We start from the raw sequence: 57,671 nt of genomic DNA, 5'->3' as shown, positions 1-57,671 counted from the left end.
GGCAGGAGCCGGAGGACCTGCCCGCCTCGTACGGGCGGACGGACCTGCACACCGCCATCGACACCGAGGGCCGCACCGGCGACCGGCGCGCCGACTTCGAGGACGTCTACGGCGACTGGGAGGTGCTGCGCGAGCGGGTCCTCGCCGAGGGCGCCCCCGAGCGGTTGGCCGGGGACCTGCGGGCCGCGCTGGCGACGGCCGCCGACGACCCGACCCGGCTGACGGACGACCAGGCGCTGGCGCTGTTCCACGCGGACGGGCCGGCGCTGGAGGCGCTCTGCCGGATCGCCGACGACGTCCGCCGCGACGCCGTGGGGGAGGACGTCACCTACTGCGTCACCCGGAACATCAACTTCACCAACGTCTGCTACACCGGCTGCCGCTTCTGCGCCTTCGCGCAGCGCCGCACCGACGCCGACGCCTACACCCTTTCCCTGCAGCAGGTCGCCGACCGGGCGGCGCAGGCCTGGGAGGTCGGCGCCACCGAGGTCTGCATGCAGGGCGGCATCCACCCGGACCTGCCCGGCACCGCCTACTTCGACATCGCGCGGGCGGTGAAGGAGCGTGTGCCGGGCATCCACGTGCACGCCTTCTCGCCGATGGAGGTGGTCAACGGCGCGACCCGGACCGGTCTGTCCGTCCGCGAGTGGCTGCAGCGGGCCAAGGAGGCCGGCCTGGACACCATCCCGGGCACGGCCGCCGAGATCCTGGACGACGACGTCCGCTGGGTGCTGACCAAGGGCAAGCTGCCGGCCGCGACCTGGGTGGAGGTCGTCACCACCGCGCACGAGCTGGGCATCCGCTCCTCGTCCACGATGATGTACGGGCACGTCGACAGCCCGCGGCACTGGCTGGGCCACCTGCGGCTGCTCGCGGAGATCCAGCAGCGCACCGGCGGTTTCACCGAGTTCGTGACGCTGCCGTTCATCCACACCAACGCGCCGGTCTACCTGGCCGGCATCGCCCGGCCCGGCCCGACCGCCCGGGACAACCGCGCGGTGGTGGCGATGGCGCGGTTGCTGCTCCACCCGCACATCCCCAACATCCAGACCAGCTGGGTGAAGCTGGGTGCCGAGGGCGCGGCCGAGATGCTCCGCTCGGGCGCCAACGACCTGGGCGGCACGCTGATGGAGGAGACCATCTCGCGGATGGCCGGTTCGGCGTACGGGAGCTACAAGTCCGTCCGGGACCTCCAGGCGATCGCGGAGGCGGCGGGCCGTCCGCACCGCCAGCGGACCACCACCTACGGGGAGGTGCCGGCCGAGCGCCGGGCCGCGGCGCTGGCCTCGGACGGGCACCTGCCGGAGCTGCTGCCGGTCCTGGACTGACGCCGGCCGGGAGGCGGAGCAGGGGCCGGGCCACCGTGGGGTGAGGACCGCCGGGCCGGGCCGGGTGCACGGCCCGGTTCGGCGGTCGGCCGCAGGCCCGGCCCGGCGGGTCCGGTCCCGGTCGCCGCGGTTCAGCCGACGAGCAGCTGGCCGCGCAGGTCCCGCTGGTCCCGCTGGTCCAGGCCCAGGCCGGACTCCAGGTAGGCGTCGAAGGAGCCGAACCTCCGCTGCACCTCGTCGAAGCCCGCGTTCAGGTACTCCGGCCGGACCTCCAGCAGCGGCTTGTAGACGGCCTGGTAGGCCGGCGGCAGCTTGGCCAGGGTCGCGGCGTTCTCGGCGGCCCGGTAGGTGTTGCTGGCCAGGTAGTCCGCCTCGACGGTCTCGCGCGGCACGCCGAGCGCGGTGAGCAGCGCGGCGGACGCCCAGCCGGTGCGGTCCTTGCCGGCGGTGCAGTGGAAGAGGACGCTCTCGTCGTCGCGCTCCACCAGGGATTCCAGCACCGAGTGGTAGGCCGCCCTCGCGCTGCCGGCGGAGACCATGGTCCGCTCGGCGTCGACCATGGCCTGCACGGCGGCCTGCGGGCTGGTGACGTTGAAGGCTCCGGTGTCGGCGACCCCGAGCACGTTGGCGTCCACGGCCGTGGCGCCGGCCGGGATGCGGTCCGGGGCGGCCTTCTGCTCGGCGGGGGTGCGCAGGTCGAAGACGGTGCGGATGCCGAGGCGGCGCAGCTTGGCGAGGTCCTGGTCGGTCAGCTTGGAGAGGTCGCCGGAGCGGTAGACGACGCCCGTCCGGACCCACTGGCCGTCGGCGGTGCGGTAGCCGCCCGCGTCGCGGAAGTTGGGCGCGGAGGCGAGGTGCAGCGAGCGGTCGGCGACGACCAGCGGCTCGCCGCGGTCGGGGACCAGCTCGAAGTACCACCGGTCGGCGGCGGCCAGGCCGGTGACCGTGACGGTCGCGGTGCCGGCGCCCTTGGCGACGGGCTTGCGGTGGCGGATGTCCTCCGGGTCGGTGCCGGCGTAGACGGTGACGCCGCGGGTGCCGGGAGCGGCGGCCCAGGCGAGGGTGAAGCCGCCGTCGCTCTGCTCGGTCACGGTGGCGGCGGTGAACGGGATGGCGTGCGCGCCGTGCCGGGCGGCGGCCGGGGCGGGGGAGTCGGCCGGGGTGGCGACGGCGAGCGCCGGGGTGCCGAGGGCCAGCGCGCCGGTCAGGGCGATCGCGGTGGCCAGGCGGGTGCGGGAGATGGTCATGGCCCGGCACGGTAGGCAGCCCGGGGTGGCGGGCCGTGGCCGCCGCATGGCGTCGCAGCAACATCGTGTTGAAGTGCTGGTGTTCAGGTCCACCCCTCGACTTGTACGGACATTCGAATACAGTCGGGGGCGCGCGCGACCGGCCCCGTCGCGCGGCCCGCCTCCCGGACGAAAGGCCTCCCGTCGTGATGCCACTCTGGTCCCGCGCACAGCAGCAGGACTTCCGCAGCCGGGTGCGGGGCTGTCTGCTGGGTGGCGCGATCGGCGACGCGCTCGGCGCCGGCATCGAGTTCGAGTCGCTGGAGAGGATCCGCGCGGCGCACGGCCCGCAGGGCGTCACCGGCTACGTCCCCGCGTACGGGCGGCTCGGTGCGGTCACCGACGACACCCAGATGGTGCTGTTCACCCTGGACGGGCTGATCCGGGCCCACGTCCGCCGGGACACCGGCAGCTGGCACCCGCCGACCGACCTCCACCTCGCCTACCTGCGCTGGGCCGCCACCCAGCGAGACTGGGGCCCGGACGAGCGCCGGGCCGACCTCGGCTGGCTCGGCCGCGAGGAGTGGCTGTACGCCCGGCGGGCGCCCGGCCAGGCCTGCCTCTCCGGGCTCTCCGGGCCGGACGCCGAGCGCCTCGGCACGCTGGAGGCGCCCAAGAACCCGCACTCCAAGGGGTGCGGAACGGTGATGCGGGCGGCCCCGTTCGGGCTGCTCACCACCTGGGACCCGGGCCTGGTCTTCCAGCTGGCCGTGGAGTGCTCGGTGCTGACGCACGGCCACCCCACCGGTTACCTCTCGGCGGGCGCGCTCGCGGTGATCGTCCAGACCGCGGCCCGCGGCGGCACCCTGGAGGAGGGGGTCCACCTGGCGCTGGCCCTGCTCTCCGAGCGGCCGGCGCACGAGGAGACCACGACCGCGCTACGGGCGGCACTGGACGCGGTCCGGGCGGGAGAGCCGTCCGCCGAGCGGGTCGAGGCCCTGGGGGAGGGCTGGGTCGCCGAGGAGGCGCTGGCCATCGGGGTGTACTGCGCGCTGGTCGCCCACGACGTCCGCTCGGGCCTGCTGCTGGCGGTGAACCACTCGGGGGACAGCGACTCCACCGGCGCGATCTGCGGAAACCTGCTCGGCGTCCTGCACGGGGACACCGCGCTGCCGCCCGGCCTGGTGGCCGGTCTGGAGGGGCGCGCGGCGCTGCTGGAACTGGCGGACGACTTCGTGCTGGAACTGATGCACGGTCCGGAGCTGCACGGTCCCGAGGCCGCTGCGGGCGCGGACTGGGCCGCCCGCTACCCGGTGCTGGGCTGAGCCGGACCGCCTGCCGCGGGCGAGCGGGGCCCGCCTCCGCGTGGGCGGGCTCCGAACACGGAGGTGCCCGTAGGGTGCCGGCCGCCGGGAGGGGCGACGGGCGCCGCTACGGGCACCTGCTCCGAGAACGGAGAATGCGGATCAGAACGTGCCGAACGCCCCTGCTCCGGCGGCCCCCGCGAACGCCTGCCACGCCTCGGCCGAGAAGTGCAGCTGCGGGCCCTGCGGGTCCTTCGAGTCCCGGACCGCCACCGCGCCCTCGACCGGTGTGGCGATCTCCACACACGCGCCGTTGCCGCCGCTGTGGCTGCTCTTCCGCCAGACCGTCCCGCTCTCGAAGGTGGTGCTCATGCGTGGTAGTCCTCCGCAATCTTGGCTATCAGTGACCGGCTCTCGGCCACCCCGAGCGCGGCGGCCCGCAGGTGGTCGTAGAGAGAGGTATAGCGGCGCACGTCGGCCTCCTTCTCCAGGTAGAGATCGCTCGTCACCCCTTCGAAGTAGACAACTGTGGAATCGGCTGACTCGGGGAACTCCAGCAGGGAGAATGTCCCGGTCATCCCGGGGTGGGCACCGTGGGAGAACGGGATCACCTGGATGGTGATGTTGGGACGCTGGCTCAGTTCCAGCATGTGCTTCAGCTGATCGGCCATCACGGGCCGCCCGCCGACCTCCCGGCGCAGCACCGACTCGTCTATGACGGTCCACAGGCTGCCGAGCTGGTTCTCGCCGTTGATGCGGTCCTGGCGCTTCATCCGGACCTGCACCCGGCGTTGGACGGCGAGCGCGTCGGTGTCCGGCTGGGTGCCCTCCACCACGGCCTGGGCGTACTGCTCGGTCTGCAGCAGTCCGGGGACGAACGAGGACTCGTAGGCGCGGATCGAGGAGGCCTCGGCCTCCAGGCCGATGTAGACGCTGTACGGGGTCGGCATGTCGTTGAAGTCGTGCCACCAGCCGCGCTGCCGGGACTCCCGGGCCATCTCCATCAGGCTGGCCCGCATCGCCTCGTCGGTGACGTTGTAGACGTCGCAGAGGTCGCGCACGTCGCGCTGGCTGATGCTGCGGCGGCCGTTCTCCAGGCGGCTGATCTTCGACTGGGAGACCATCAGCCGGCCGGCCACCTCTTCGGCCGTCATCGAGAGGCCCTCGCGGAGCTTGCGGAGCTCGGAGCCCAGACGCCTGCGGCGCACGGTGGGATTGATGTTCGCGGACACGTCGACCTCCGGCCGGACCTCTGGTGATCGTTGGAACGGCAGCCCTCGGAACACTGTGGACATTGGGACCAACCCCCCTGGCTCTGAGCAGCATGACACCTCGGATCAGGTCGGCGCCGGGGAATCGCAGGAGCGCGGTAGAACAGATCATCGGAAAAGCGCTTCGGCGAGACAGCGGATGCTACCGAGTGGTAATGCGGGTGGCGGCCCGATCCGGTGGTGCTGCGGCGGTTCTCTGGTGGTACGGCGGCGGTGCGGTGACGGTGGTGCGGGACGCGTCCGGCGGGCGCGGATGTGCTGATGGCACGTGCGGACGGCGGGTGCCACCGGTGGGTCCGGGGGCGGCTGCGGGGTGTTCCCGGGACGGGGCCCGGCCGGGCCCCGCGAGCGGTCCGGCCGTCCTCGGGGACGGCGGAGGGGCGGTCGCCCGGCGGCTTCCGTCGCGGGCGACCGCCCCTCCGTGCTCCTGGTTGCTCACCGCCGGACGACGGCGCCGACGGCGCCGGCGCGCGCCCCCTCCCGCCCGCGGGTGCGGTGCGGCGGTGGTGTACGCCCTTGCGGTGCCGGTGCCGGTGCCGGTGCCGGTGCCGGTGCCGGTGCCGTGCAGGTGATGCGCGTGCCGTCGGTGCCGGGCGCCGCGCCGCCGTCCTGCCGGTGCGCCGCGGCGGGTGTGTCCTCGGTGCGGCTCGTCGCAGTGCGGTTGCCGGCGGTGCGGTGCCTGGTGGTGCGCGGTGCTTGCTGCCGGGTGTTTCGGCTTGGTGCTGCGATGCTGCCGTGCTGCCGTGCTGCCGTGCTCTGGTGCTCTGGTGCTCTGGTGCTCGGCGGTGCGTTCGGTGCTGAGGCCGGCCGCCTCAGCGGACGCCCACCCGCGGCGCCCCGACCCGGCCGCCGGCGGCGCTGCGACCGGCCCCGCGCTGGACCGGTCGACCCGAGCCCGCCGGGGCGCCGGCGGCCTGGGAGGAACGGTTCTGCTGCGACGGCAGGCCGTTCTGCACGTCCATCACGGCGTGCGCGACCATCCCGCCCAGCGGGTCGTAACGGATCAGGTCGCGCAGCCGCGACCGTGAGGACCGTCCCTCGTTACCGGGGTACAGGTGCTTGCCCAGACCCACCGAGTGGGCCAGGGCGGCGAGTGCGGCCGTCCGCGGGTCCGGCGGCACGCCGGTGCGGATCGCGGTGTCCAGCCGCTGCTTGATCGCGGCGTTGGTGCAGTCGTCCGACGCCTGGTAACGCGTCGTCGGCAGCACCCCGCACATCTGGCCCGGTACGGCGGTGACCATGCCGCACCTCTCCAGGTGCGCCAGGTAGGTCTGCCGCAACCCCAGTCGGGGCCCGCCGATCCAGTGCGCGGCGCGGACCGGACTGCCGCGTCGGCGCAGCAGCTCCAGTGCGTGGTCCAGGGTCGGGTCGCCGGTCGGCCGTGGCAGCACCACGGCGATCCGGTCGCCCTCCGGGACGATCCGTCCGGCCAGGGACAGCTCGACGAGCTGTGCCCCGGCGAGTCCGAGGTCGAGGGTCTGCGGCTGCGCCGTGGTACCCGTGGTCGGGTCCAGGGCGAGCAGCAAGAGTTCCTCGGGAACAGTTCTGCGGCTCTTGCCCATCCAAGCCTCCCCGCGTGGATGGGAAACAGCGTGACGCCTCTCACACGGGCTTGTCGAGTACGCCTCCGAATCGTGACCTTGCCACCGGGGCGCGGAACCGGTGGTCTCGGGGGCGGCGTCTGAGCGGTGAACGGGCCGAGGTGCGGCCGTGCGGCGGCAATCGGTGCCGGTCGGGCGGGGTGTGGGCGGCCGCAAGGCCGCCGGTGGCGGAGACTGTACAGGTACACGGGGCGGGGCGTCGGCTTCCCGAAATCGGGTCGGCCGGTGCCCCGCCGGGCGTTGAGGAGGCTGGGTTACGTGGGCGAGTCCCCCGACAGGGTGCTGCGGGACGGCGAGCGGGCGCGGGAACGGGACCGGGAACGCCCGGCAGGCGTCCGGGAGGACGGCACGGGCGGTGCGGACGCCGCGGACGTGTCGGACGGTGCCGGTGCCGCGGCCGAGGCGGTCGCGGACTCGGGGTCGGCTGCGGGGGCGGACACGGACGGCGCGCCCGCCGGGGCGTCGTCGCCCGCCGGGTCGTCGTCCGCCGACGAGGCGGCCGGGTCGTCGGAGGGCTCGTCGGACGCTCCGTCGGGAACGGCCCGGGCGGGCTCCACCGTGCAGCTCCGCGTCCGGGATGTGGACACCCGGACCACCATGCTGCGGCTCCCCGTCGACAACGCGACCACCGCCCTGCGCCTGCCCCCCGAGGTCACCGAGCCCGCGCCCCGTTCCGGAGAAGCGGCAGCTGACGGCGGTGCGGGCGGCGCCGATGACGCCCCGTCGGCGAAGGGGGCGGCGGCTGCCGCGCCCGCCGGCCGCCCCTCCGGCGCCGATCCGCGTCTTGCCCTCCGGACGTCCGTCGTGGACCGGCCCGAACGGCCCGGGCCGGAGCCGGCGCCGGGGCCGGGGCCGGCGTCCGAGGGGGCTCCTGACACGGAGTCGGAGCCCGAGCCTGAAGCCGCGCCCGACGCCGACTCCGAGCCGGCGTCCGAGCGGAACTCCGAGCCGGCGTCCGAGCGGGAGAAGGAGGAGGAGCGGGGCGCCGAGGCCGCCCATGCCCCGGCGCGGTCGGAGCAGGCCGAGAAGCTGGAGAAGCCCAGGGCCTTCCGGGCCCCCGGCTCGGGCACCGTTCCCGAGCCGCCGGCCCCGCGCCCGCTGCCCGAACCGGGCCCCGTCCCCGAGCCCGTGCCGGAGCCGCACCCGGAGCCGAAGCCCGTCCCCGAACCGGAGCCGACGCCCGGACCGGAGCCGTTGCCGAAGCCGGACCCGAAGCCCGGCCCCCGCCCGGCACCCTCGCCGCTGCCCACGCCCGATCCGCAGCCCGTGCCGCCGGTCCCGCCGCTGCCGAAGCCGGAGCCGCTGCCCGCTCCCGAGCCGCTGCCGGTTCCGGAGACCACGGCCGAGGCGATGGAGGTGCTGGCCGCGCTCAACTCCCGCCCGGTCTCGCCGCTGCGCCGCGCGCTGAAGCGGATCACCATCTGGACCGTCTTCCTCGGTGTGGTGCTCGGCGCGGTGGTCGTCGCCCAGCTGCTCCGGCCGCTGCCGGACGCCAGGGTCAAGCTCACCGCGCCGGGCAGCTTCAGCTTCGGTGGCGACCCGCTCGACCTGGCCTGGCCGGCCAAGGGCCAGTCGGCCGCCGAGGTGGTCGGCGTCGGCAGCCTCGGCAGCTCCGGCACGGAGGCGCCGGCCTCGATCGCCAGCGTCACCAAGGTGATGAACGCCTACCTGATCCTCCAGGCGCACCCGCTCAAGAAGGGTGAGAGCGGCCCGAAGATCACCGTCGACAAGCAGGCCGCCCAGGAGTCCGGCAACGTCGACGAGTCCCGGGTGACCCTGGTCGAGGGGCAGCAGATCAGCCAGTACCAGGCGCTGGAACTGCTGATGCTGCCCTCGGCCAACAACGTGGCCCGGCTGCTGGCCCGCTGGGACTCCGGTTCGGAGGACGCGTTCGTCAAGAAGATGAACGACGCCGCCGCCAGGTTCGGGATGACCAACACCACCTACACCGACCCGGCCGGCTTCAGCCCGGACACCAAGAGCACCGCCAAGGACCAGCTGAAGCTGGCCGGCCAGGTGATGCAGGACGAGGTCTTCCGGCAGATCGTCTCCACCCCGGACACCAACTTCAACAACCAGAAGATCTCCAACACCAACACCCTGATCTCGCCGAAGAACGGCATCATCGGCGTCAAGACCGGCTCCAGCACCCCGGCCGGCGGCTGCCTGATGTGGGCCGCCTACAAGGAGATCGGCGGGGTGCGGCGGCTGATCCTCGGCGTCACCCTGGGCCAGCCGGCGACCGCCGCCGAGCCGAGCATCCTCAAGGTGGTCCAGAACGTCAGCGCCAAGCAGATCCAGGCGGCGCAGAACGGGCTGACCGGGCAGACGCTGGCCAAGCAGGGCGACGTGGTCGGGCAGGTCGACGACGGGCTGGGCGGCACCGTCCCGGTGATCGCGGCCAAGGAGCTGACCACGGCCGGCTTCCCCGGCATCTCCGGCACCGTCAGCCTCGACCCGGCGAAGCTCGGCCACACGGCCAAGGCCGGTACCCAGGTGGGTGTGCTGCGGGTGGGCACGGGCGACGGCAAGGTGGAGGTCCCGGTCGTCCTGCAGTCCGACCTGGCACCGCCGTCCATCCTGTCCCGGCTGACCCGACTGCTCTGAGCGGCGCGCGCCCGCCGGGCGTTCGCCCGTGCCGACGACAGAGGAAGGCGTAGGAAGGAGTGGGAAGTCGGCCGGTCCGACTTCCCACTCCGTCGTTGTACGGGGCCGCCGCGCCGTCGTGGCGCGGGACCACCGGGCGGCCCCGAGGCGCCGGACACGCCGCCCTAGAAGCGGGGGCCGCCCCAGACACCGGGCTCGGTCCGACCGCCCAGCCAGTGCGCGATCTGCGGCTCCTCGGCGATCACCCGCCCCATCGCGATCGCCAGCGTCAACCCGGCGAACAGCACGATCAGCCAGGAGAGGCTGGTGAAGACGACCCCGTACGAGCCGAACTGCTGCACGCTGCGCGTCATCGCCCGCGGCAGGTAGATCCGGGCCGCGAGGCCGAGGCCGATCACCGCCGCTCCGCAGAGCAGCGCGCCCGGCAGCAGCGGCAGCCAGCGGACCCGGCCGGCCAGCAACAGGTGCTGGGTCCACCACCAGAGCAGGCACGCCGCGACGAAGGTCAGCGGGATCCCCAACCAGGCGCCCAGACCGAAGCCGTCCCGCAGCGGGGCCTGGAAGACCAGGACGACCAGCCAGACCAGCAGCAGGACCAGCCACCGCCAGGCGGCCAGCCGGGTCCCGGACTTCGGCAGCTCCCAGCACCGTTCGCAGACCCGCTGCACCGCCCGGCTCAGCGCCGTCGCCGACAGCAGCGTGACCAGGGCACCGACCACGCCGAAGCCGGTCTCCTGGTCCTTGCCGGTCTGCAGCAGCTGCTGCACGGACTCCCCGGCCTGGCCCTGCAGCCCGAGTTCGTGGCGGAGCGAGTGCACCACCCCGTCCCGGATCGAGGACGGGGCGAACACGGCCAGCACGAACAGCGCGGGCAGCGCGCTGAGGAACGACTGGGCGGCCAACCGTGTGGCGCAGTCCAGCAGTCTCACGTGCAGCAGCTGACGGAGTGCCCGCCCGACCATCGGCACCTGCTCGGGCAGCACCCGCAGGAACTCGGCCAGCTCGGCCGACCGCTCCTTCAGCCGGGCCATCCGCCCGGGAGGCGGCTCGCTCACGGGCATCCTCCTGGGGCACGGCGCGGCCGAGCGGCGGCTGGGCGGCGGCCGACCGCAGGTGACCGGCGGGCGGGTGGTCCGCGGGTGACCGGTCGGCGCGGCCGGCCGCAGGCGCCCGGTCGTCGTGCTCCATGGTCACCCCGCCCCCGGGCCGCCGCATCCGCTGGGGGCACCCGCCCGGTCCGTCGGGGCGCGACGGCGGGGCCGCCGCCCGCCGCGGTCGTCGGCCGGTCGTCGGCCGCCCACCGGTGGCCAGCCGGTCAGCCGGTGGTCAGGGGGTCGTCCGGTCCAGCAGGGCGAGCGTCACGCCGCCGAGCGGGGTGACCCGGTCCGGCGCGCCGTAGCGGGAGCGGAGGGCGCGGGCCTGGCCGTCCGGCAGTGCCGCAAGCGGCTCCGCGGTGTCCCCCAGCACCAGCAGCCATATCCGCTGCCCCTGGCCCACGCACCGCTCCGGCTCCGGGCACTCGGTGGGGAAGAGGTCCTCGGCCTGCTCGGCGCTGCGCTCGACGAAGACCGGGTAGGGGCGGACGCCCGCCGGCAGGTAGTAGGAGACACCCGGCCCGAGCATGGCCCAGCTCTGGTCGCCGAGCGGGGCCGCCAGGCCGTCCCCGGGCCGGTAGCCGGCGGCGATCAGGTCGGCCGCCGACCGGTACGGCTCCTCGGAGTGCGAGTCCGCCTGCCGCACCGAGGACTGCTTGGGCAGCGCCGCCGCGGCCGGGACGGCCAGGAGCCCGACCGCCAGCAGCAACCCGGCGGCCCGGAGCTGTCGCGGCGTCCGGCTGCGCCGGGCGGCCGCCGCCACCGTCGTGTAGACCGCGCGCACCCCGCCGCCGGCCAGCGACGCCCAGGCCGGCACCGTGAACAGCAGGTACCGGTCGAGGAAGTACGAGGTGCCGCCGCGCGACGCCAGCCAGACGACCAGCACCGGCAGGGTCGCGAGCATGGCCAGCTGCAGCGCGGGCGGCCGCCGTCCGGGCAGGACCAGCGCGAGCAGGGCGAGCAGCAGGAAGACGTGGAAGACGTCGGCCGATCCGAACAGCGACGCGCCCACGCGCCACAGGGACCCGAGACCGGGGGTCGTGATCCAGCCGAGCTGGCGCCCGGACTGCCGGCTGCCCAGGACCAGGACGGGCACCGCCGGCAGCGCCGCCACGGCCACGGCCAGCGGGTACTGCCAGAGCAGCCGCCGCTGCACGGCGTCGCGGGTCCGCCACAGGTGCAGCAGGACCACCGCGAGCTGTCCGGCGACCGTGCTGAACGAGATCACGTGGCCCGCCCCGGCCACGGCCATCGCCGCGCAGTAGGGCGCCCAGCGCCGCAGCCCCGGCCGCTCCAGCGCGCGCAGCAGGAACCAGGTCGCCGCGGCGACCGCGCAGGTCACCAGGGCGTACGAGCGGGCCTCCTGGGCGTACCGGGAGACCATCGGGACCAGGGTGAACAGCAGGCCGCCGCTGATCGCCGCCACCCGGCCGCCGAACAGCCGCTCCGCGGTGAGCGCCACGAACGCCGCGGCGCCGGCCATGGCCAGCACCGAGGGCAGCCGCAGCGCGATCATCGACTCGCCGAACAGCGCCGTCCAGAAGTGCATCACCAGGTAGTACGCGCCGTTGCTGGCGTCGATGTGCTGCAGCAGGCGCAGCAGGTCGCCGAGCGAGCGGGAGGCCGCGCTCCAGGTCGCCACCTCGTCGCGCCAGAGCTCGGGCGTGCCGAGCCGGTACCCGCCGACGCAGAGCATGGCCAGCGCCGGCCACACCCAGACCTGCCCGAGCAGTCGGATCGCCGGGTGCGGAGCGGCGGCTGGTCGCATGCGGGAGGCCTTAGGGATTCGTGCGGACGCGGTCTTCCCTGGCAGGCTACTGGACGTCTCCTGACGCCCTGTCGGGCCCCTTCCCCTTGGCCGGAGCCGCATTGACGGTCCACCGCCAGTGCGGGTCCGGCCGCGCGGAACCCGGCCGGGCCCGCTGCGCTGCCCCCGTCCGTCCTCCGGCACCGTCGGCGAGCTCCCGCAACCTCAGCGCCCGCCGGACACCCGATCCGGTACTCTGTGGATCGAGCGTCCAGGCGGGCGCCCACCGCGCCCTCACGGGCGCTGCCCGGTGCCCCGCCAACCCGGCGCTCACAGTCTTGTCGGCACCCGCCCGGCAGACCCCCGCCTCAGTAGCTCAGGGGATAGAGCACGGCTCTCCTAAAGCCGGTGTCGCAGGTTCGAATCCTGCCTGGGGCACAGCACCGCGGACGCGTGAGAGGCCCGGGTCGGAGGGAGGAGTCCCCCGGCCCGGGCCTCGGCCGTTCCGCGGCCGGGAGCCCGTCCCGGGCCCCGGGATCAGGCCGGGCCGCGGGATCAGGCCGGGCCGCGGCCGACCGCGCCGTCCGGGGGATCGGGGGCCTCCTCGAAGTCCGGCTCGTAGGGGGCCGGGCGGGCCGAGGAGACCACGATGCGCCGCACCCGGGGGCGGGTCCGCCGGTTGACCCGCCGGATGTCGCGGGCCAGCGCGCCCGGCCGCCAGAGTTCGACGGCGACGGTGACCCCGCCCAGCACGACCCCGGCGGCCAGCCAGCCGCCCAGCACGTCGCTGGGCCAGTGCACGCCCAGGGCGATCCTGGTCCAGCCGATCGAGAGCACCGCCGACGCGGCGACCGCGCAGGCGGCGATCCGTCCGTTGCGCCGCAGCTGGGACCAGAAGAGCCCGACCAGAGCGGCGCAGGTGATCGCGGAGGCCATGGCGTGCCCGGACGGGTAGGCCGGGCCGCCGGCGTGCGAGACCGGGTCGGGGAAGAGGGGCCGCCGGCGATCGAAGGAGAGCTTCAGCACCCAGAGCGCACCCCAGCCGATCAGGGTCTGGGCGACCGCCCAGACCGCCAGCACCCGCGCCCCGATCACCCAGAGCCAGACGGCGGCGATGCCCAGGACGGTGCGCACGGTGATCGTGCCGCCGATGTCGGAGAGCGTCTGCACCGAGGCGGTCCAGGCCGTGCGGTCGCGGGCGTAGGAGTGCAGGTGGTCGACCCAGCCCTGGTCGAACCGGGCGAGCGGGCCCCAGCCGCTCTCCACCAGGGCCGCCAGGACGGCGAACAGCGCGGCACAACAGACCGCGAGCGCCGTCTGCCGGAGCAGATGGCGGCTACGCGGGGTGATGGAGCCCGAGCTGCTGGTCAGGTGCATGGCTGACACCTTCCCAGGGTCCCGCGCCGATCGGCCCCCACCGCGATAGCGATTTGGCATCTTTTGTGCGGAGGTCCTGCGAGCGCCGGGGTGTGAGCACCGGCGGATTCGGGGCGGATTCCGGGCGGTTCGGGAACGTCGGCGGCCGGCCGCGGGTTCACCGGGTAGTGGGGCCGAGCGCGGGCGGGTTCCCGCTCCGAAGCGGTCGCCGGGCGGGCACGCGGCGCACCCGAGCGGTCACCCTCGGTCCAGCTCCGGGGTGAAAACCGGCAGGATACTGCATCGCTGGAAGAATCTGAGCGACTTGGGAATGTTGTCCGGAATCTGTTCGTTGGATCGTTACGTGTGAGCCCCGCGCGGGCCCGCACTTCTTGCCCTCTCGGGCAGGCAGGCAGACCTCGGCAACACCAGCAAAGGGAGCAAGCATGGCCACCCGTGCCGTCGTTCGCGACAGGGCCGACCGGACTCGCGCGGCCCGCCCGACCAACCTCGAGGCCGACCGTGACCTGGTCGGCATGTACCTCGACGAGATCGCCAGGACGCCCCTGCTCGATGCCGCCGAGGAGGTCGAGCTCTCGCTGCGGATCGAGGCCGGCGTGTACGCCCAGCACCTGCTGGACGAGGGCGAGCTGCCCGAGGGCGTCGAGCGCGAGGAGCTGGAGGCGATAGCCGAGGACGCCGAGCGCGCCAAGGACGTCTTCATCCGCTCCAACCTGCGCCTCGTCGTGGCCGTCGCCCGCCGCTACCCGCGCAGCGGCCTGCCGCTGCTGGACCTCATCCAGGAGGGCAACGCGGGCCTGGTGCGAGCGGTCGAGAAGTTCGACTACGCCAAGGGGTTCAAGTTCTCCACCTACGCGACGTGGTGGATCCGCCAGGCGATCACCCGGTCGATCGCCGACCAGTCGCGTACCATCCGGCTGCCCGTGCACCTGGTCGAGGAGCTGGGCCGGATCCGCAGGGTCCAGCGGGAGAAGTCCAAGGAGCTGGGCCGGGAGGCCGAGCCGGCCGAGATCGCGGCCGAGCTGGACACGACCGAGGAGCGCATCAAGGACGTACTGGACTGGGCGCGCGACCCGGTCAGCCTCAACATGTCGGTGGACGACGAGGGCGAGACCCAGTTCGGCGACCTGGTCGAGGACACCGGGGCGACGTCCCCCGAGGACGCCGTGATGGTCATGCTCCGCCGCGAGGAGCTGGACGGCCTGATCGGGCGCCTGGACGACCGGACGGCCTCGATCATCCGCTCCCGGTACGGCATGGAGGACGGCCGCGAGCGCACCCTCACGGAGGTCGGCAAGCAGCACGGTCTGACCCGTGAGCGGATCCGCCAGATCGAGAAGCACGCGCTGGCCGAGCTGAAGAAGATCGCCGACCACGCGGGCTTCGAGGCGGCGTGAGGGGGGCGGCCTGAGGGCTCTCGGGCCCGAGGTCGGGCCGGTGGACCCCGGCCGGTGAACGGTACGGCCCCGGCGCGGAGCACCCCGCGCCGGGGCCCTCGCGTATGCCGCCCGTGGCCGCAGCCGACCTGTCACGCGGGCGGTGGCGAGCTTCTAGGCTGGGAGAACGCCGTTGCGGGCGCCGCGGGTCCCCGGGGCGCCGGGGTGCAGACGAGCCGGGGTGCAGACGAGCCGGGGTGCAGACGAGCGGGGCCGGGAGCCGAAGGAGTGGACGACGTGCGAGAAGGACGAGAAGGAGACAAGCCGGTGGACGAACGCAGACCCGGGCAGGGCGGCGCCGGGGAGAAGGCCGCCGGGCCGGCCGCGAAGGCCCGGCTGGTCTTCCGCGACCCGCTGGACCAGCAGTCCCGGGACGACACCGACTCCGGCTGGGGCGACCGCCCGGGCGGCGGGGAGAGCGGTGGGCGCGGGCTGGACTGGTACCTGAGCCAGCGCCCACCGCACCACGGCGACTGACCGGCGGCGGACGGCCGCGCCCGGCCCGCGCCGTCGGACCACGGCACCCCGGCCGCGGCAGGCGGGCTCAGCGCTGCTGCGCGACCAGGGCGTCACGGATCTCCGCGAGCAGGAGGACCTCCTTCAGCTCGGTCTCCGCCTGCACCTCGGCCAGCGTCTTGCGCTTCGCGGTGAACCTGTTCATCGGCAGGATCAGGCAGAAGTAGACGACGGCCGCGGTGATCAGGAACTGCAGGGCCGCGCTCAGCACGGTGCCCCAGAGGATGAAGACGCCGGACGTGACCTCCCCGGTCGCGCTGACCGTGCAGGGGCCCTTGAGGCAGGACCGGTAGTAGTCCAGGTCCTTGGCCCCGAGCGCCCCGACGAGCGGGTTGATCACGCCCTTCACGAAGGCGTTGACGATGTTGGTGAACGCCGCCCCGATGACGACGGCGACGGCGAGTTCGACGACGTTCCCACGCAGCAGGAATTCCTTGAAGCCCTTCATGCCGCGTGAACGACGACCTCCTCGTCCGGTCACGGGTGATCCTCCGCTGCGCCCGACGGACAACCCGTTCGGTGGACGGACTGCGGGGAGGGGGCGCCGTCGGGTGGGGACAGGCCCGCCCGAGCCGGGCCGAGCGCCAGCGCCGCGGACACCGCGAGCAGGACCAGCGCCGGCGCCGCGGGCCGCTGCCACAGGGCCCGACGGAGCCGGTGGAGCCGGCTGCCCCCGCACCGGATCGGCGGGAACGGCGGCACGGCCCGGCGGGGTGGGACGGTCGGTGCCGGGAGCGGCAGCGGGGAGCGGCGGGGGAGGCTCGCGGTCGTGGTCGTCATGGGGCACCGCCCGGGTGGGTCGCAGGGCGCCGGCCCGGTCCGCCGGGCCGGCCTCTCGCGCACACTCTGGGCCGCCCGCCGACGCTCGGGAAGCCTCGTCCCCAGGCCTGTGGAAAACCCGAGCCTGTGGACGACCCCGTACACCCGTGAGGGTGGACGGGGGCCCGCGCGGGTGACGCCGCGGGCCGCCGGCACGTCATGAGGACCCGCGAACGTCATGAGGACCCCGCGAACGCCGTGAGGCCCGCCGGCCGCGCGTCGGCGCGGGCCCGGCGGGCCTCAGGGGAGAGCGGGTGCCGGCCGGTCCTGCCCGGCGGCCGACGTGCTCGGTGGCGGCCCTACTTGGCGGCCGCCGGAGCGGGGCTCGCCGCGGGGGTCGAGCCGCCCGAGGACGAGGCCGAGGAGGTCGAGGTCGTCGACGACGAGTTCGACGAGGTCGTGGAGCCTCCGCTCACCGAGGAGCTGGAGGAGGAGCGGCTGTCGGTCCGGTAGAAGCCGGAGCCCTTGAAGACCACGCCCACGGCCGAGAAGACCTTGCGGAGCTTTCCCTGGCAGTCGGGGCACGTGGTCAGCGCCTCGTCGGTGAACTTCTGCACCGCCTCCAGGCCGTTGCCGCACTCGGTGCACTGGTACTGGTACGTGGGCACTTGCTTCCTCCTGGCACTCTCGCCTGATGAGTGCTAACGATGGTCAATGATGCGGCATTCCGCGGGATCAGTCCAGCGACTCCGGTGTGAGATGAGTCGGCGGCCGGGACGGCGCCGAGCGCCGCCGGCCGCCGCGTGGCGCCGCCGGGGCGCCGGCCGCGCCGGTCTCAGCCCTTGGCCGCACCCACCAGCTGCCGGCTGCCGCCCGGCTCGCCGCTGCTCGCGACCACCGGGCTCGCCGAGCCCGGCGCGATCAGCAGATGCCGCAGCGCGACCAGCGCGACCAGGCCCAGGCCGGCGCCGGCCAGCGGCACCAGGAACCCGGCCGACGGGCCGTGGCCGTCGATCAGCCGGCCGGCCACCGTCGAGCCGGCCGCCAGGCCCAGGCCGATGGCGCCGGTCAGCCAGGTGAAGGCCTCGGTCTTGGCGCCCTCCGCGACCAGCGTCTCGACGAGCGTGTAGCCGGTGATCAGGGTCGGTGCGATGGCCAGGCCGCAGACCAGGCCGGCGACCGAGAGCGCGACCAGGTTCGGCATCGCCCAGAGCGTCGAGCAGCCGAGCACCAGCATCGCGTAGCTGGCGAGCATCCGGTGCCGGGCGGCCCGCCGCCAGGCGACCATGCCGTACAGCACGCCGGCCAGCATCGAGCCGCCGGCGAAGATCCCGTAGACCGTCCCGTTGGCGCCGGGCTGGCCGACCGACTCGGTGAAGGCGGTCACCGAGACCTGCATCGCGCCGAAGACGGTGCCCACGCCCAGGAAGGCGCCGGCCAGCAGCCGGACGCCGGGCGAGGAGAGCGCGGAGACCCGGCGGGCGCCCGGCTGGTGCGGGTGCCGGGCCGGTGCGGTGGCGCGCTGGGCGGCGAAGGCGAGGCCGCCGACGACCGTCAGTGCGGCCTCGGCGATCAGGCCGGCGGAGGGGGTGACGGAGGTGGCGATGGCGCCGGCCAGCACCGGCCCGACCACGAAGGTGAACTCGTCCGTGACCGACTCGAAGGCGAACGCCGTGTTCAGCTTGGCCGGCGAGGCGCCCTCCGCGGAGAGCTTGGCGACCCAGCGGGCGCGGACCATCGCGCCGACCTGCGGCACGCTGGCGCCGGCCGGTGCGGCGGCGAGGAACAGGCTCCAGACCGGGGCGTGCCCCAGCGCCAGCGCGATCAGGGCACCGACCGAGAACGCGTGCACCACCACGCTGGGGACCAGGACGGCCGCCTGGCCGTAGCGGTCGGCGAGCCGGCCGGTCTGCGGGCCGACGAAGGCCTGGGCGACGGCCGAGACCGCCGCCACGCTGCCCGCCGTGCCGTAGGAGCCGTGGGTGTCCAGGACCAGCAGGACGATGCCCAGGCTGAGCATCGCGTACGGGAGCCGAGCGGCGAACGCGGGGGCGAGGAACGTCCAGGCCCCGGGCGTGCGCAGCAGGGCGCCGTAGCCCACGCGTTCCGCGGGGGCGGGGGCGGGGGCGGGGGCGGGGGTGGCCGGGGCGGCCGGGTCGGTGAGGGCGTCGTCGGCGACGCTGCCGTTGTCGACCGTTCGGCGAGCCGTCACGGCCGGTCCTTCCTGCTGCCTGGTAGCGCGGAAGGGGCATGGGGTGGCCCCGACGGCGCCGAGAGTCGTCCTCTCGCGCGTCGACCGGGGTAGATACCGGGCCGGCCGGCATGGGTGCCGTAGGCCGGGCCGCAGCCGCCGAGCGGTCGCGCCAACTCTGCATCAGGCAGATGCTGGGGGTGTAGCTGTAGCAACCAGTATACGTATACGCGCGTAGATGTCGCGCTGGCCTCGACAATACAGGGTAGTGGCAAACTTGTCCTGCCGATTGAAGGTGCATCGCGGGTGAAGCCGGTCACCGCAAGGCCCGGCCCGGGATTCCGGCCCCTCAGGCCCCGCGCCCGTGCAGCCAGCCGGCCAGCTTGCCGCCCTTGTCCACGGCCCGCAGTCGCCGCTCGGCCGCCTCGCTCACCTCGTCCGTGGTGACCACCAGCAGCTCGTCGCCGCCGCGCAGCACGGTCGCCTTGTCGGGTACGAAGCTGTTCCCCTCGCGCACGACCAGGGTCACCGCCGCGCCGGCCGGCAGCCGCAGCTCGCCGATCTCCACGCCCGACATCTTCGAGGCCGGCGACAGCGCCACCGAGAGCAGGTGGCCGTGCAGCTTCTCCAGCGGGGCGGACTCGATGCCGAGGTCCTGGCCCATCGAGCCCTCGCCGATCCGCAGCCACCTCGCCACCCAGGGCAGGGTCGGCCCCTGGAGCAGGGTGAAGACGACGACCAGGATGAAGACGATGTTGAACACGTCCTGAGCCAGCGGTGCACCCGACACCATCGGGATCGTCGCCAGCACGATGGGCACCGCCCCGCGCAGACCGGCCCAGCTGAGCAGCGCCTGCTCCCGTACGGGCAGCCGGAACGGGGTCATGGTCAGCACCACCGAGAGCGGCCGGGCCAGGAAGACCAGCACGGCGCCGATCACCAGGGCGGGGACCACGGCCGAACCCATCGTCGCGGGAGTGCAGAGCAGGCCGAGCAGGACGAACATGCCGATCTGCCCGATCCAGGCCAGTCCGTCGGCGAAGCCGCGGACGGCCGGCCCGTGCGGCAGCTTGGCGTTGCCCAGGATGACGGCACTGATGTAGACGGCGAGGAAGCCCGAGCCGTGCAGCAGCGCGCCGCCGGCGTAGGCGAGCACGGTGAGCGCGAGGACGGCGATCGGGTAGAGGCCGGAGGACGGCAGTGCCACGTGCTTCACCCCGAACGCGCCGATCTTGCCGACCGCGAGGCCGACCGCGGCGCCGATCGCCAGCTCCGCGGCGATCGTGCCGACCAGGACGTACCAGCTCTCCGTCTCGCCGGTGGTGGCGAAGGCGACGACCAGGATGACCACGGGCGCGTCGTTGAAGCCGGACTCCGCCTCCAGCAGGCCGGTCAGCCGGTGCGGCAGCGGCACCATCCGCAGCACGGAGAAGACGGCGGCGGCGTCCGTCGAGGAGACGATCGCGCCGAGCAGCAGTGAGGTGCGCCAGTCCAGCCCGACCAGCCAGTGCGCCCCGGCCGCGGTCACGAAGACGCTGATCCCGACGCCGACCGTGGCGAGCACGGTGGCGGCCGGCATCACCGGTCTCACCTCGCGCCAGCTGGTCTTCAGGCCGCCTTCCGCGAGGATCACGACCAGGGCGGCGTAGCCGATCACCTGGGTCAGCGCGGCGTCGTTGAAGGAGACGCCGACGCCGTTCTGTCCGAGCGCGACGCCGAGGCCGAGGTAGATCAGCAGACTGGGCAACCCCGACCGGGTCGAGATGCGCACGGCGACGACCGCGACCAGCAGGATCACGGAGAACTCGAGGAGCAGCTGGTTCAGGTGGTCGACATTCACGCAGGGGCACCTCGGGCGAGCTGGGGGCGGGCGGGGTGTCTGCCGGCGGCGGGGCCGGGGCCGACCGGAAGGGTCGCGGAGGCCGGCACGGCCGATTGCTCCCCTTGCGGATCGTTACTCAGTCTAACATTTTGCCATATCTTTAGCTTCTCCTGTCCCGCGGGGCCCGCACCTGCGCCTGCCTGACCTCGTCCGATCCCACCGTGAGCGTCCCCCGTGCACGCCCGCCAGCTGAGTCGGCCTAATGTGGTGCCCTGTCACGGCCGTGTGCCCTGGACATGCCCGCCCGCCCCCCAGTCGAGGACCGCAAGGACCCAGATGCCCCGCTCGAAGAAGTTCCGGCGCGCCCGTCTGATCGTGATCGTGCTGGTCGTGCTGCTGGTGGCCGGCGCCGGCTACGGCGGCTACCGGGGGGTGGCCGCCGTCCGTGCGTCCTTCCCGGAGGTCGACGGCAGCGTCAAGGTGGCGGGCCTGAGCGCGCCGGTCGACGTCAAGCGGGACGCCAACGGCATCCCCCAGCTCTACGCCGACACCTCCGAGGACCTCTTCCGCGCCCAGGGCTACGTCCAGGCGCAGGACCGGTTCTGGGAGATGGACGTCCGGCGGCACATCACCGCCGGCCGGCTCTCCGAGATGTTCGGCGACAGCCAGGTCGAGACCGACTCCTTCATCCGCACCATGGGCTGGCGCCAGGTGGCGCAGAAGGAGTTCGACACCCAGCTGTCCCCCGAGACCAAGAAGTACCTCCAGGCCTACGCCGACGGCGTCAACGCCTGGCTCGGCGAGCACCCCGGCGGTGCGAGCGCCTCGCTGGAGTACACGCTGCTGGGCGTCGTCAACGGCGACTACAAGCCCGAGCAGTGGACGCCGGTCGACTCGGTGGCCTGGCTGAAGGCGATGGCCTGGAACCTCTCCGGGAACCTCCAGGAGGAGATCGACCGCTCGCTGCTCGCCCAGGACTACAGCCCGGAGAAGATCGCCGAGCTGTACCCGGAGTACCCGTACGCGCGCAACGGCACGATCGTGAAGACCGGCACCGTCAGCGGCGACGCCTACCGCCCGGCCGACGGTCCCGCTCCGACCGGCGCCGCCACGCAGGGCGCCACCACCCAGGGCGCGGCCGCCACCAAGGCGATGCTCAAGGACGTCACCGACCGGATCGACGCCATGCCGCAGCTGCTCGGCCGCCAGGGCCAGGGCATCGGCTCCAACTCCTGGGTCGTCTCCGGCTCCCACACCACCACCAACAAGCCGCTGCTGGCCAACGACCCGCACCTCGGCCCCGGCCTGCCCTCGGTCTGGTACCAGATGGGCCTGCACTGCCGGACCGTCTCGGCGACCTGCGGCTTCGACGTCTCGGGCTTCACCTTCGCCGGCATGCCGGGCGTGGTGATCGGCCACAACAAGGACATCGCCTGGGGCTTCACCAACCTCGGCGCCGACGTCACCGACCTCCTCCTGGAGAAGGTCACCGGCCCGGACACCTACCTGCTGGACGGCAAGGAGACCAAGTTCGAGCTGCGCAAGGAGACCATCAAGGTCGCCGGCGGCGAGGACCGCACCATCACCGTCCGCACCACCAAGGCCGGGCCGAACGGCGTCGGCGCTCCGCTGATCTCCGACCAGAGCACCGAGCAGCAGAACGTCGGCAAGTACGCGCCCAACGGCACCTCCGCCCCGGACCGCGGCACCAGCGGCTACGGCGTCGCCCTGCAGTGGACGGCGCTCATCCCGGGCAGGACCATGGACGCCGTCTTCGAGCTGGACAGGGCGAAGGGCTGGGAGGAGTTCCGCGCCGCCGCCAAGGACTTCGCCGTCCCCGCGCAGAACCTGATCTACGCCGACGCCAAGAACATCGGCTACCAGGCCCCCGGCCTCGTCCCGGTCCGCGCCAAGGGCGACGGCACCTACCCGGCGGCCGGCTGGGACTCCGCCTCCGAGTGGAAGGGCTTCGTCCCCTTCACGGCCATGCCGTACAGCTTCAACCCGCCGTCCGGGTACATCGTCACCGCCAACCAGGCCGTGGTGGACCCGTCCTACAAGTACGTACTGACCAAGGACTGGGAGTACGGCACCCGGGCCAAGGAGATCTCCGACCAGATCGACGCCAAGCTCAAGAACAACGGCAGGATCTCCCCGGACGACATGCAGGAGATGCAGCTCGACAACACCAGCATCCTCGCCAGGACACTGGTCCCGCTGCTGCTCAAGGTCCAGATCGACGACCCGTACGTGCGCGAGGCGCAGGACCTGCTGAAGGACTGGAACTACCACCAGGACGCCGACTCGGCCGCCGCCGCCTTCTACAACGGCGTCTGGCGCCAGCTGCTCAGCCTCTCTTTCGGCCAGAAGTTCCCGGCCGACCTGCGGGCCAAGGACAACTGCCTGCTGGTCCGCCAGCAGGCCGACCCGACCAAGCCGGACAGCAGCACCCAGATCGTCACCGAGTGCGGCACCCGCGAGCCGGGCAAGGCCCAGCCGGACGGCGGCGACCGCTGGACCGAGGTGGTGCGCCAGCAGCTGGAGAAGCCCGACAGCAGCTGGTGGACGTACATCGACTCGCAGCACAAGGAGCAGAAGGGCCTCGACAACCTGCTCGCCGAGGCGATGAAGAACGCCCGCCAGGACCTCACCTCGCTGCTCAGCAAGGACGTCTCCACCTGGAGCTGGGGCCGCCTGCACAAGCTGACCCTGCGCGAGCAGACCATGGGCACGGACGACTCCTCGATCGCCTCCGGAGTGGTCCACAAGCTGCTCAACCGCGGCCCGTACCGCCTCTCCGGCGGCTCGGCGGCGGTGGACGCGGCGGGCTGGAACGCGGCCGCCGGGTACGAGGTGGACTGGATCCCGTCGATGCGGATGGTGGTCGACATGAGCGACCTCGACGCCTCCCGCTGGGTCAACGTCGGCGGCGCCTCCGGGCACGCCTTCCACCCCAACTACAACGACCAGACCGACCTCTGGCTCAAGGGCAAGCTGCTGACCTGGGCCTACTCGCCGGACGCGGTCGAGAAGGCCACCAAGAACAAGCTGACCCTGACCACCGGCTGACGCTCCGCCGGAAACGGCACCCGCCGGACGGCACCCGCCGGACCGGCCGACGGCCCCGCCCCCCGCAGCACGGGGGCGGGGCCGTTCGTCACCCCAGCCGGTGCAGCCCGGACGGGGTGAGCGCCACGTCCACCGGCAGGTCGTGCGGCTCGGCCGGCACCTGGGCCAGCAGCTCGTGGTCGTACAGCAGCACCGCCAGCAGCGGACGCACCCCGGCCCGCTCCAGCCGGGCCAGCACCCGGTCGTAGGAGCCGCCGCCCCGGCCCAGCCGAACCCCGGCGCGGTCCACCGCCAGGCCCGGCAGCAGCACCAGCTCCGCCCCGGTCACGGCCTCCGGCCCGAGCCGCCCGCCGACCGGCTCCAGCAGCCCCCGCCCGGCCGGGGCCAGGGCCTCCGGGCCCGCGTACTCGGCCCAGTCCAGGTCGTTGTCGGCCAGCAGCACCGGCAGCAGCACCCGCACCCCGCGCGCCCGCAGCGCATCCAGCAGCGGCCGGGTGCCCGGCTCCCCGCCGACCGAGACGTACGCGGCCACCGTGGTCCCCGGCCCGGCGAGCTCGCCGGCGTGCGAGGCCAGAGCCCGCGCCGCCTCCTCCCGGGCGCCGGGCGTCAGGGCACGCCGCTGCGCCAGCAGCCGTGTCCTCAGCTCGCTCTTCTCGTTGTGCACGGGATCCTCCACAGCTCTGTGCCGGTGACGCCCAGAGCCTGTCACGCGGAAGGCACCCCCATGTCTACCCCGCTCCTGGTCCAGGCCCTCGCCGCGCTGAGCGTTCCGGCCCTGGCCGGCGCCGCCCTGTTCGGGCTGCGCGTGCGCCGCGGCGACGGCGGCGCCGCCGTGCGCGAGGCCGGGCTGCGCGCCCGGGTCGCCGAACTGGAGGCCCGCTGCGCCGAACTGGAGCGCACCGCCTCCTGCGACCCGCTCACCGGCGTGTGGAACTACCGCCACCTGCAGCTCACCCTGGACCGGGAGATCGAGCGCTCCCGGCGCGCCGAGCAGAACGACCAGCACGACGGCCCGCGCCCGCTGGCCGTCCTGCTGCTGGAGATCGCCGGCTTCGACGCGGTGGTGGCCGAGCACGGGAGGGGCCGGTCCAACGCGGTGCTGCGCGACCTCGCCCAGCGGCTCGGCATGGAGATCCGCCGCTCCGACACCTTCGGCCGGTACAGCGGCGAGGAGTTCCTGGCGGTGCTGCCGGACACCGGCGCCGAGGGCGCCGCGCAGGTCGCCGAGCGGCTGGTCTGGTCGGTCCGGCGCCACCTGCTGCTGGACTGGTCCTCCGGGCCGCGGGCGGACCGCCGTCCGCACGGCAACGGGCTGACCGCCGCCGTCGGCGTCGCGGTGCTGCCCGCGGACGGTACGCACGCCGCCGTGCTGCTCCGGGCCGCGGACCGGGCCCTCGCCGAGGCCCGCGCGGCCGGGGGCGACTGCTGGCGCGCGGCCGGCTCCCCCCGGCCGGACAGCGGCTCCGATGCCGAGGGTGACCGTTCGGAAAAGGCGGGTAGTCTGTCGCCCTGTGTCGGAGAGGACCCCCTCTCCTCACCCGTCACACCACCTCTGCCTGCCATCGTGGCCGGGCTCGGCGACGCGCTGTCACAGCCGGTCAGCCGCACCCGGTCAGGCGAAAACGTGCCTTAGTAAGGTAAAACGCATGACGACGACCAGCTCCCGAATTCCGGTAACCAAGGCCGTGGTACCCGCGGCCGGACTGGGCACCCGCTTCCTTCCGGCCACCAAGGCCACCCCGAAGGAGATGCTGCCCGTCGTCGACAAGCCGGCGATCCAGTACGTCGTCGAGGAGGCCGCCTCGGCGGGCCTCTCCGACATACTGATGGTCACGGGGCGCAACAAGCGCGCCCTGGAGGACCACTTCGACCGTGCTTACGAGCTGGAGGAGCTGCTCGCCCGCAAGGGCGACCAGGACCGCCTGCGCCGGGTCCGCGAGTCCGTCGAGCTGGCGAACATGCACTACGTCCGCCAGGGCGACCCGAAGGGCCTCGGCCACGCCGTCTCGGTCGCCGAGCAGCACGTCGCCGGCCAGCCCTTCGCCGTCCTGCTCGGCGACGACCTGATCGACCCGCGCGACCCGCTGCTCGCCCGGATGATCGAGGTCCAGCAGGAGCTCGGCGGCTCGGTCGTGGCGCTGATGGAGGTCGATCCCTCCCAGATCCACCTCTACGGCTGCGCGGCCGTCAAGGCCAACGGCTTCGGCGAGGACGTCTTCCAGGTGACCGACCTGGTCGAGAAGCCCGACACCGCCGACGCCCCGTCGAACTACGCCGTCATCGGCCGCTACGTCCTCGACCCCTCCGTCTTCGACGTGCTGCGCGAGACCCCGCCCGGCCGCGGCGGCGAGATCCAGCTCACCGACGCGCTGCGCGAGCTGACCACCCGCGACGTCGAGTCCGGCGGCCAGGTGCACGGTGTCCTCTTCAAGGGCCGCCGCTACGACACCGGTGACCGCGCCGACTACCTGCGCGCCATCGTCCGCCTGGCCTCCGAGCGCGAGGACCTGGGCCCGGAGTTCCGCTCCTGGCTCCGTGAGTTCGTCGCCTCCGAGCTGCAGGACTGAGCAACCGACAGAGAGCGAGAGCGCCGATGACCGGGTCCACGGACAGCAGCACCACCCCCGCCGCAGCCTGCTGCGACGGCTCCGCGGACCCGGCACCGGCGCCCCGCCCCACCCGGATGTGGACCGTCGACGAGCACCTCGCCGACGTCCTCTCCGCGGTCGCCCCGCTGCCCGCGATCGAGCTCCCGCTGCTCGACGCCCAGGGCTGCCGGCTCGACGAGGACGTCCTCGCGACCGTCGACCTGCCGCCCTTCGACAACAGTTCGATGGACGGCTATGCCCTGCGGACCGCCGACACCGCCGGCGCCACCGCCGAGTACCCCTCGGTGCTCTCGGTGGTCGGCGACATCGCCGCCGGCGCCGGCGAGCTGCCGACGGTCGGCCCCGGCCAGGCCGCCCGGATCATGACCGGTGCGCCCGTGCCGCCGGGCTCCCAGGCCGTCGCCCCGGTCGAGTGGACCGACGGCGGCACCGGCACCGGCCTGGCCGCCGACGCGATGGGCGCCGCCGTCGAGGGCGAGGAGGTCCGGGTCCTGCGCCCGGTCTCCGAGGGCGCCCACATCCGCCGCCGCGGCAGCGACGTCGCCGCCGGCACCCGCGTGCTGGAGGCCGGCACAAGGCTCGGCCCGACCCAGCTCGGCCTGCTCGCCGCGGTCGGCCGGGCCACCGTCAGGGTCCGCCCCCGCCCGCGCGTGGTGGTGCTCTCCACCGGCAGCGAGCTGGTCCAGCCCGGCGAGCCGGTCGGCCCCGGGCAGATCGCCGACTCCAACAGCTTCACCCTCACCGCCGCCGCCGTGGACGCCGGCGCCATCGCCTACCGGGTCGGCGGGGTGCCGGACGACGCCGCACGGCTGCGCGCCGTCCTGGAGGACCAGCTCGGCCGGGCCGACCTGATCGTCACCAGCGGCGGCGTCAGCGTCGGCGCGTACGACGTGGTCAAGGAGGTCTTCGAGTCCTACGGGGGCGTGGACTTCCGCCGGCTGCGGATGCAGCCCGGCAAGCCGCAGGGCTTCGGCCGGATCGGCGCCGGCGACTCCGGCCCCGGCGTGCCGCTGCTGGCCCTGCCCGGCAACCCGGTCAGCGCCTACATCTCCTTCGAGCTCTTCGTCCGCCCGGTGATCCGCACCATGCTCGGCGCCGAGGACGTCCACCGCCCGGTGGTGCGCGCGGTCTGCCCGGTGGCGCTGCGCTCCCCGGCCGGCCGGCGCCAGTTCCTGCGCGGCGGGTACCGGGCGGCCGACGGCGTGGTCGAGCCGGTCGGCGGGGCCGGGTCCCACCTGGTCGGCGCGCTCGCCCGGGCGGACTGCCTGATCACCGTTCCCGAGGACGTCACGGAGCTGCCCGCCGGCAGCGAGGTCGACGTCGTCCTGCTCGGCGGCTGAGACCCCCGGCGCGACGGGCCGTCTCACCGGTACGGCCCGTCCCACGCCCCGGCCGGGACGGGGGGTACGGTAGCGCGGTATTCGATCTGCGCGCCCCCTGGAGCCACCCGTGACCACCTCACCCCCCGGCGACCGCCTCACCCACGTCGACGACCAGGGCGCGGCCCGGATGGTCGACGTCTCCGAGAAGGCCGCCACCGCGCGCACCGCCGTCGCGGCCGGCCGGGTCCGGGTCTCCCCCCGCGTGGTGGAGCTGCTGCGCGGCGAGGGCGTCCCCAAGGGCGACGCCCTGGCCGTCGCCCGGATCGCCGGGATCATGGGCGCCAAGAAGACGCCCGACCTGATCCCGCTCTGCCACCCGATCGCGGTCTCCGGGGTCAAGGTCGACCTCGCCGTCGCGGACGACGCGGTCGAGATCACCGCCACCGTGAAGACCACCGACCGCACCGGTGTCGAGATGGAGGCGCTGACCGCCGTCGCGGTGGCCGGCCTCACCGTGATCGACATGGTCAAGGCCGTCGACAAGGGCGCCGCCATCGAGTCGGTCCGGGTGCTCGGCAAGACCGGCGGCAAGAGCGGCGACTGGTTCGCGCCGGAGGCCGCGCAGTGACCGGCGCGGACGAGCCGCACGGGGTGCCGGCACGTGGCGGGGCGGGCATGCGGGCGCTGGCGGTGACCGTCTCCAACCGCGCCTCGGCCGGGGTGTACGAGGACAAGGGCGGCCCGCTGCTGGTCGCCGGCCTGCGGGCGATGGGCTTCACCGCCGACGGCCCCGAGGTCGTCCCGGACGGCGAACCGGTCGAGGCGGCCCTGCGGGAGGCCGTCGCGGCCGGTTACGACGTGGTGCTGACCACCGGCGGCACCGGCATCTCCCCGATGGACCTCACCCCCGAGATGACCGCCCGGGTCATCGACCGGGAGATCCCCGGCATCGCCGAGGCCGTCCGGGCGTACGGCCGTGAGAAGGTCCCGACCGCCTCGCTCTCCCGCGGGCTGGCCGGCCTCGCCGGACGTACCCTGATCATCAACCTGCCGGGCTCGACCGGCGGCGTCAAGGACGGCCTGGCCGTCCTCGAACCGCTGCTCGTGCACGCCGTCGACCAGCTCGGCGGCGGGGACCACGCCCGGCCCGACACGCCTGCTTCCGGGAGAGCGCACTGAACGCCGGCTGGCCGGTAGAGCTCCACGAGGGGGACGTCGCGCTGCGCCCGATCCGGGGCCGCGACCAGCGCGAATGGCAGGAGGTCAGCCAGCGGAACCGGGACTGGCTGCGCCGCTGGGAGGCCACCGTGCCGCCCGGCCCGGCCGGCCACAACGCCGGCCCGCGCCCGACCTACCGGCAGATGGTGCGCTTCCTGCGGGGCGAGGCCTCGGCCGGGCGGATGCTGCCGTTCGTCGTGCTCTACAAGGGTCAACTGGTCGGCCAGCTCACCGTCGGCGGGATCACCTGGGGCTCGATGTGCTCGGCCAACGTGGGGTACTGGATCGACGAGGCGGTGGCCGGCCGGGGCATCATGCCGACCGCGGTGGCGCTTTCGGTGGACCACTGTTTCGGCGCACTGGGACTGCACCGGATCGAGGTCTGCATCCGCCCCGAGAACGGGCCGAGCCGGCGGGTGGTGGAAAAGCTCGGCTTCCGCTCGGAGGGAATGCGACCGCGCTATCTGCACATCGACGGCGACTGGCGGGACCACCTGGTGTACGCGCTCACCGCGGAGGAGGTCCCCGAGGGGATGCTGGAGCGCTGGCGGATGCTCAGTTCCGGCCGCGGTCCCGGTAATTGAATATATGTTCGAATCGAATATCGATATGGCATCGGCACGCCGACGGACGGGCACAAATGCCGGCAAAATAGTCGGAGAATCAGCTTGATCACACGACACGCCGCGCCAAATTGCTACCGGGCCTTCCCCGGCGCCCGTACGGTGTGAAACGTGAGCAGTAGCGGCCTTATCTACGCCGTCATCGTAGGGGCCTGGGCCGCCTATCTCGTGCCGATGTGGCTCCGCAGGCAGGACGAGCTCAACGAGGCGCGCCCGACGGAACGCTTCAGCACCGCCATCCGCCTGCTGGCCGGGCGTTCGGCGCTGGAGCGGCGGGCATCCCGGGCCCTGGGCGACGAACCGCGTGACGGCGAGCAGAGCAGTGACGACGGCCCTCCCGAACGGGACGGGGCCGTCTCCGGCGACCCCGCGGACCCCGCGGACGGCGAGGACGGGGTGGACCGGGAGGTCGACCCCCGGGCCGAGCGCCCCGCCGGTCCCGACCCCGGTCCCGATCCCGAACCCGGTCCCGAACCCGCGCTCGGCCGCCCGGCCGAGCGCCCGGTGGACGGCGCCGACCGGCGGGCCGGGACCGAGCGCCGGGCGCGCCTGCTGGCCCGCCGCCGCCGGATGGTCAGCGCGCTCTTCCTGGCCTTCGCGCTCGGTGCGGTGGTCGCGGCGGTGGCCGGTCTGGCCTTCCTCTGGGTGCCGGCGGTGCCGGCGGTCCTCCTCACCCTCTACATCGGCCACCTGCGCAAGCTGGAGCGCCAGCGGTACGAGGTGAAGCTCGACCGTGCCCGGGCCGCCCAGGCGGCCGAGCGGCTGCGCCAGCGCGAGCAGCAGCGCACCGAGGCGCGCGCGGTCGAGGACGCCCCGGCGGAGCCCGTCGAGGAGCCCGTCCGCGCCCGACCGCACCTGCGGCTGGCCGCCGACCCGGCGCCGGCGGAGACCGGCCCGGCAGGCTCGGCCGGCTCGGCCTCGGCGGTGGCGGAGGCGACCGAGCACGAGGAGTGGGTCGACGGCATGCGCGAGCGCGCTGCGGCCGGCCCGGACTCCTGGGAGCCCGTACCGGTCCCGCTGCCGACCTACGTGACCGCCCCGGTGGCCCCCAGGGTCAGCCGCGGCCTCGACCTGTCGGCCCCCGGCACCTGGACTGCCGGCCGGCCGGCGGACGGACGCCCGGCGGAGGCCCGTGCTGCGGAGGTCCGCCCGGCGGAGGCCCGCACCACCCCGCTCTTCGACCAGTACGCCGATCCGTCGGCGGTGGAGAGCCGCCCCCGCGCCGCCAACGAGTGACGGTCCCGGGGGTGCTCCGGCACCCCCGACCAGGGCCGCGTTCCGGGGGTGGTCACGAGCCCCCTCCGAAAGGTGCTAGAGTTTCTTCTCGTTGGGGCTGTGGCGCAGTCCGGTAGCGCACCTCGTTCGCATCGAGGGGGTCAGGGGTTCGAATCCCCTCAGCTCCACCCAACAGGAAGTCCCGCCCGATCATCAGATCGGGCGGGACTTCTGCGTTGTGGGGGTGGTGGCGCCGGACGAGGTGTCAGGCGGCCGCCGCAGGGGTCCGGTTGGCCGGTGTGACGATGATCACTGCGGCGGGTCGTCGCCCTCCACGAGGACCACGGTGCAGCCGGCGTGGTGGACGCAGTACTGGCTGGTGGTGCCGAGCCGGGCGCCGGGCGGGGCGCAGCGGCCGCGGCGGCCGAGCACCAGGACCGCGGCGCCCGCGGCGGCCGAGACCAGGGCGGGGCCGGCCGGGCCGGCCTTGAGCCGGCGCCGGACGGCCGGGCGGCCCTGCGGCAGGCCGGCGGCGGCCACGGTCTCGTCGAGGATGGCGGCGGCGCGGCGCTCGGGCCCGAAGCCGTCCAGGGCGGGCAGGACCAGGCCGTGCGCGCCGTGCAGGGAGGGGAAGTCCCAGACGGTCACCGCCTCCAGCGGCCCGCCGGTGAGGGCGGCCAGCCGGGCGGCCCAGCGGAGGGCGGCGTGGGAGTGCGGGGAGCCGTCCACCCCGACCACGATCCTGCCGTCCGGCTGCGGAGCCATGGTTCGAGGGTAGGGCGGTCCGGCGGTCCGCGCCGGGAACGGCCGAGGGCCGGCCGGAGCGGGTGCTCCGGCCGGCCCTCGGGCGATCGGCGGGTTCGGCTGCCTACGGCCGGCCGGAGCCCGCGTACGGGCCCGACTGCGGGGCTCCGGACTGCGGGGGCACCGCGCCGTAGCGGGCCGGACGGCGGCCGCGCGGGTGGCGGGTGAGGGTGTACCCCGCGACGCCCGCCAGGGCGGCCAGGGCGCCGCCGCCGAGCGTCCAGAACCAGCGGCTGTTCCAGCCGGAGAACCAGCCGGTGTACCAGTGCTCCTCGGGCTCCTCCGGCGCGGCCGCCTTGGCGGTGGACGCGCCGCCGCCGGCCGGCGGGACCAGCGGGGCCTTGAGGTTTCCGCCCTCGGGCTGGGCGTTGTCCGCGTCGCCCTTGGCGCCGACGTGCAGCTGGACGGAGGCTGCAAGGCCGAGGTCCGGCTGCGGGGCGTCGGAGACCGAGAGGCGCACGTAGTAGGTGCCCGGCAGCGGGTCGCCGGACCACGGCTCGGCCCAGGAACGGACCTCGCGCAGGGTGCAGCTCAGGGTGATCGACGAGGCGCCGGTGTCGGCGGTCGCGTTCTGGGTGCCGCCGGTGCAGGACTGGCGGCGGCGCAGCCCGTCGAACACCTCGACGCTCCAGGTCTGCGGGCCGTGCCGGTCGGCGGCGGCGGCCAGGCCGACGGTCAGGCCGACCGTCGGGGTCTGGCCCTCGGAGGCGCCGAAGGCCCAGTAGAGGTAGTCGCCGGTGGAGGCGGCGACCTTGGCGTCCTGGCCGGGGGAGAGGTTGATGGCGGTCAGGAAGGACGTCCCGGCCTTGGTGGCCGGGGCGGGGGTGCCGCTCGCGGTGGGCGAGGGCGAGGCGGCCGAGGCGGCCGGGGCTGCGAGGGCGAGGGCCGGGAGCAGGGCGAGCCCGGCCAGGGCGCCGCGGATCGTCGGGTTGGGCATGGTCAGTTCTCCTGCCAGACAGCGATCCGCCAGCGCGCGATCCAGCCGAACAGCAGGCCGGTGATCAGGCCGGCCAGGGTGAGCACCAGCAGCAGGATCCAGCCGCGGCCGAGGCCCATCGCCGGGCCGTCCGGGGCGGGGGAGGCGGCGGCGAGGTCGACGGTCAGCTCCAGCGGCAGGCCCGGGTCGGCCTGGACGCCGGGCTGGCCGGCCAGCGAGTTGCTGACGACCAGGCAGACGGTGGTCTCCGGCTTGCCGCTCGCGGAGGCGGACGGCGTGGCGGTGGCGTAGCCCCTGGAGTCGTCGGTGGACCAGCGCAGGCCGGCGGAGATCACGTCGGTCCGGCCGCTGCCGGCGTCGGTGCCGCGGACCAGCTCCTGGCCGGTGGCGCTGGTGGCCTGCAGCAGGACGCCGTAGTCGCGGGCCACGGCCCGGTCCAGCGCGACGCTGACCGAGGCGCGCAGCTCCTGCCCGGCCTTGACCGGGACGCGGTAGACGCGGTGCTCGGAGAACTTCTCGCGGTCGCTGTAGACGCCGGGGGTGAGGACGGGCGCGCTCTCGCACTTGTCGGTGCCGGCGGTCTTGACCGGGGTCACCGTGTAGGTGTCGTTGGAGCGGTCGACGAGCTGCTTCACCTTGTCGGTGAGCTGCTCCTGGGTCCGGACGTCGGTGTAGGTGCCGCCGGTGGCGTTGGCGATGCAGAGCAGCTGCTGGCGGGTCTTGTCGTCGTGGGCCAGGCCGAGGGTGTCGACCACCAGGTGGATGCCCTGGGCGGCGAGCTCGCGGGCCACGTCGCAGGGGTCCGGCGGGGCGCAGGAGTCCTCGCCGTCGGTGATCAGCACCACCCGGCGGGTGGTCTCGCCCTTGCCGAGGTCCTGGGCGGCGCCGCGCAGGGCCAGGCCGATCGGGGTCCAGCCGGTCGGTCGCAGGGTGGCGACGGCGGTCTTGGCCTCGGTCTTGTTGGTCTTCCCGACCGGGAAGAGCTGCTTGGTGTCCTGGCAGCCCTGGGCCTTGTCGTCGCCGGGGTAGTTGGCGCCGAGGGTGCGGATGCCGAACTCGGTCTCCCCGGGCAGGGCGTCGATCACCTCGTTCAGCGACTGCTGGGCCACCGCGATGCGGCTCTTGCCCTGGATGTCGGTGGCCCGCATGGAGCCGCTGACGTCCAGCACGAGGTCGACCCGGGGGGCTTCCTTGCCGGTGGCTGCTCCGGCTGATGGTTCGTCGGCATGGGCGGGAAGGCCGCTGAGCAGCGCACCGCCGGTTATCGCCAGGGCGGCCAGCAGGCTGCCGAGCCTGGCCTTTGGTCGTCGTCCGGTAATCACGGGCCGATCCTAGGGCGTGCCCGAGGGGCCATCAGTTCCCCCCGGGCGCCCGGCCCGGGCCGACGGCGGGCCGGGCTCCGGCGCGAACTCCTGCGCGCCGGTGGGCGATCGGGCTGCGGATGCAGGGGCGTGCGCCGGTCGGCCGTGGACGGAGCACCCTTCCGGGGCGGTACAGCGCGCCCCGCGACGCCGGCGCTCCGGCGGCCGATACAGGACACACCGGACGGAAGAACACATACCCATGGACAGTGGTCGTTAGGGTGACGAAAAGGGGCACCGGTGCCGGACGGCGTCCGGCGCCGGCCGGCACGTCCGACCGGCGGGAGGACCCCGTACGGCTCCGCTCCGCGACACCACTGCAGCAGGACACCCCAGGACGGTCCGTGGCGACACCCTCCGCCGTGACGAGAACCGCCGGCCGGCCGCGCCGGGCGGTGACCACCCGGCGCAACACCGAACTCGCGCTGGTCCTGGCCGCCGTGCTGCTCGCCGTGCTCGGCTACGCCGAGGTGGGTGGCAACATCGACGGCTCGGTGCCCGCCGACGCGGGCGAGTACGGTGCCGCGCTGGGCGCGCTCGCGCTGCTGGCGCACGCCGTGGTCCGCTGGAAGGCGCCGTACGCGGACCCGCTGCTGCTGCCGATCGGCGTGCTGCTGAACGGGATCGGGCTGGTCGTCATCTACCGGCTGGACCGGGCCGCCCCCCGCGGTGACGCGGCGCCCGCCCAGCTGCTCTGGTCGGCCCTCGGGGTCGGGCTGTTCATCGCCGTGGTCCTGCTGGTGCGCGACCACCGGCGGCTGCAGCGCTACGCCTACCTCGGCGCGCTGGTGGCGCTGGTGCTGCTGGTCCTGCCGGTCCTCTTCCCGCCGGTGTACGGCTCGCGGATCTGGATCACGGTCGGTCCGCTGTCCTTCCAGCCGGGGGAGTTCGCCAAGATCCTGCTGGCGGTCTTCTTCGCGGCGTACCTGGCGGTGCACCGGGACGCACTGGCGCTCACCGGCCGCCGGGTCCGGCGGTTCCGGCTGCCGCCGGGGCGGGTGCTGGCGCCCGTCCTGGTGATCTGGGCGGCCTTCGTCGGCGTCCTGGTGCTGGAGACCGACCTCGGCACCTCGCTGCTCCTCTTCGGCCTCTTCGTGGTGATGCTCTACGTGGCCACCGCGCGCACCGGCTGGATCGTCATCGGCCTGGTCCTGGCCGCGGTGGCGGCGGTCGGGGTCGGCCTGCTCTCGCCGCACGTGCACAGCCGGGTCGGCGACTGGCTCGACCCGCTCGGCTCGATCGCGGCCGGCCGGGGCGCCAACCAGATCGCCCAGTCGCTGTTCGCCTTCGCCTGGGGCGGGGAGCTGGGCGCCGGGCTCGGCAACGGGCACTCGATCCTGATCGGCTTCGCCGCCAGGTCCGACTTCATCCTGGCCACCATCGGCGAGGAGCTGGGCCTGGCCGGGCTGTTCGCGGTGTTCCTGCTGTACGCGGTGCTGGTCTCCCGGGGTTTCCGGACCGGCATCGCCCTGCGGGACCCGTTCGGGCGGCTGCTGGCGATCGGGCTGGCGGCCATCGTCGGCCTCCAGGTGTTCGTGGTGGCCGGCGGGGTGCTGGACCTCATCCCGCTGACCGGGATGACGCTGCCCTTCGTGGCGCAGGGAGGCTCCTCGGTGGTGACCAACTGGATCATCGTGGCGTTGCTGGTCCGGATGAGCGACCTCGCCCGCCGGCCCCCGGAGGAGGGCTGATGGCCGGCGACCGAACCGGCAGCCGCACCGGCGACGGGCCCGGCGACCGGAGCGGGAACGGGCGTGGGAGCGGGAACGGCCGCGTCGGCGGCTCCCGGCCCCGACCCCGGTCCGGCCGGACCGGCAACGGCAGCGGGAACGGCCCGCAGGGCCTGCCCGGGATCTCCGTCACCGGCCGCCGGGCCGGCACCTTCTGCCTGCTGCTGATCGTGGCGCTCTGCGTGCAGGCCACCCGGGTACAGGTGTTCCGGGCCCGGGAGCTCAACCACAACCCCGCCAACCAGCGGCTGGTCATCGAGCGGTACTCCCAGCCGCGCGGCAACATCCGGGTCGGCGCCGACACCGTCACCGGCTCGGTGCCCACCGGGGGCCGGTACGACTACAAGCGCACGTACACCGCGGGGCCCCTCTACGCCGCCGTCACCGGGTACTCCTCGCAGGCCTACGGCAACAGTCAGCTGGAGGGGACCGAGGACGCGCTGCTCTCCGGCATCGACCCCGGGCTGGCGAGCTGGGCCGTCTGGGACGCCGTCGCCCGCCGGCAGAACCCGGGCGGCGACGTCTACACCACCATCGACCGGGCCGCGCAGGAGGCCGCGATGCGCGCGCTGGGCGACCAGAAGGGCGCGGTCGTCGCGATCGAGCCCGCCACCGGCCGGATCCTGGCGCTCGCCAGCACCCCCACGTACGACCCGGGGAGCTTCGCCGGCGCCGTCTCCGCCGACCAGGCGGCCTGGAACCGGCTGCAGGCCGACACCGACCAGCCGATGCTCAACCGGGCGCTGCGCCAGACGTACCCGCCCGGTTCGGCGTTCAAGGTGGTCACCGCCGCGGCCGCGCTGCAGCACCGGGTGGTCACCGACATCGACGCGCCGACCGGTGCGCCGTACCCGTACGTGCTGCCGGGCACCACGACGACGTTGCCCAACGACACCCCGGTGTGCAACCAGCCGGGGCAGTCGCTGGACGCCGCGATGGTCCACAGCTGCAACAGCGTCCTGGGCTACCTCGGGGTGCAGGTCGGCCTGGAGGGCATGGTCGCCACGGCGGAGAGCTTCGGGTTCAACGACGCCAGGCTCGACGTGCCGGTCCGGCCGGCCCGCTCGGTCTTCGACACCGAGATGGACCAGGCCCAGCTCGCCCTCTCCTCGATCGGGCAGTACGACACGGCCGCCACCCCGCTGGTGATGGCGATGGTCGCGGCCGGGATCGCCGACAACGGCACCGTGATGCGTCCACAGCTTGTGGACAAGCTGACCCGCAGCGACGGGACCACCGTCCAGCTGATGCAGCCGACCGCCTACCGGCAGGCGGTGACCCCGGCGGTGGCCGGGCAGGTGCAGCGGCTGATGGTCGACGCGGTGGAGACCGGCACCGGCCGCAACGCCCGGATCGCCGGTGCGGTCGTCGGGGGCAAGACCGGAACCGCCCAGCACGGAGCGGACAACGGCGGGACGCCGTACGCGTGGTTCGTCTCCTGGGCCAAGCCGGCCGGCTCGGGCGCGGTGCCGCCGGTGGCGGTCGCCGTGGTGATCGCGGACAGTAACGCCACCGATGTGACGGGTGGCGGGCTGGCGGCGCCGGTCGCCCGTGCGGTGATGGAGGCCGTGCTCAGTGGTTGAACCACTTCGGCGCCCCTGACCTGGGGCTTAGCCGCTGACGGAGGGTTCCGCCGTTGGCGAAGTGTCCGGTTTGTGTAGGCGGATCTGACAATTCGTACAATGCGCTCGATCGTACTGTTCGTTTGCGACACTGGTGCATTCGCGCGGTACTGTCCCATCTTTGTTCGGTTGGTCCGCGATGACACCAGATGGCGCGTCGAGTGACCGGCCGCTAGGACACCCTCCCCGCCTAGAAGGATCGTCGTTTTGGCCAGCAACACCGTTGGTGCGCGTCTGCTGCGACGCAAGCCCGTCTCCGCCCTGATCGCCGAGAGCGAGGGCGCCGACGCCCTGCCCGCCGGCGCTCCCGAAGAGGGCGGCCGATCCGGCATCCACCTGCGCCGCTCGATCGGCCTCTGGCAGCTGTCCTCGATCGGCATCGGCGCCACCATCGGCACCGGCATCTTCTTCGTGCTCAACAGCGCGGTGCCGTCCGCCGGCCCGGCCGTGATCCTCTCCTTCGTGATCGCCGCGATCACCGCGGGCCTCACCGCGCTCTGCTACGCCGAGATGGCCTCCGCCATCCCGGTCTCGGGCTCCTCGTACTCGTACGCCTACGCCACCCTCGGCGAGGGCGTCGCCTTCGTGGTCGGCATCTGCCTGCTCATGGAGTACGGCGTCTCGGCCTCCGCGATCGCGGTCAGCTGGGCCGAGTACCTGAACAAGTTCCTCGACCTGGCCATCGGCTGGCAGATCCCGGACCAGCTGGCCGGCGCGCCCGGCGACGGCCACTGGTTCAACCTGCCGGCGCTGCTGCTGGTCGCCATGGTCTGCTTCCTGCTGATCCGCGGCGTCAGCGAGTCGGTGAAGGTCAACGCGGCCATGGTGGCCGTGAAGATCGTCATCCTGGTGCTCTTCATCGGCGTCGCGCTGACCGCGTTCCACTCCGGCAACCTGACCCCGTTCATGCCGCTCGGCATCGGCGGCGTCCAGGTCGCGGCCTCCAGCATCTTCTTCTCGTTCATCGGCCTGGACGCCGTGTCCACCGCCGGCGAGGAGGTCAAGAACCCGCGCCGCACCCTGCCGCTGGCGATCATCATCTCGCTGGTCGTGGTGACGCTGCTCTACATCCTGGTGGCCCTGGCCGGCATCGGCGCCCAGCCCTGGGAGAAGTTCGACGGCCAGGAGGCCGGTCTCGCCCAGATCCTGCAGGACATCACCGGCCAGAGCTGGCCGGCGATGATCTTCGCGGTCGGCGCGATCATCTCGATCTTCTCCATCACCCTCGTGGTGATCTACGGCCAGACCCGCATCCTGTACTCGATGGGCCGCGACGGCATGCTGCCCAAGCGGTTCGCCCAGCTCTCGCCGCGCACCGGCACCCCGGTCTGGAACACCATCGTGGTCGGCCTCGGCGTCGGCGCGCTGGCCGCCTTCATCCCGCTGGAGAAGCTGGCCGACATCACCAGCCTCGGCACCCTGATCGCCTTCTCGGTGGTCTCGATCGGCGTGATCGTGCTGCGCCGCACCCAGCCCGACCTGCCGCGCGGCTTCAAGGTCCCCGGCTACCCGGTCGTCCCGCTGCTCAGCGTCGGCTTCTGCATCTACCTGATCACCGGCCTGCACGCGGACACCTTCGAGGCCGGCGCCGTCGCGCTGGTCGTCGCGGTGGCCGTCTACTTCGGCTACAGCATCAAGCACTCCAAGCTGGAGCGCGCCGAGGAGACCGCCGCGGTCGAGCAGCCGGCCGACAGCAAGGTCGGCTGAGCCCGAGGCCCTGCAGGGCACCCGCGCACGGGGCCGCCGGTGGTGACGCACCCCGGCGGCCCCGTGCGTCACGCCGGACACTCCCCGGAGCCGACATGGCGACATGGCACCGCCCCCGCACATAACCTTCCACCATGGTGAGCACCCGCACGCCCGGCTTCTCCCGCCCGCGCGGCCGCTTCACCGGCCGTACGAGAACGCCGGCCCCGGCCGTAGCGGCCGGATCGACGACCAGACCCGGACGCCTGATCCGCGGCCTCGGCCCCCGCCCGTTCCCCCGACAGCGTGGTGAGAACACGTTTCCGCCCACGCCCGATCGGCTGAATCCCGCCCTCCTCGCCGCGCGGCGCCGCGTCCAGTTCCTCGGCTGCCTGATCGCCGCCGGCTGGGCGGCGGCCTTCCCGCTCGTCTCCGACCTGCCCAACCAGCGGCTCTGGGGCGCCCTCGCCGCCCCCGCCTACGCCCTCGCCGGGCTCCTCTGCCTGACCCTGCCGCGCCGGATCGGGCCCCGTGCCGCGGCCGCGACCGCCCTGATCGGCGCCGTCCTGGTGCCGCTGGCCCTGCTGGCCCTGGAGGGCCGCCACCAGTCCGAGGTGATGGTGGTCGAACGCTCGGCGCACCTGCTGCTCACCACCGGCAGCCCGTACCTGCCGCACCCCGTGGTCGTCACCGACTACAACCCGTACCTGCCGGCCATGTCCCTGTTCGGAATGCCCCGCGCCCTGGTGGGCGACGGCAACCCGGTGGCCCAGCTGGTGGGCGACGCCCGGATCTGGTTCGCACTCGCCTTCATCGTCTGCCTGCTGGCGAGCTGGCGGCTGCTGCGGCCGACCCGCGACCGCGCGCCGCTGCTGCCGCTGGCGGTGCTCACCGCCTCGCCCCTGATCGCGCTGGCCCTCGCGGTGGGCGGGGTGGACCTGCCGCTGATCGGGGTCTGCTGCCTGGCCATGGCCCTCGCCGAGCGGGACCGCACCATCGGCGCCGGGCTCGTCCTCGCGGTGGCCTGCACGCTGAAGTGGACGGCCTGGCCGGCGCTGCCGGTGGCCGTGCTGCTGCTCTGGCGGCTCTACGGGCGCCGCCCGGCCGCCCGGGCCGGGCTCACCGCCCTCGGAGCCGGCCTCGTGGTGATCGTGCCCGCCGCACTGGCCCGGGCCGACGCGCTGCGCGAGCAGGTGGTGCGGTTCCCGTTGGGCCTGACCGCGATCCAGACGCCGGCCGGCAGCCCGTTGCCGGGCAAGGTGCTGGCGGGCTTCGGGCCGACCGGGCACTCGGTGTCGCTGGCGCTGATGACGATCGGCGGGCTGGGAGTGGCGATCTGGCTGCTGGCCCGGCCGCCGGTCTCCGCGATCGCCGCCGCCGACCTGCTGGCGGCCGGGCTGGCGATCGCGTTCATGCTCGCCCCGGCCGGGCGGTTCGGCTACCTGGCGCTGCCGTCGGTGCTGGTGATCTGGCCCCGGCTGGCGGCCCGGCGGTGGAGCGCGCGGCCGCCCGTCCCGGCCGGCTGCCTGATGGCCCGGCCGGAGGCCGTCCTGCCCCGGAGGTGACCGGGGCAGGACGGGAGCCCGGGCTCAGCGGTTGCCGGCGGCCTTGATGACGGCGGCGACGGCCGGACCGGCGGCGTCGGCGCCGTGGCCGCCGCCCTGGACCTCGGCGGCGAGGGCGAGGTTCCCCCGGTAGGCGGTGAACCAGCTGTTGGTGGTGTCGATGCCGGTGGCCTCCGCCGAGCCGGTCTTGGCGCCCGCGTTGTCGGAGATCCCGGCCATCACCGCCTTGGCGGTGCCGTCCTTGGCGGTGGCCGCCATCATCGCGCGCAGCTTGCCGGCGGTGTCGGGGGAGAGGTTGCGGGCCGCCTTCTGCTGCGGCAGGTCGGCGACCATGATCGGCTGCTTGAACTCGCCGCTCTGCACCGTGGCGGTGATCGAGGCGATGGCCAGCGGGTTCATCTGGATCTTGCCCTGGCCGATGGACTGCATGGCCTGCTCGTCCTTGTTGGTGCCGGCGTCCGGCACCCGGCCGTCGGCGTTGGGCAGGCCGGTCTTCCACTCCAGGCCGATGCCGTACACGTCCTTGGCGGTGGAGGTCAGCGCGCCCGGCTTGAGGCTGGCCAGGCCCTGGTCGATGAAGGCGGTGTTGCAGGAGATCATGAAGTCCTGCTGCAGCGTGTTGTTCGGGTAGGCGTCCGGGAACGAGTTCGGGATCGCCTTCGGGTTGCTGCTCTTCACCGGGCAGGGCACCACGGTGTCCGGGTTGACGCCGGCCTCCAGCAGGGCCGTCGACGTGACGATCTTCATGGTGGAGCCGGGGGCGAGCAGGCCGAGGAAGGCCCGGTTCTGGCCGTTGGCGGGCGCGTTGGCGAAGGCCAGCACCTGGCCGGTGCTCGGCTCGATCGCGACGATCGAGCCGGACTTGCCGCCGAGGTCGGCCATCGCCTTCTCGGCGGCGGCCTGCAGCGTGTTGTCGATCGTCACCTTGAACGGCTTGGCCGGCTTCGGCTCGACGATGGTGAACAGCCTGTCGGTGGCGCCCTTGCCGTCCGCGGTGGTGATCACCACGCCGCTCCCGGCGTCGCTCTGGTCCTTGCTCGGGTCGGCCGCCTGGATCTTGCGGACGTTGTCCTGCAGCGTGGCGAGCAGCGTCGGGGTGATCGAGGCACCCTGCAGCGGCTTGTTGTTGCGGTCCACCACGTTCCCGGGCGGGGCGAAGACCGGCTGGGTGGAGATCACCTCGCCGGGGCCCAGGTGGGGGTGGATCACCGTCGGCGCCCAGTGCACGGCCGGGGTGTCGTCGCTCATCTTCACGACGCTCAGGAAGCCGTTGTAGTCCCAGACCCGGTTGGTGCCCTCGAACTCGGCGCGGGCCTTGAAGCCCATCAGGACGCCGGCCGGCGCCGCCGAGGCGGACGGCGAGGCGGATCCGGTGCCGGCCGCGGACGGGGTGGCGGAGGCCGCGGCGGTCGCGGACGGCTTGGCGGCCGGCGAGGGCGTCCCGGTCGCGGAGGCGAAGGCGGCCGGCGTGGCCGGGCCGGACGGCGCGAGGGTCAGCCCGCTCGGCTTCACCTGGTCCTTGAAGGCGGTCAGCGCGGCGGTGGCGGCCGCCGGGTCGTCGGTCAGCCCGGCCGCCTTGCCGAGGTCACCCGCTGCCCAGGCCTCCAGGAAGTCCTTGGCGCCGGCCGCCGCCTGCTCGGCGGTGGGGGGCTCGGCGACCACCGTCCGGGGCTTCTTCGCCTCCGGCGTACCGGAGTCCGAGCCGCCCACGAGGCTGTACGCCCCGTACCCGCCGCCCGCGAGCACGGCGAGGGACACGCCGGTGATGATGCCGATCTTCGCGCCTTTGCGCATGGTGCTGCTCCCCCAAGGGTCTGGCGACTGGACGCAACCGGAGTGGCCGGATACGCGTTCGGTGCTCAGCCTAGGCAGCCCGTCTCCGCAGGCCGACGACGCGGCCGGGACTTGTGACGGATCTGGTACGTGCCGCGCACCCCGTCCGCAAGGTCCCCGTGCTCGGAACCGTCAGATCCAGCTGTCGAACCACATCCGCCTGCGCCAGTCCTCCATCGGAATCGTCTGCCCCGTATACAGGGGGTGGAAGAACAGAAAGTTCCACACGATCAGCAGGACCAGCAGACCGGCCGTGGTGGAGCCGATGATCCGGCGGTCCCGGCTCGCGCCGGCCGGCCCGATCAGGGCGCCGACCAGCATCGTCACGGCGAGGACCACGAACGGGACGAAGGCCACCGCGTAGAAGAGGAAGATGGTCCGCTGCTGGTAGGCGAACCAGGGCAGGTAGCCGGCGGCCAGACCGCAGAGCACCGCGCCGGCCCGCCAGTCCCGCCGGGCCGCCCAGCGCCACAGGCAGTACGCCAGCGCGACCACGCCCGCCCACCAGAGCAGCGGGGTGCCGATGCCCAGCACCTCGCGGGCGCACTCGCTCGCGGTGCAGCCCGCCTGGCCCTGCTTGGGGGACTCGTAGAAGAAGGAGACCGGCCGGCCCAGCACCAGCCAGCTCCACGGGTTCGACTGGTAGGTGTGCGGGTCGCTCAGGTGGGTGTGGAAGTCGTACACCGTCGAGTGGTAGTGCCACAGGGCCCGCAGGCCCTCGGGTATCCACGGGTAGTCGGTGGACCGGCCGACCGCCCAGTCGCGGCCGTAGCCGCCCCGGCCGGGCAGGTTGCTGCTGGCGAACCAGCCCCACCACGAGGTGACGTACACGACCGCGGAGACCACGACGATCGAGACGAAGGCCGGTACGGCGTCCCGCACCAGCGTCCCCAGGTACGGGCGGCCGGCGCCGGCGAGGCGGCGGGCCCCGGCGTCCCAGAGCACCGTCATGAGGCCGAAGGCGGCCGCCACGTAGAGGCCGCTCCACTTGGTCGCGCAGGTCAGGCCGACGCAGACGCCGGCCGCGATCCGGTACGGGCGCCAGCCCAGGTTGAGCCGCTGGGCCGCCGCGGCGTCCGCGATACCGCCGAGCCGCTCGGCGATCCGGGCCCGGGTGCGGTCGCGGTCCAGCAGCAGGAAGCCGAAGGCGGCGAGGATCCAGAACATCACCACCAGGTCCAGCAGCGCGGAGCGGCTCAGCACGAAGTGCAGGCCGTCCACCGCCAGCAGCAGCCCCGCCACGCAGCCCAGCAGCGTGTTGCGGAAGAGCCGGCGGGCGATCCGGGCCACCATCAGGACCGAGAGGGTGCCGAGCAGCGCCACCGCGAAGCGCCAGCCGAAGGGGTTCATGCCGAACAGCTGCTCGCCCGCGCCGATGATCCACTTGCCGACCGGCGGATGGACGACGTAGCTGGCCTCCGGCCGGTAGGGCACCTCGTCGCCCGCCATGATCTGCTCGTTGGCGCCCTCGGGCCAGCTGATCTCGTAGCCGCCGTGCCAGAGCGCGTACGCGTCCTTGGCGTAGTAGGTCTCGTCGAAGATGATCGCGTGCGGCTGCCCGAGGCCGCTGAACCGGAGCGCCCCGGCGAACAGTGCCACCGCGAGCGGGCCGATCCAGCCCGCCCACCGGCAGAGCCAGGACCAGAGGCCCTGCGGCACGGGTACGCCGAGCCGCAGCAGCAGCGGGGAGGGTGCGACCCGCGCCGGGGTGACCCGGGGGCCGTCCGGCATCGGCGGCGCCAGCCGGTCGGCCAGTGCGGCCGTGCGCGGGGCGGTGTAGCCGTACCGGGCCAGGCGGCGCACCCAGGCCGGGCGCGCCGCCGGGCCCTCGGTGCCGGGAGCGCGCGGGCCGGGGACCGCGGGGGACGGCTGGTCCGTCAGGACCGGCACGCCGACGCCGCCCTGCGCGGTGTGGTCTGTACCCGTGGGCGTCTGCGCCGCCGTGTCGCCGTTCATCCGCCACATCGTAGGGGCGCTCCCGGAAGGCAGGACGGCTCCCTCCGAAGCTGCCCGAATCGTCACCAAAAGCACCGGGGCCCGCCGGAGACCCGCCCGGGCCGCCGATGCTGGGAGGATGGGGCGCGTGACAGGAGTACTCGTTCTCGCAGGCACCCCCATCGGCGACGTCTCGGACGCCCCGCCCCGGCTGCTCACCGAGCTGGCCACCGCGGACGTGATCGCGGCGGAGGACACCCGGCGGCTGCGCCGGCTCACCCAGGCGCTCGGGGTCGCCCCCGCCGGGCGGGTGGTCTCCTACTTCGAGGGCAACGAGGTCGGCCGCACCCCCGAGCTGGTGGAGGCGCTGCTCGGCGGCGCCCGGGTGCTGCTGGTCACGGACGCCGGGATGCCCTCCGTCTCCGACCCCGGCTACCGGCTGGTGGCCGCGGCGGTGGCCGCCGACGTCAAGGTCACCGCGGTGCCCGGCCCGTCCGCCGTGCTCACCGCGCTGGCGCTGTCCGGCCTGCCGGTCGACCGCTTCACCTTCGAGGGCTTCCTGCCGCGCAAGACCGGGGACCGGGCCCGCCAGCTCGCCTCGATCGCCGCCGAGCCGCGCACGATGGTGTTCTTCGAGGCCCCGCACCGGATCGCCGAGGCGCTGGCCGCGATGGCCGGGGCCTTCGGCGCGGACCGCCCCGCCGCCGTCTGCCGCGAGCTGACCAAGACCTACGAGGAGGTCAGGCGCGGCCCGCTCGGCGAGCTGGCGGCCTGGGCGGCCGAGGGCGTCAAGGGCGAGATCACCGTGGTGGTCGCCGGCGCCCCGCCGGCCGCTCCGCAGGAGCTGACCCCGGCCGAGCTGGCCCGCCTGGTGGCCGTCCGCGAGGAGGCCGGCGAACGGCGCAAGGAGGCCATCGCCGCCGTCGCCGCCGAGCTTTCGCTACCCAAGCGGGAGGTCTTCGACGCGGTGGTCGCGGCCAAGAACGCGGACCGGGGGGAGACCGGCCCGAGGCCGTGAGATCCGGGGGTGCCGCTCCCGGTGCGGACGCGTACCTTGGAGGGAAGGCCCCTGGTAAACACCCGTCGAGCTGAAGCTTCGGTCGGGATTTCGGGACAGGATCCACCCTTTCGTATAGGGATTCCCAACCCGCTCCCAAGTCTTCACAAGACGGGCATCGGCCGGGGTGTTCCGGGCATTTCCTGGATGGGAAAGACCCAGCCGGGCGAGGGCCCGGCGGGCGCTGGGAGACGGCTATGAGTGAGACGATCGGTAGCCCCCGCGGTGGCAATGCGCTGAGCGACCCCGGCCTGACCGGCCGGCCGCACACTCCCGTCGAGACCGTCCGGGAGGCGTACTCCTTCGCCTGCCTGAGCTGCGGGTACGGCTGGGAGCAGACGTACGACATCGAGCACCACGTGGGCCGGGACGGGCACGTCGTGTTCGAGTACCACGCCAACGGCGTCCGGGTGCCGTCCCCTCTGCTCAAGCCGACCTGCCCGGGCTGCGGCGGCCACACCGTCCGGATCATGCGCGAGGGCCGGGTGGCGTCCGCGGACCAGCCCCGGCACCACGCCCCCGGGTACTCGGCGCACGCCGAGCCCGCCGGCGCTCCTCCCGCCGCGGCCCCGACGACGGCCGAGCCGGCCAGACCGCGCGGACGCTGGGCCCGGTTCTGGTCGCGGCTGACCGGCTGACCGCCGCTGCGCCGCCCCGCCGCGGGGCGGCGCCAGGGCCACCCGTGCCGGGCCGCCCGCCCCGAGTGATCGGTCGAGGGCGGCCCTCGCACGCGATTAAGCTTGCCGACCATGGCGGCCACTGCAGAGCACAGCACCACCGGGAGCACCACCCCGGCGTACTACGTTTCCACCCCGATCTACTACGTCAACGATCGCCCGCACCTGGGCCACGCCTACACCACGGTGGCCGGCGACGTGCTGACCCGCTGGCACCGCCAGCGCGGTGAGAAGGTCTGGTTCCTGACCGGCACCGACGAGCACGGCCAGAAGATCCTGCGCACCGCCGAGGCCAACGGCGTCAGCCCGCAGGAGTGGTGCGACAAGCTGGTCGAGGAGGAGTGGAAGCCGCTCTGGCAGCACCTGGAGATCGCCAACGACGACTTCATCCGCACCACCCAGGAGCGGCACACCGCCCGGGTTCAGGAGTTCGTCCAGGACCTCCACGACAAGGGCGAGATCTACAAGGGCGGCTACTCCGGCCCGTACTGCGTCGGCTGCGAGGAGTACAAGCTCCCGGCCGAACTGCTGGACGGCGCCACCGAGGGCGAGAAGCTCTGCGCGGTGCACAAGCGGCCCGTCGAGTGGCTGGAGGAGGAGAACTACTTCTTCCGCCTCTCCGCGTACGGCCCGAAGCTGCTGGAGTTCTACGCCGCCAACCCGGACTTCATCCAGCCCGCCTCGGCCCGCAACGAGGTGCTGCGCTTCGTCGAGCAGGACCTCAAGGACCTCTCGATCTCCCGCTCCACCTTCAACTGGGGCGTGCCGCTGCCCTGGGACGAGAAGCACGTCCTGTACGTGTGGGTGGACGCCCTGCAGAACTACATCACCGCGGCCGGCTACGGCACCGACCCGGAGCGCTTCGCCGAGCTCTGGCCCGCCTCCGTCCACCTGGTCGGCAAGGACATCCTGCGCTTCCACGCGGTGATCTGGCCCGCGATGCTGATGGCCGCCGGGCTGCCCCTGCCCAAGCGGGTCGTGGCCAACGGCTGGCTGATGGTCGGCGGCGAGAAGATGTCCAAGTCCAACCTGACCGGCATCGCCCCGACCGACCTCACCTCGCACTTCGGCGTGGACGCCTACCGCTACTACTTCCTGCGGGCGATCCCGTTCGGCACCGACGGCTCGTTCTCCTGGGAGGACTTCTCCGCCCGGTACACCTCCGAGCTGGCCAACGACTTCGGCAACCTCGCCTCGCGGGTCGCGGCCATGGTCGGCAAGTACTTCGACGGCGTGCTGCCCGCCGCCACCGCCGCGGGCGCCGCCGAGCAGGCCGTGGCCGACGGCCTGACCGCCGCCGTCGCGGCCGCGGACCGGAAGATCGGCGAGGAGCTGGACTTCGCCGGCGGCATCGCCGCCGTCTTCGACTTCGTCAAGCAGGTCAACGGCTACCTCACCGAGCAGGAGCCGTGGAAGGTCGCCAAGGACGACTCGGAGGAGGGCCGGGCGCGGCTGGCCACCATCCTCTACACCGCCGCCGAGGCGCTGCGGGCGACCGCCGTCCTGCTCAACCCGGTGATGCCGGCCACCGCCGAGAAGCTCTGGGCCTCGCTGGGCGCCGAAGCGGCCGGCCTCGGCGCGCTGTCCGCCCAGACCGTCGCCACCGCGGCGGACTGGGGCCGGCTGCCCGCCGGCGCCACCGTCACCAAGGGCGAGATCCTGTTCCCCCGCCTGGAAGAGAAGCCGACCGCCTGATGCCGAAGAAGACGGACGACGACCGGTCGACGCCACCGCCGCTGCCCGCCCCGCTGGCGGTGGCGGTGGCCGACTCGCACACCCACCTGGACATGCAGTCCGGCACCCCGGAGGAGGGCCTGGCCCGCGCCGCCTCCGTCGGCGTGACCACGGTCGTCCAGGTCGGCTGCGACGTGCCCGGCTCCCGCTGGGCCGCCGAACTGGCGGCCCGGTTCGAGCAGGTGCACGCGGCCGTCGCCCTGCACCCCAACGAGGCGCCGCGCATCCACCTCGGCGACCCCGACGGCTGGTCCGGGCAGCAGCGCCCGGCCGGCGGGCGGGCCGCACTCGACGCGGCGCTCGCCGAGATCGACGCGCTCGCCGCACTGCCGCAGGTGGTCGCGGTCGGCGAGACCGGCCTGGACTACTTCCGGACCGGCCCGGAGGGCGTGGAGATCCAGAAGGAGTCGTTCCGCCGCCACATCGAGATGGCCAAGCGGCACGGCAAGGCCCTGGTGATCCACGACCGGGACGCCCACGAGGACGTCATCGCCGTCCTGCTGGAGGAGGGCGCCCCCGAGCGGACCGTCTTCCACTGCTACTCCGGCGACGCCGAGATGGCCAAGGTCTGCGCCGAGCACGGCTGGTACCTCTCGTTCGCCGGCCCGGTCACCTTCAAGGCCAACCAGCCGCTGCGCGACGCCCTCCTCGCCACCCCGCTGGACCGCGTCCTGGTCGAGACCGACGCGCCCTTCCTCACCCCGCACCCGTACCGGGGCCGCCCCAACGCGCCCTACCTGATCCCGGTCACGGTGCGTTCGATGGCCGAGACCCTCGGGCTGCACGAGGACGAGCTGTCGGCGGCGATCGCGGCGAACACGGCCCGGGCCTTCGGATACTGAGCCGGTCGCCCCGCGCAGGACACCCCCCGGGGCCGGGCCGCAACGGTCCGCCGGAGACCGGGTGCGCGGCGGCCGTCGAACGGCGAGGGGCCGCCGCGCCCGTATCCTTGGCGCGTGAGCACCACCGACCCCACCCCTGACAGCCGCCCCCAGCCTCCGGCCGGGGGGACCCCTCTGCTGGGCAGCGCGGACATCCGGGCACTGGCCGACGCGTTCGGCGTGAAGCCGACCAAGCAGCGCGGGCAGAACTTCGTCATCGACGGCAACACCGTGCGGCGGATCGTCCGCGCGGGCGGGGTGACCGGCGAGGACGCCGTGGTGGAGGTCGGGCCGGGCCTCGGCTCGCTCACCCTGGCGCTGCTGGAGGTCGCCTCGCACGTCACGGCCGTCGAGATCGACCCGGTGCTGGCCCGGCACCTGCCGGACACCGTCGCCGCCCGGATGCCGGAGAAGGCGGACGCCTTCGACCTGGTGTTCAGCGACGCCATGGAGGTCACCGAGCTGCCCGGGCCGGCGCCGACCGCACTGGTCGCCAACCTCCCCTACAACGTGGCGGTCCCGGTGCTGCTGCACATGCTGGCGACCTTCCCCAGCATCGAGCGCACCCTCGTCATGGTGCAGAGCGAGGTCGCCGACCGGCTCGCCGCCAAGCCAGGCAACAAGGTGTACGGCGTCCCGTCGGTCAAGGCCAACTGGTACGCGGACGTGAAGCGGGCCGGCGCGATCGGCCGCAACGTCTTCTGGCCCGCCCCGAACGTCGACTCCGGCCTGGTCTCGCTGATCCGCCGCGAGCCGCCGAAGACCACCGCCACCCGCGAGGAGGTGTTCGCGGTCGTCGACGCCGCGTTCGCCCAGCGCCGCAAGACCCTGCGGGCCGCCCTGGCCGGCTGGGCCGGCTCCCCGGCCGGGGCCGAGCAGGCGCTCGCCGCCGCCGGCATCGACCACAGGCTGCGCGGCGAGATGCTGACCGTCGAGCAGTTCGCCGCCATCGCCGAGCACAAGCCCGCGAAGGACTCCGAGTGAGCGTCACCGTCCGCGTTCCCGCCAAGGTCAACGTCCAGCTGGGGGTCGGCGGCCTGCGCGCCGACGGCTTCCACGACCTGGCCAACGTGTTCTTCGCGGTCGCCCTCGGCGACGAGGTCACGGCGACCGCCGGCACCGGCGTCACCCTGAGCTGCTCGGGGCCGGACGCCGCCGTCGTCCCGCTCGACGACAGCAACCTCGCCGCCCGCGCGGCCCGGCTGCTCGCCGCCCACCACGGCATCGCCGACCCGGGCGTCCACCTGCACATCGACAAGGCCATCCCGGTGGCCGGCGGGATGGCCGGCGGCAGCGCCGACGGCGCGGCGGCCCTGGTGGCCTGCGACGCGCTGTGGGGGCTCGACACCCCGCTCGACACCCTGCTGGAGCTGGCCGCCGAGCTCGGCTCCGACGTGCCGTTCGCACTGCTCGGCGGCGTCGCCCTGGGCCGCGGCCGGGGCGAGATCCTGGAGGCCCTGCCGGTCGGCGGGACCTTCCACTGGGTCTTCGCCGTCGCCGACGGCGGACTCTCCACCCCGGCCGTCTTCCGCGAGTGCGACCGCCTCCGCGACGAGGCCGGCACCGGCTCCGGCGACACCGACGTCGCCACCCCCGACGCCGACCCGGCGCTGCTCGCGGCCCTCGCCGACGGCGACGCCGTCGCCCTGGCCGGCGCGCTCGCCAACGACCTCCAGCCGGCCGCCCTCTCGCTGCGGCCCGCACTCGCCGACACCCTGCGGGCGGGCACCGAGGCCGGCGCGCTCGGCGCCCTGGTCTCCGGCTCGGGACCGACCTGCGCCTTCCTGGCCAAGGACGCCGACGCGGCCGCGGCGGTCGCCGAGGCGCTGCGGGCGTCCGGCACCTGCCGGGCCGCGCACGCCACGTACGGGCCGGTGCCCGGCGCGGCGGTGTCCGGGCGCGGCTGACCGCCACCGGGGAGGGCCGGGCCGGCCGGGGAAGGGCCCGAGTCGCGGCCCGGGCGAGCCGCGGCCCCGCCGGGGACGGCCGACCGGCCCCCGGGCGGCCGACTAGGCTGGGGAGGATCGCGGCTCCCTCCGAGCCCCGAGCCCGTCGAACCAGGAGCGCAGCACACGTGGCCGTCAACCTCGCCACCATCGAGTCCGTCACGAAGGTCTACGGCACCCGGGCCCTTCTCGACGGGGTCAGCCTCGGCGTCAGTGAGGGGGACCGGATCGGCGTCGTCGGGCGCAACGGCGACGGCAAGACCACCCTGATCCGGATGCTCGCCAAGCTGGAGGAGCCGGACAGCGGCCGGATCACCTGGTCCGGCGGCCTGCAGCTGGCCGTCCTCACCCAGCACGACTCGCTCGACCCGAAGGCCACCATCCGGCACGAGGTCATCGCCGACCGCGCCGACCACGAGTGGCTCGGCGACGCCCGGATCCGCGACATCATCGAGGGCCTCTTCGGCGGCCTCGACCTGCCCGGCTTCGCCGACGGCCTGGACACCGTCATCGGCCCGCTCTCCGGTGGCGAGCGCCGCCGGATCGCCCTCGCCAAGCTGCTGCTCGACGCGCCCGACCTGATCGTCCTGGACGAGCCCACCAACCACCTCGACGTCGAGGGCATCGCCTGGCTCGCCAAGCACCTGCAGAGCCGCCGCTCCGCCCTCGTCTGCGTCACCCACGACCGCTGGTTCCTCGACCAGGTCTGCACCCGGATGTGGGACGTCCAGCACGGCTCCGTCCACGAGTACGAGGGCGGCTACTCCGACTACGTCTTCGCCCGCGCCGAGCGCTCCCGGATCGAGGCCGTCGAGGAGCAGAAGCGCCAGAACCTCGCGCGCAAGGAGCTCGCCTGGCTGCGCCGCGGCGCCCCCGCCCGGACCTCCAAGCCGCGCTACCGGATCGAGGCCGCCAACGCCCTGATCGCCGACGTGCCGGAGCCGCGGGACAAGAGCGAGCTGATGAAGTTCGCCAACGCCCGGCTCGGGCGGACCGTCTTCGACCTGGAGAACGTGACCGTCAAGGCCGGCCCCAAGCTGCTGCTGGAGAACCTGACCTGGCAGCTCGGCCCCGGCGACCGGATCGGCCTGCTCGGCGTCAACGGCGCCGGCAAGACCTCGCTGCTGCGCGCCCTGCGCGACGCCTACGCCTCCGAGGGCGACGTGCAGCCCGCCTCCGGCGTCATCAAGGTCGGCAAGACGGTGCGGCTGGCGTACCTCTCGCAGGAGGTCGCCGAGCTGGAGCCGACCACCCGGGTGCTGCAGGCCGTCGAGCAGGTGCGCTCGCGGGTCGACCTCGGCAAGGGCCGGGAGATGAGCGCGGGCCAGCTCTGCGAGCAGTTCGGCTTCGGCAAGGACAAGCAGTGGACCCCGGTCGGCGACCTGTCGGGCGGTGAGCGCCGCCGGCTCCAGCTGCTCCGGCTGCTGATGGACGAGCCCAACGTCCTGTTCCTGGACGAGCCCACCAACGACCTCGACATCGAGACGCTCAACCAGCTGGAGGACCTGCTCGACGGCTGGCCCGGCTCGATGATCGTGATCAGCCACGACCGCTTCTTCATCGAGCGGACCACGGACGTGGTGCACGCGCTGCTCGGCGACAAGCGGATGCGCATGCTGCCGAACGGCATCGACGAGTACCTGGAGCGGCGCGCCCGGATGGCGGCCGCTGCGGCTGCCGCCGCGTCCGCCGCCGCTCCGGCACCGGCCGCGGACGCCGGGGCGCCCGCGCTGTCGGCCGGTGACGCGCGCGCGGCGAAGAAGGAGATGCAGAAGCTGGAGCGTCAGATCGCCAAGCTGGACGAGAGGGAGTCCAAGCTGCATACCCAACTCGCCGAGCACGCGGCCGACTTCTCCAAGGTCGCGGAGCTGGACGCGCAGCTGCGCGCCGTCCGGGACGAGAAGGAGCAGCTGGAGATGAGCTGGCTGGAGCTGGCCGAGCAGGTCTGAGTTCCGTTCGGTGTCGGGCCGTGCGGCGGGTTTCGGGCCCGCGCGCACGGCCCGGCGTCGTTCGGGGGCCGGGGGCCGGGGGCCGGTACGGCCGGGCGGTGCAGGTTCCGGGCGCAGGACGCGAGTTGTACGTGTCAAGTTCGTACCGATCGCGTTCGGTCGTGCCATGGGCCCTGCCGGTCCGACGGAGGCGGTGGCTACGATGGCGTGGGTGCCTGCCGTCCCCTCGGGTGGGGCCGGTGCACCGGTAGGACTGTACGACTGAGAAGTTGACGGTGTGTTGCGGGGCGCGGGGGCTTGCGGGCCGCCCGCGCACGGGGGAGAGGTGGATCGCGGTGGCAGACGCGCCTGCAGGCGACGGTACGAGCACGACGAACGGCGCGGCGACGCCGCCCCTGGACGACAAGCCGTTCTCGCTCGGGCACGACAACCACGGTGGCTGGTTCGGTGCCGTGTTCGGCGTCGCCGAGAAGATGGTCCGTTCCGCGGAGACCAACACCAGCGCGGCCGCGCTGGTGTCCGCGTTCGGCAGCAAGAACGTCGAGGTCGAGCTGGGCACGCTGATCACGTTCACGAACAAGGTCAAGGCGCTGCTCGACTCGATGGAGGGTTCGGACGCCGCGCAGGCGAAGCTGCAGGAACAGCGGCTGCACGGGGACAACTTCGGCAAGGACTTCTCCCAGTCCACCGATGTCACGACGGCCTACCAGCGGACCCACAACGAGCTGGTGAGCATGCACCAGACCTTCGTCAAGCAGATCGAGGCCATGTCGAAGGCGGTCGCGACGGCGGCGGCGAACTACGCGGGCAACGAGGAGCACACGACCGCCGCCCACCGGGCCGTGGCGAAGAACAGCGGTCTCGGCGGGTCGCCGAGCGGCGGCCCGGGCTCGCAGACCGGTGGGCTGTGACGGTGGTACGACGCGACACTTCGACTGACACGGGGAGCATGTGATGGCAGGCGGAACGAACTTCGAGGCCAAGAACCACGAACAGCTCAGGGCCATGGTCGCCGGTACCGACCCGAGCAAGGTGCTGAGCCGGGGCAGCCAGCTGAAGTCGGCGGGCGAGGTCCTGAGGGAGCTCAGCGCGGCCCTCAAGTCCCACGTCGACCAGATCCAGTGGGAGGGGCCGGCCGGCGAGGCCTTCAAGGCGTGGGCCGGGAACTTCCACAAGTCGGGTGCGGCGCTGGCCGAGTACTCGGTCGGCGTCGGCGATGCGATCCACCAGGCCGGGGAGGCCCTGAGCACGGCGAAGACCGCGGTGCCCGAGCTGCCCAAGACGGAGATCGCCACCGTCAACAAGCACAAGAACCAGTCGGTCCCCTACCTGCCCTCCGACTTCGAGGCCAAGTACGGGGTCGGCTCCACCGTCGACTCGGTCATGAAGCAGGCCAACCCCAACTGGGTGACGGCGGCCGAGGCGGCGGCGGCGCAGAAGAAGGTCGAGCTGGAGCACCAGGAGGCCATCAACCAGATGGTGAAGCTGGGGCAGGCCTACGACGCGGTGGCGACGAAGCTGAACGCGCTGGAGACGCCGCCGGAGCTGAAGCCGCCGGGGAGCAACGACAACCGCGGCGGCCTCGAGGAGGTCGGCGGCGGTGGCAACGGCGGTACGGGCTCCGGCGGTACCGTCCGCACCCCGCGCGGCGGCGTGGGCGGGAGTGGCGGCTACAGCCCGCCCACCAACCACGGTGGTGGCGGCGGCTCGGTGACGCCCCCTCCGCGCACTCCGGGCCCCGACGGCCCCAACCAGCCGGGACGGATCGACCCGATCCCGCCGCACAACGGGCCGACCCCGCTGCCGCCGAACCCGTCGCCCGGGCCGGCCCCGGTGCCGGTCATCCCGGACCGGCCCGGCACCGATCTCAACAGCCTGCCGCCCGTCACGACCCTGCCCAACCAGACCGGCCCGCTCGGCCCGGGCGTCCCGGGCAGCCTGCCGCCGAGCTACCCCGGCGGGCAGCAGGGCTACCCGAACGGCCCGGGCGGCGGTCCGGCCTTCCCGGGCACCGGGCCGCTCCCGTTCGGTCCCAGCGGCGGCTCCCTCCCGCTCAAGGGCGCCGGGCAGACGCCGGGCCGGACGAGCACCTTCGGCGGCGGCAACCTGCCGTCGAAGAACGGCACGCCGGGAACCCCGGGCGGTGGTCCGGTCTTCGGCCAGCAGGCCCAGACCGGCCAGGGCGGCAGGGCCGCGGGGGGCGGTGGCGGCGGCATGGGTGGCGGCATGCACCCGGGGGCCGGCGGCCACGGGGGCGGTGGCGCCTCCGGCGGCAGCGCGCGGGGTCGCGGGCTGACCTCCTTCGGCGGCGGCACGGTCGGCGGGCGCAGCGGTCCCAAGGCGGGTGGCGAGTTCACCCCCGGTGGCACGGGTCTGCGCAGCCGCGCCGCCGCGGGTGCGGGCGGCGCGGGTGCCGAGGGCGGGGCGCGCTCCGGCCAGAACGGCATGATGGGCGCCCCCGGCACGTCCGCAGGGCCGGGCAAGAACGAGCGGGACCGCCGCAAGCGGGCCGACTACCTGCACGAGGACGAGGAGACCTGGACCAGCGGTACGCCGCGGAGCAACCCGGACGTGATTGAGTAGGTAGTGACGACTGCCCGGCCACTGGGCCCGACCCGGTGGCCGGGCAGACCTGTCCGGGGGCTGCGGCCCCCGGCCGACGGGGAGACTGACGAGGAGCAGTGATGCGGCGAACTGACACGGGGAGGGGCGGTCGCGGGTTCGCTGCGGCACTCCTGGCCGCTGGTGTGATCGCGGGGCCGGCCGTGGCGCCGGCGGCTGCGGCGGACTCGATCCGCGCGCAGCAGTGGCACCTGGACGCGATGCACGCGCCGGAGATGTGGAAGACCACCAAGGGCGAAGGCATCACGGTCGCCGTGATCGACAGCGGGTTCAAGCTGGACCACCCGGACCTCGTCGGGCAGTTCCTGGAGGGCAAGGACTTCAGCGAACTGCCGGGCGGTGTGGGGACCTATGCGAGCGGCCACGGAACCGCCATGGCGGCCCTGATCGCCGGCTCCGGCAAGGGGATGTCGGGGAACGGCGCCTACGGCCTGGCCCCGGGCGCCAAGCTGCTGCCACTGAAGGTCAACGGTGGTGAAACCGGCGGCGGGGTCACGACGAGCGTGGCGCTCCGCCAGATCGCGCAGGCCGTGACCTACGCGGCCGACAACGGCGCCAAGGTCATCAGCATCTCCCAGGGCACCGACGCCTCCTGGGCCACGACGGACGACATCGCCGCCGCGAACACCGCCATCGCCCATGCGGAGGCGAAGGGCGCGCTGGTCGTGGCGAGCGTCGGAAACTCGGCCCAGCAGGGCAACCCGGTCGAGTACCCGGGTGCGCTCCCCCATGTGGTGGGTGTCGGTGCGGTCGATCGGAACAGCTCGACCACGGACGAGTCGGAGCGGGGCCCGCAGGTCGACCTCGTCGCCCCCGGGATCGACATGTTCGGTGCCTGCACCGCTTCGTCGGGCTATTGCAAGGGCCACGGCACCTCCGACGCCACCGCGATCACCTCCGCGTCGGCGGCCCTGGTCTGGTCGGTGCACAAGGACTGGAGCGCCAACCAGGTGCTGCGGGTGCTGATGAACACCGCCGGGAAGCCGGTCGACGGGTCGGCCCGCACCGACGCCGTCGGCTACGGCACCGTCCGCCCCCGGATCGCCCTGACGACTCCGGGCGACCCCGGGCCGGCGGACGTCTACCCGATCCAGGAGAAGGCGGCCGAGCCCCCGGCCGCCACGCCGCCGGCCACGCCGTCGGCCTCGCCGCAGCCCAGCGTGCCGTCGGCCGCGCCCTCGGCTGCCGGCAGCCCGGCGCCGGGCGGCGGGAGCACCCCCGTGGGCACTCCCGCGGCGCAGCCGAAGGCCGACGGGGCGTCCGACTCCGACAGCGTGGTGCCGGTCGTGGCGGCGGTGGCCGGCGGCCTGGTGCTGGTCGCGGTCGTGGTGGTCCTCGTACGGCGCCGGCGCGGCGCCGCGCCGGCGGCCACGGCTCCGGCCGCTGCCGGGTCCGGTCCGTCCGCGCCGCCGGTGCCCCCGGCCCCGGTCGGGTACCCGCCGCAGCAGGGCGGGCCGGCGGTGCCGCCGCCGCCCGCCTACGGTCCGCCGTCCCCGCCGAGCGACAACCCCTACGCGCGGTAGGCGGGGGGGAACGCGTCACCTGCCCGGCCGTCGGGAGTCGATCCCGTGGCCGGGCGGTCGCGTCTGCGGGGTGAGCACCGTGGCGCGGGGGAGTGCAGCCGGGGCGGGCGGCCTCTGGATGCGCGCGGGCTTCACCCGGGTGGCGCTGTCGCGGGGGTGAGCCGGTCGCCAGGGTGGCGGTATGGATACGCAGGACGCCCGGCGGGCGGCGCAGTTGCGGAGGGCCGCAGCGGCGGCCCTGATCGGCACGGCGATCGAGTTCTACGACTTCTTCCTCTACGGAACAGCGGCGGCGCTCGTCTTCGGGCCGGTGTTCTTCCCCGAACTGGGCACGGTCGGCGCGCTGTTGGCGGCGTTCTCGGTATACGCGGTGGCGTTCCTGGCGCGCCCGGTCGGCGCGGTGGTGTTCGGGCACTTCGGGGACCGGCTGGGGCGGAAGGCGACGCTGGTGGTGTCGCTGCTGCTGATGGGGCTGTCGACGGCGGCGGTCGGGCTGCTGCCGGGGTACGGGGTGTGGGGGTGGTGGTCGCCGGTCCTGCTGGTGGTGCTGAGGGTCTGCCAGGGCGTCGGGCTGGGCGGGGAGTGGGGCGGCGCGGCACTGCTGATCGCGGAGAACGCGCCGGCCGGGCGGCGCGGCCGCTACGGGGCGTACCTGCAGCTCGGGCCGACCAGCGGCTTCGTGCTCGCCAACGGGGTCTTCCTGGTGCTGCGGCTGACCCTGGACGAGGGGGCGTTCCACGCGTGGGGCTGGCGGGTGCCGTTCCTCGCCTCGCTGGGGCTGGTGGCGGTGGGCCTCTTCGTCCGGCTGCGCCTGGAGGAGACGCCGCTGTTCCGGGCCGCCCAGGCCGGGAGCGAGGCCGCGGCCGGCGCGGGCGCGCCGTCGCGGGCGGGCGCCGTACCGGTGCTGGAGGTGCTGCGCGGGCACTGGCGGACGGTGCTCGTCGGCTGCGGCGCGATCACCGTGGGCTACGCGCTGTTCTACGTGACCACCACCTATGCGCTGGCCTACGCGACGACCGGGCTGGGGGTGTCGAGCACCGCGGTGCTGTCGATGCTGCTGCTGGGCGCGGTGGGGAAGGGCGCGACGGTCTGGGTGAGCGCGCGGCGCAGCGACGGCTGGGGCCGGCGGCGGACGTTGCAGGGAGCGACGGTGCTGGCGGTGCTCTGGTCGCCGGTGCTGTTCCCCCTGCTGGAGACGGTGCGCCGGCCGCTGATGTTCCTGGCCCTGGCGGGTGCCCTGGTGGTGCTCGGGTGCCTGCTCGGGCCAGTGGCCGCCTATCTGCCGGAGCTGTTCCCGACCCGGGTCCGCTACACGGGCGCCGCGCTGACGTACAACCTCGGCGGGGTGGTCGGCGGTGCCACCACGCCGTTGGTTGCGACCCGGCTCACCGCGACGTACGGGACGGCGGTGCCGGTCGGCTGGTACCTGGCGGTGCTGGGCGTGGTGGCACTGGTCTGCCTGCGGCGGCTGCCG

45 protein-coding genes and 2 tRNA genes (2 of these 47 cut by a window edge) are annotated in these 57,671 nt (G+C 73.9%); 30 read left to right on the top strand and 17 right to left on the bottom strand.

Annotated elements, in window-relative coordinates; genetic code table 11:
* Nucleotides 1-1,328 carry the 3' portion of a bifunctional FO biosynthesis protein CofGH gene (locus tag MCM47_RS33055; RefSeq protein WP_238949810.1) on the top strand. 1,246 nt of this gene lie to the left of the window's left edge, so 1,328 of the gene's 2,574 nt are visible here — the last part of the coding sequence; its start codon lies beyond the left edge, outside the window; the stop codon is at nucleotides 1,326-1,328.
* Nucleotides 1,329-1,459: 131 nt separating this feature from the next.
* On the opposite strand, the gene MCM47_RS33050 is transcribed toward MCM47_RS33055, so the two are convergent.
* On the bottom strand, nucleotides 1,460-2,575 hold the full coding sequence (locus tag MCM47_RS33050; RefSeq protein WP_238949799.1) for a tyrosine-protein phosphatase: 1,116 nt from the start codon (nucleotides 2,573-2,575) through the stop codon (nucleotides 1,460-1,462).
* 188 nt (nucleotides 2,576-2,763) lie between these two features.
* Here MCM47_RS33050 and MCM47_RS33045 point away from each other — a divergent pair, with 188 nt between their 5' ends.
* Nucleotides 2,764-3,879 (top strand): ADP-ribosylglycohydrolase family protein, encoded by a 1,116-nt coding sequence (locus tag MCM47_RS33045; protein WP_238949797.1) that lies wholly within the window; start codon nucleotides 2,764-2,766, stop codon nucleotides 3,877-3,879.
* 141 nt (nucleotides 3,880-4,020) lie between these two features.
* Here the strand turns inward: MCM47_RS33045 and MCM47_RS33040 are convergent, their stop codons facing one another.
* The 3 genes from MCM47_RS33040 to MCM47_RS33030 form a co-directional block, all read right to left on the bottom strand.
* On the bottom strand, nucleotides 4,021-4,230 hold the full coding sequence (locus MCM47_RS33040; protein ID WP_238949795.1) for a DUF397 domain-containing protein: 210 nt from the start codon (nucleotides 4,228-4,230) through the stop codon (nucleotides 4,021-4,023).
* Nucleotides 4,227-5,090 (bottom strand): helix-turn-helix transcriptional regulator, encoded by an 864-nt coding sequence (locus MCM47_RS33035; RefSeq protein ID WP_238949794.1) that lies wholly within the window; start codon nucleotides 5,088-5,090, stop codon nucleotides 4,227-4,229. Before MCM47_RS33035 ends, MCM47_RS33040 begins: the two co-directional genes overlap by 4 nt.
* A gap of 851 nt (nucleotides 5,091-5,941) precedes the next feature.
* The gene (locus tag MCM47_RS33030) at nucleotides 5,942-6,691 is read right to left on the bottom strand and encodes a GPP34 family phosphoprotein (protein WP_238949793.1); all 750 of its coding nucleotides are present in this window, start codon (nucleotides 6,689-6,691) and stop codon (nucleotides 5,942-5,944) included.
* Nucleotides 6,692-6,988: 297 nt separating this feature from the next.
* Here MCM47_RS33030 and MCM47_RS43530 point away from each other — a divergent pair, with 297 nt between their 5' ends.
* Entirely contained in the window at nucleotides 6,989-9,337 is a 2,349-nt protein-coding gene (locus MCM47_RS43530) for a D-alanyl-D-alanine carboxypeptidase (protein ID WP_238949792.1), read from the top strand.
* Nucleotides 9,338-9,501: 164 nt separating this feature from the next.
* Here the strand turns inward: MCM47_RS43530 and MCM47_RS33020 are convergent, their stop codons facing one another.
* A complete protein-coding gene (locus MCM47_RS33020; protein WP_374209246.1) occupies nucleotides 9,502-10,398 on the bottom strand; it encodes a YhjD/YihY/BrkB family envelope integrity protein in 897 nt (298 codons plus the stop codon).
* Between the two features lie 265 nt (nucleotides 10,399-10,663).
* Nucleotides 10,664-12,199 (bottom strand): glycosyltransferase family 39 protein, encoded by a 1,536-nt coding sequence (locus tag MCM47_RS33015; RefSeq protein ID WP_238949790.1) that lies wholly within the window; start codon nucleotides 12,197-12,199, stop codon nucleotides 10,664-10,666.
* A gap of 344 nt (nucleotides 12,200-12,543) precedes the next feature.
* Between MCM47_RS33015 and MCM47_RS33010 the strand changes: the two genes are divergently transcribed.
* Nucleotides 12,544-12,616 (top strand) — tRNA-Arg (locus MCM47_RS33010).
* Between the two features lie 117 nt (nucleotides 12,617-12,733).
* Here MCM47_RS33010 and MCM47_RS33005 read toward each other — a convergent pair.
* Nucleotides 12,734-13,555, bottom strand: coding sequence for a phosphatase PAP2 family protein (locus MCM47_RS33005; RefSeq protein ID WP_238949788.1), 822 nt, complete (start codon nucleotides 13,553-13,555; stop codon nucleotides 12,734-12,736).
* A 425-nt stretch (nucleotides 13,556-13,980) separates the two neighbouring features.
* Here MCM47_RS33005 and MCM47_RS33000 point away from each other — a divergent pair, with 425 nt between their 5' ends.
* The gene (locus MCM47_RS33000; RefSeq protein WP_238949786.1) at nucleotides 13,981-14,952 is read left to right on the top strand and encodes a sigma-70 family RNA polymerase sigma factor; all 972 of its coding nucleotides are present in this window, start codon (nucleotides 13,981-13,983) and stop codon (nucleotides 14,950-14,952) included.
* A gap of 306 nt (nucleotides 14,953-15,258) precedes the next feature.
* Nucleotides 15,259-15,468, top strand: a complete 210-nt coding sequence (locus MCM47_RS32995; protein ID WP_238949784.1) for a hypothetical protein — start codon at nucleotides 15,259-15,261, stop codon at nucleotides 15,466-15,468.
* Nucleotides 15,469-15,535: 67 nt separating this feature from the next.
* Here MCM47_RS32995 and mscL read toward each other — a convergent pair whose 3' ends face one another.
* The 4 genes from mscL to MCM47_RS32975 form a co-directional block, all read right to left on the bottom strand.
* Nucleotides 15,536-15,955, bottom strand: a complete 420-nt coding sequence (mscL, locus tag MCM47_RS32990; RefSeq protein WP_238949853.1) for a large conductance mechanosensitive channel protein MscL — start codon at nucleotides 15,953-15,955, stop codon at nucleotides 15,536-15,538.
* A gap of 670 nt (nucleotides 15,956-16,625) precedes the next feature.
* The gene (locus MCM47_RS32985; RefSeq protein ID WP_238949782.1) at nucleotides 16,626-16,934 is read right to left on the bottom strand and encodes an FmdB family zinc ribbon protein; all 309 of its coding nucleotides are present in this window, start codon (nucleotides 16,932-16,934) and stop codon (nucleotides 16,626-16,628) included.
* Between the two features lie 167 nt (nucleotides 16,935-17,101).
* Nucleotides 17,102-18,367, bottom strand: a complete 1,266-nt coding sequence (locus MCM47_RS32980) for an MFS transporter (RefSeq protein ID WP_238949852.1) — start codon at nucleotides 18,365-18,367, stop codon at nucleotides 17,102-17,104.
* A 439-nt stretch (nucleotides 18,368-18,806) separates the two neighbouring features.
* Nucleotides 18,807-20,297, bottom strand: coding sequence for a potassium/proton antiporter (locus tag MCM47_RS32975; protein ID WP_238949779.1), 1,491 nt, complete (start codon nucleotides 20,295-20,297; stop codon nucleotides 18,807-18,809).
* Between the two features lie 318 nt (nucleotides 20,298-20,615).
* Here MCM47_RS32975 and MCM47_RS32970 point away from each other — a divergent pair, with 318 nt between their 5' ends.
* Nucleotides 20,616-23,348, top strand: coding sequence for a penicillin acylase family protein (locus tag MCM47_RS32970; RefSeq protein WP_238949775.1), 2,733 nt, complete (start codon nucleotides 20,616-20,618; stop codon nucleotides 23,346-23,348).
* An 88-nt stretch (nucleotides 23,349-23,436) separates the two neighbouring features.
* On the opposite strand, the gene MCM47_RS32965 is transcribed toward MCM47_RS32970, so the two are convergent.
* Nucleotides 23,437-24,012 (bottom strand): 5-formyltetrahydrofolate cyclo-ligase, encoded by a 576-nt coding sequence (locus tag MCM47_RS32965; protein ID WP_238949773.1) that lies wholly within the window; start codon nucleotides 24,010-24,012, stop codon nucleotides 23,437-23,439.
* A 60-nt stretch (nucleotides 24,013-24,072) separates the two neighbouring features.
* On the opposite strand from MCM47_RS32965, the gene MCM47_RS32960 reads away from it, so the two are divergent.
* From MCM47_RS32960 to MCM47_RS32925, 8 genes are all read left to right on the top strand, one after another.
* Nucleotides 24,073-24,981 carry a GGDEF domain-containing protein gene (locus MCM47_RS32960; protein ID WP_238949770.1) on the top strand — a complete coding sequence of 303 codons (909 nt, stop codon included), beginning with the start codon at nucleotides 24,073-24,075 and terminating at the stop codon, nucleotides 24,979-24,981.
* Nucleotides 24,982-24,994: 13 nt separating this feature from the next.
* Nucleotides 24,995-25,915 (top strand): UTP--glucose-1-phosphate uridylyltransferase GalU, encoded by a 921-nt coding sequence (gene galU, locus MCM47_RS32955; protein WP_238949767.1) that lies wholly within the window; start codon nucleotides 24,995-24,997, stop codon nucleotides 25,913-25,915.
* Between the two features lie 116 nt (nucleotides 25,916-26,031).
* The gene (gene glp, locus MCM47_RS32950) at nucleotides 26,032-27,297 is read left to right on the top strand and encodes a gephyrin-like molybdotransferase Glp (RefSeq protein ID WP_238949851.1); all 1,266 of its coding nucleotides are present in this window, start codon (nucleotides 26,032-26,034) and stop codon (nucleotides 27,295-27,297) included.
* A 169-nt stretch (nucleotides 27,298-27,466) separates the two neighbouring features.
* Nucleotides 27,467-27,907 carry a cyclic pyranopterin monophosphate synthase MoaC gene (gene moaC / locus MCM47_RS32945; RefSeq protein WP_238949850.1) on the top strand — a complete coding sequence of 147 codons (441 nt, stop codon included), beginning with the start codon at nucleotides 27,467-27,469 and terminating at the stop codon, nucleotides 27,905-27,907.
* A gap of 47 nt (nucleotides 27,908-27,954) precedes the next feature.
* The gene (locus MCM47_RS32940; RefSeq protein WP_238949849.1) at nucleotides 27,955-28,458 is read left to right on the top strand and encodes a molybdenum cofactor biosynthesis protein B; all 504 of its coding nucleotides are present in this window, start codon (nucleotides 27,955-27,957) and stop codon (nucleotides 28,456-28,458) included.
* Nucleotides 28,455-29,081: a GNAT family N-acetyltransferase gene (locus MCM47_RS32935; protein ID WP_238949848.1), complete on the top strand. Its 627-nt coding sequence runs from the start codon at nucleotides 28,455-28,457 to the stop codon at nucleotides 29,079-29,081. Before MCM47_RS32940 ends, MCM47_RS32935 begins: the two co-directional genes overlap by 4 nt.
* Nucleotides 29,082-29,231: 150 nt before the next feature.
* On the top strand, nucleotides 29,232-30,356 hold the full coding sequence (glpR, locus tag MCM47_RS32930) for a gephyrin-like molybdotransferase receptor GlpR (protein WP_238949765.1): 1,125 nt from the start codon (nucleotides 29,232-29,234) through the stop codon (nucleotides 30,354-30,356).
* A 93-nt stretch (nucleotides 30,357-30,449) separates the two neighbouring features.
* Nucleotides 30,450-30,523, top strand: a tRNA-Ala gene (locus tag MCM47_RS32925).
* A 121-nt stretch (nucleotides 30,524-30,644) separates the two neighbouring features.
* Here MCM47_RS32925 and MCM47_RS32920 read toward each other — a convergent pair.
* The 3 genes from MCM47_RS32920 to MCM47_RS32910 form a co-directional block, all read right to left on the bottom strand.
* Complete coding sequence (locus MCM47_RS32920; protein WP_238949763.1) at nucleotides 30,645-31,100, bottom strand: universal stress protein; 456 nt, start codon at nucleotides 31,098-31,100, stop codon at nucleotides 30,645-30,647.
* Between the two features lie 103 nt (nucleotides 31,101-31,203).
* Nucleotides 31,204-32,076, bottom strand: a complete 873-nt coding sequence (locus MCM47_RS32915; RefSeq protein WP_238949761.1) for a peptidase — start codon at nucleotides 32,074-32,076, stop codon at nucleotides 31,204-31,206.
* A gap of 2 nt (nucleotides 32,077-32,078) precedes the next feature.
* Complete coding sequence (locus tag MCM47_RS32910) at nucleotides 32,079-33,398, bottom strand: VWA domain-containing protein (protein ID WP_238949759.1); 1,320 nt, start codon at nucleotides 33,396-33,398, stop codon at nucleotides 32,079-32,081.
* Between the two features lie 401 nt (nucleotides 33,399-33,799).
* Between MCM47_RS32910 and MCM47_RS32905 the strand changes: the two genes are divergently transcribed.
* The 4 genes from MCM47_RS32905 (at nucleotide 33,800) to MCM47_RS32890 (ending at nucleotide 40,040) form a co-directional block, all read left to right on the top strand.
* A complete protein-coding gene (locus tag MCM47_RS32905; protein ID WP_238949753.1) occupies nucleotides 33,800-35,128 on the top strand; it encodes an FtsW/RodA/SpoVE family cell cycle protein in 1,329 nt (442 codons plus the stop codon).
* Complete coding sequence (locus MCM47_RS32900; protein WP_238949752.1) at nucleotides 35,128-36,750, top strand: penicillin-binding transpeptidase domain-containing protein; 1,623 nt, start codon at nucleotides 35,128-35,130, stop codon at nucleotides 36,748-36,750. Before MCM47_RS32905 ends, MCM47_RS32900 begins: the two co-directional genes overlap by 1 nt.
* A gap of 246 nt (nucleotides 36,751-36,996) precedes the next feature.
* Nucleotides 36,997-38,496, top strand: coding sequence for an amino acid permease (locus MCM47_RS32895; RefSeq protein ID WP_238949751.1), 1,500 nt, complete (start codon nucleotides 36,997-36,999; stop codon nucleotides 38,494-38,496).
* Nucleotides 38,497-38,630: 134 nt separating this feature from the next.
* On the top strand, nucleotides 38,631-40,040 hold the full coding sequence (locus MCM47_RS32890; RefSeq protein WP_238949750.1) for a glycosyltransferase 87 family protein: 1,410 nt from the start codon (nucleotides 38,631-38,633) through the stop codon (nucleotides 40,038-40,040).
* A gap of 24 nt (nucleotides 40,041-40,064) precedes the next feature.
* On the opposite strand, the gene MCM47_RS42735 is transcribed toward MCM47_RS32890, so the two are convergent.
* Together MCM47_RS42735 and MCM47_RS32880 are read right to left on the bottom strand one after the other, a co-directional pair.
* Entirely contained in the window at nucleotides 40,065-41,834 is a 1,770-nt protein-coding gene (locus MCM47_RS42735) for a penicillin-binding transpeptidase domain-containing protein (protein WP_305068055.1), read from the bottom strand.
* Between the two features lie 171 nt (nucleotides 41,835-42,005).
* Nucleotides 42,006-43,829 (bottom strand): dolichyl-phosphate-mannose--protein mannosyltransferase, encoded by a 1,824-nt coding sequence (locus MCM47_RS32880; protein ID WP_238949748.1) that lies wholly within the window; start codon nucleotides 43,827-43,829, stop codon nucleotides 42,006-42,008.
* A gap of 127 nt (nucleotides 43,830-43,956) precedes the next feature.
* Here MCM47_RS32880 and rsmI point away from each other — a divergent pair, with 127 nt between their 5' ends.
* The 11 genes from rsmI to MCM47_RS32825 all read left to right on the top strand — a co-directional run.
* Complete coding sequence (rsmI, locus tag MCM47_RS32875) at nucleotides 43,957-44,826, top strand: 16S rRNA (cytidine(1402)-2'-O)-methyltransferase (protein WP_238949746.1); 870 nt, start codon at nucleotides 43,957-43,959, stop codon at nucleotides 44,824-44,826.
* Nucleotides 44,827-45,062: 236 nt separating this feature from the next.
* Nucleotides 45,063-45,503 carry a hypothetical protein gene (locus tag MCM47_RS32870; RefSeq protein ID WP_238949745.1) on the top strand — a complete coding sequence of 147 codons (441 nt, stop codon included), beginning with the start codon at nucleotides 45,063-45,065 and terminating at the stop codon, nucleotides 45,501-45,503.
* Between the two features lie 111 nt (nucleotides 45,504-45,614).
* On the top strand, nucleotides 45,615-47,237 hold the full coding sequence (metG, locus tag MCM47_RS32865) for a methionine--tRNA ligase (RefSeq protein ID WP_238949743.1): 1,623 nt from the start codon (nucleotides 45,615-45,617) through the stop codon (nucleotides 47,235-47,237).
* Nucleotides 47,237-48,118, top strand: a complete 882-nt coding sequence (locus MCM47_RS32860; RefSeq protein WP_238949739.1) for a TatD family hydrolase — start codon at nucleotides 47,237-47,239, stop codon at nucleotides 48,116-48,118. The genes metG and MCM47_RS32860 overlap by 1 nt, the downstream gene beginning before the upstream one ends.
* A gap of 114 nt (nucleotides 48,119-48,232) precedes the next feature.
* Nucleotides 48,233-49,141 (top strand): 16S rRNA (adenine(1518)-N(6)/adenine(1519)-N(6))-dimethyltransferase RsmA, encoded by a 909-nt coding sequence (gene rsmA / locus MCM47_RS32855; RefSeq protein ID WP_238949729.1) that lies wholly within the window; start codon nucleotides 48,233-48,235, stop codon nucleotides 49,139-49,141.
* Entirely contained in the window at nucleotides 49,138-50,064 is a 927-nt protein-coding gene (locus tag MCM47_RS32850) for a 4-(cytidine 5'-diphospho)-2-C-methyl-D-erythritol kinase (protein WP_238949727.1), read from the top strand. The genes rsmA and MCM47_RS32850 overlap by 4 nt, the downstream gene beginning before the upstream one ends.
* A 167-nt stretch (nucleotides 50,065-50,231) precedes the next feature.
* Nucleotides 50,232-52,052, top strand: coding sequence for an ABC-F family ATP-binding cassette domain-containing protein (locus tag MCM47_RS32845; RefSeq protein WP_238949726.1), 1,821 nt, complete (start codon nucleotides 50,232-50,234; stop codon nucleotides 52,050-52,052).
* 335 nt (nucleotides 52,053-52,387) lie between these two features.
* Complete coding sequence (locus MCM47_RS32840; RefSeq protein WP_238949723.1) at nucleotides 52,388-52,963, top strand: hypothetical protein; 576 nt, start codon at nucleotides 52,388-52,390, stop codon at nucleotides 52,961-52,963.
* A gap of 43 nt (nucleotides 52,964-53,006) precedes the next feature.
* Complete coding sequence (locus MCM47_RS42020; RefSeq protein WP_255753116.1) at nucleotides 53,007-54,635, top strand: WXG100 family type VII secretion target; 1,629 nt, start codon at nucleotides 53,007-53,009, stop codon at nucleotides 54,633-54,635.
* 101 nt (nucleotides 54,636-54,736) lie between these two features.
* On the top strand, nucleotides 54,737-56,197 hold the full coding sequence (locus tag MCM47_RS42730; protein ID WP_305068054.1) for a S8 family serine peptidase: 1,461 nt from the start codon (nucleotides 54,737-54,739) through the stop codon (nucleotides 56,195-56,197).
* Between the two features lie 181 nt (nucleotides 56,198-56,378).
* A protein-coding gene (locus MCM47_RS32825; RefSeq protein WP_238949721.1) for an MFS transporter crosses the window boundary here: on the top strand, nucleotides 56,379-57,671 show its 5' portion. 90 nt of this gene lie beyond the right edge of the window; only the first 1,293 of its 1,383 coding nucleotides appear in the window; it begins with the start codon at nucleotides 56,379-56,381; its stop codon lies off the right edge, out of view.

This window comes from Kitasatospora sp. A2-31 (assembly GCF_022288725.1).
Lineage (GTDB): Bacteria > Actinomycetota > Actinomycetes > Streptomycetales > Streptomycetaceae > Kitasatospora.
Note: the sequence above shows the minus strand (reverse complement) of the source record. Positions and strands in the feature narration are given on the sequence as shown.

Coding starts and splice junctions, on each gene's coding strand:
- MCM47_RS33050 (WP_238949799.1), bottom strand. CDS start 2,575: ATGACCATCTCCCGCACCCGCCTGGCCACCGCGATCGCCCTGACCGGC.
- MCM47_RS33045 (WP_238949797.1), top strand. CDS start 2,764: ATGCCACTCTGGTCCCGCGCACAGCAGCAGGACTTCCGCAGCCGGGTG.
- MCM47_RS33040 (WP_238949795.1), bottom strand. CDS start 4,230: ATGAGCACCACCTTCGAGAGCGGGACGGTCTGGCGGAAGAGCAGCCAC.
- MCM47_RS33030 (WP_238949793.1), bottom strand. CDS start 6,691: ATGGGCAAGAGCCGCAGAACTGTTCCCGAGGAACTCTTGCTGCTCGCC.
- MCM47_RS33020 (WP_374209246.1), bottom strand. CDS start 10,398: ATGCCCGTGAGCGAGCCGCCTCCCGGGCGGATGGCCCGGCTGAAGGAG.
- MCM47_RS33015 (WP_238949790.1), bottom strand. CDS start 12,199: ATGCGACCAGCCGCCGCTCCGCACCCGGCGATCCGACTGCTCGGGCAG.
- MCM47_RS33005 (WP_238949788.1), bottom strand. CDS start 13,555: ATGCACCTGACCAGCAGCTCGGGCTCCATCACCCCGCGTAGCCGCCAT.
- MCM47_RS33000 (WP_238949786.1), top strand. CDS start 13,981: ATGGCCACCCGTGCCGTCGTTCGCGACAGGGCCGACCGGACTCGCGCG.
- mscL (WP_238949853.1), bottom strand. CDS start 15,955: ATGAAGGGCTTCAAGGAATTCCTGCTGCGTGGGAACGTCGTCGAACTC.
- MCM47_RS32970 (WP_238949775.1), top strand. CDS start 20,616: ATGCCCCGCTCGAAGAAGTTCCGGCGCGCCCGTCTGATCGTGATCGTG.
- MCM47_RS32960 (WP_238949770.1), top strand. CDS start 24,073: ATGTCTACCCCGCTCCTGGTCCAGGCCCTCGCCGCGCTGAGCGTTCCG.
- galU (WP_238949767.1), top strand. CDS start 24,995: ATGACGACGACCAGCTCCCGAATTCCGGTAACCAAGGCCGTGGTACCC.
- glp (WP_238949851.1), top strand. CDS start 26,032: ATGTGGACCGTCGACGAGCACCTCGCCGACGTCCTCTCCGCGGTCGCC.
- moaC (WP_238949850.1), top strand. CDS start 27,467: ATGGTCGACGTCTCCGAGAAGGCCGCCACCGCGCGCACCGCCGTCGCG.
- MCM47_RS32940 (WP_238949849.1), top strand. CDS start 27,955: ATGCGGGCGCTGGCGGTGACCGTCTCCAACCGCGCCTCGGCCGGGGTG.
- MCM47_RS32920 (WP_238949763.1), bottom strand. CDS start 31,100: ATGGCTCCGCAGCCGGACGGCAGGATCGTGGTCGGGGTGGACGGCTCC.
- MCM47_RS32915 (WP_238949761.1), bottom strand. CDS start 32,076: ATGCCCAACCCGACGATCCGCGGCGCCCTGGCCGGGCTCGCCCTGCTC.
- MCM47_RS32900 (WP_238949752.1), top strand. CDS start 35,128: ATGGCCGGCGACCGAACCGGCAGCCGCACCGGCGACGGGCCCGGCGAC.
- MCM47_RS32890 (WP_238949750.1), top strand. CDS start 38,631: ATGGTGAGCACCCGCACGCCCGGCTTCTCCCGCCCGCGCGGCCGCTTC.
- MCM47_RS42735 (WP_305068055.1), bottom strand. CDS start 41,834: ATGCGCAAAGGCGCGAAGATCGGCATCATCACCGGCGTGTCCCTCGCC.
- MCM47_RS32880 (WP_238949748.1), bottom strand. CDS start 43,829: ATGAACGGCGACACGGCGGCGCAGACGCCCACGGGTACAGACCACACC.
- MCM47_RS32870 (WP_238949745.1), top strand. CDS start 45,063: ATGAGTGAGACGATCGGTAGCCCCCGCGGTGGCAATGCGCTGAGCGAC.
- metG (WP_238949743.1), top strand. CDS start 45,615: ATGGCGGCCACTGCAGAGCACAGCACCACCGGGAGCACCACCCCGGCG.
- MCM47_RS32860 (WP_238949739.1), top strand. CDS start 47,237: ATGCCGAAGAAGACGGACGACGACCGGTCGACGCCACCGCCGCTGCCC.
- MCM47_RS42020 (WP_255753116.1), top strand. CDS start 53,007: ATGGCAGGCGGAACGAACTTCGAGGCCAAGAACCACGAACAGCTCAGG.
- MCM47_RS42730 (WP_305068054.1), top strand. CDS start 54,737: ATGCGGCGAACTGACACGGGGAGGGGCGGTCGCGGGTTCGCTGCGGCA.